Annotated in this window: 33 protein-coding genes and 4 pseudogenes; 20 read left to right on the top strand and 17 right to left on the bottom strand. The window is 70.1% G+C overall.

The genetic code is table 11. The features are described from left to right. The first annotated feature begins 531 nt into the window (after positions 1-531). A complete protein-coding gene (locus tag ADL01_RS30130; protein WP_053745163.1) occupies positions 532-4,272 on the top strand; it encodes a glycoside hydrolase family 2 TIM barrel-domain containing protein in 3,741 nt (1,246 codons plus the stop codon). Positions 4,273-4,368: 96 nt separating this feature from the next. Here ADL01_RS30130 and ADL01_RS46780 read toward each other — a convergent pair whose 3' ends face one another. Further along, on the bottom strand, positions 4,369-4,503 hold the full coding sequence (locus ADL01_RS46780) for a DUF4386 domain-containing protein (RefSeq protein WP_234354850.1): 135 nt from the start codon (positions 4,501-4,503) through the stop codon (positions 4,369-4,371). Positions 4,504-4,535: 32 nt separating this feature from the next. Next, positions 4,536-4,640: pseudogene (locus tag ADL01_RS47940) on the bottom strand (DUF4386 family protein); the annotation flags it as partial. 1,363 nt (positions 4,641-6,003) lie between these two features. On the opposite strand from ADL01_RS47940, the gene ADL01_RS30125 reads away from it, so the two are divergent. Continuing rightward, a complete protein-coding gene (locus ADL01_RS30125; protein WP_053745169.1) occupies positions 6,004-7,479 on the top strand; it encodes an arabinofuranosidase catalytic domain-containing protein in 1,476 nt (491 codons plus the stop codon). A gap of 362 nt (positions 7,480-7,841) precedes the next feature. On the opposite strand, the gene ADL01_RS30120 is transcribed toward ADL01_RS30125, so the two are convergent. After that, positions 7,842-10,673: an AfsR/SARP family transcriptional regulator gene (locus tag ADL01_RS30120; protein ID WP_053745162.1), complete on the bottom strand. Its 2,832-nt coding sequence runs from the start codon at positions 10,671-10,673 to the stop codon at positions 7,842-7,844. A 286-nt stretch (positions 10,674-10,959) separates the two neighbouring features. Here ADL01_RS30120 and ADL01_RS30115 point away from each other — a divergent pair, with 286 nt between their 5' ends. Continuing rightward, entirely contained in the window at positions 10,960-11,199 is a 240-nt protein-coding gene (locus tag ADL01_RS30115; RefSeq protein ID WP_159049685.1) for a hypothetical protein, read from the top strand. A gap of 64 nt (positions 11,200-11,263) precedes the next feature. Here ADL01_RS30115 and ADL01_RS30110 read toward each other — a convergent pair whose 3' ends face one another. The 3 genes and pseudogenes from ADL01_RS30110 to ADL01_RS30100 all read right to left on the bottom strand — a co-directional run bounded on the left by ADL01_RS30110 (position 11,264) and on the right by ADL01_RS30100 (position 15,909). Then, complete coding sequence (locus ADL01_RS30110) at positions 11,264-14,281, bottom strand: AfsR/SARP family transcriptional regulator (protein WP_078960829.1); 3,018 nt, start codon at positions 14,279-14,281, stop codon at positions 11,264-11,266. Between the two features lie 462 nt (positions 14,282-14,743). Beyond that, positions 14,744-15,403 (bottom strand): CBS domain-containing protein, encoded by a 660-nt coding sequence (locus ADL01_RS30105; protein WP_053745159.1) that lies wholly within the window; start codon positions 15,401-15,403, stop codon positions 14,744-14,746. 42 nt (positions 15,404-15,445) lie between these two features. Then, positions 15,446-15,909: pseudogene (locus ADL01_RS30100) on the bottom strand (Crp/Fnr family transcriptional regulator). Positions 15,910-16,221: 312 nt separating this feature from the next. Between ADL01_RS30100 and pflB the strand changes: the two are divergent. The 6 genes from pflB to ADL01_RS30070 all read left to right on the top strand — a co-directional run bounded on the left by pflB (position 16,222) and on the right by ADL01_RS30070 (position 22,047). Further along, positions 16,222-18,480 (top strand): formate C-acetyltransferase, encoded by a 2,259-nt coding sequence (gene pflB / locus ADL01_RS30095; protein ID WP_053745158.1) that lies wholly within the window; start codon positions 16,222-16,224, stop codon positions 18,478-18,480. Further along, positions 18,477-19,214 (top strand): pyruvate formate-lyase-activating protein, encoded by a 738-nt coding sequence (gene pflA / locus ADL01_RS30090; protein WP_053745157.1) that lies wholly within the window; start codon positions 18,477-18,479, stop codon positions 19,212-19,214. The genes pflB and pflA overlap by 4 nt, the downstream gene beginning before the upstream one ends. Before the next feature lie 160 nt (positions 19,215-19,374). Then, the gene (gene gap / locus ADL01_RS30085) at positions 19,375-20,388 is read left to right on the top strand and encodes a type I glyceraldehyde-3-phosphate dehydrogenase (protein WP_053745156.1); all 1,014 of its coding nucleotides are present in this window, start codon (positions 19,375-19,377) and stop codon (positions 20,386-20,388) included. A 133-nt stretch (positions 20,389-20,521) separates the two neighbouring features. Continuing rightward, positions 20,522-20,782 carry a hypothetical protein gene (locus tag ADL01_RS30080; RefSeq protein WP_053745155.1) on the top strand — a complete coding sequence of 87 codons (261 nt, stop codon included), beginning with the start codon at positions 20,522-20,524 and terminating at the stop codon, positions 20,780-20,782. A gap of 13 nt (positions 20,783-20,795) precedes the next feature. After that, entirely contained in the window at positions 20,796-21,533 is a 738-nt protein-coding gene (locus ADL01_RS30075; protein WP_053745154.1) for a CBS domain-containing protein, read from the top strand. 16 nt (positions 21,534-21,549) lie between these two features. After that, complete coding sequence (locus ADL01_RS30070; RefSeq protein WP_053745153.1) at positions 21,550-22,047, top strand: flavodoxin domain-containing protein; 498 nt, start codon at positions 21,550-21,552, stop codon at positions 22,045-22,047. Between the two features lie 78 nt (positions 22,048-22,125). Here ADL01_RS30070 and ADL01_RS30065 read toward each other — a convergent pair whose 3' ends face one another. Then, positions 22,126-22,824 carry a universal stress protein gene (locus tag ADL01_RS30065; protein ID WP_234354849.1) on the bottom strand — a complete coding sequence of 233 codons (699 nt, stop codon included), beginning with the start codon at positions 22,822-22,824 and terminating at the stop codon, positions 22,126-22,128. Between the two features lie 100 nt (positions 22,825-22,924). Next, positions 22,925-23,512, bottom strand: coding sequence for a hypothetical protein (locus ADL01_RS30060; RefSeq protein ID WP_053745152.1), 588 nt, complete (start codon positions 23,510-23,512; stop codon positions 22,925-22,927). Between the two features lie 260 nt (positions 23,513-23,772). On the opposite strand from ADL01_RS30060, the gene ADL01_RS30055 reads away from it, so the two are divergent. The 4 genes and pseudogenes from ADL01_RS30055 (at position 23,773) to ADL01_RS30045 (ending at position 27,379) form a co-directional block, all read left to right on the top strand. Further along, positions 23,773-24,786 (top strand): Acg family FMN-binding oxidoreductase, encoded by a 1,014-nt coding sequence (locus tag ADL01_RS30055; RefSeq protein WP_234354848.1) that lies wholly within the window; start codon positions 23,773-23,775, stop codon positions 24,784-24,786. A 353-nt stretch (positions 24,787-25,139) separates the two neighbouring features. Then, complete coding sequence (locus tag ADL01_RS30050) at positions 25,140-25,814, top strand: helix-turn-helix domain-containing protein (protein WP_053745166.1); 675 nt, start codon at positions 25,140-25,142, stop codon at positions 25,812-25,814. A 131-nt stretch (positions 25,815-25,945) separates the two neighbouring features. Then, a pseudogene (locus ADL01_RS42785) lies at positions 25,946-26,393 on the top strand (pyridoxamine 5'-phosphate oxidase family protein). A 155-nt stretch (positions 26,394-26,548) separates the two neighbouring features. After that, positions 26,549-27,379 (top strand): universal stress protein, encoded by an 831-nt coding sequence (locus ADL01_RS30045; protein WP_199834967.1) that lies wholly within the window; start codon positions 26,549-26,551, stop codon positions 27,377-27,379. Positions 27,380-27,743: 364 nt separating this feature from the next. Here ADL01_RS30045 and ADL01_RS30040 read toward each other — a convergent pair whose 3' ends face one another. From ADL01_RS30040 to adhE, 5 genes are all read right to left on the bottom strand, one after another. Then, complete coding sequence (locus ADL01_RS30040; protein ID WP_053745151.1) at positions 27,744-28,169, bottom strand: pyridoxamine 5'-phosphate oxidase family protein; 426 nt, start codon at positions 28,167-28,169, stop codon at positions 27,744-27,746. 165 nt (positions 28,170-28,334) lie between these two features. Then, positions 28,335-29,906: an oleate hydratase gene (locus ADL01_RS30035; RefSeq protein ID WP_053745150.1), complete on the bottom strand. Its 1,572-nt coding sequence runs from the start codon at positions 29,904-29,906 to the stop codon at positions 28,335-28,337. 170 nt (positions 29,907-30,076) lie between these two features. Continuing rightward, complete coding sequence (locus tag ADL01_RS30030; RefSeq protein WP_053745149.1) at positions 30,077-30,475, bottom strand: hypothetical protein; 399 nt, start codon at positions 30,473-30,475, stop codon at positions 30,077-30,079. A 42-nt stretch (positions 30,476-30,517) separates the two neighbouring features. Continuing rightward, a complete protein-coding gene (locus tag ADL01_RS30025) occupies positions 30,518-31,732 on the bottom strand; it encodes a globin domain-containing protein (protein ID WP_053745148.1) in 1,215 nt (404 codons plus the stop codon). A 263-nt stretch (positions 31,733-31,995) separates the two neighbouring features. After that, complete coding sequence (gene adhE, locus ADL01_RS30020) at positions 31,996-34,698, bottom strand: bifunctional acetaldehyde-CoA/alcohol dehydrogenase (protein WP_053745147.1); 2,703 nt, start codon at positions 34,696-34,698, stop codon at positions 31,996-31,998. A gap of 399 nt (positions 34,699-35,097) precedes the next feature. Between adhE and ADL01_RS30015 the strand changes: the two genes are divergently transcribed. The 3 genes and pseudogenes from ADL01_RS30015 to ADL01_RS42775 all read left to right on the top strand — a co-directional run. Then, positions 35,098-36,816, top strand: a complete 1,719-nt coding sequence (locus tag ADL01_RS30015; RefSeq protein WP_053745146.1) for a GAF domain-containing sensor histidine kinase — start codon at positions 35,098-35,100, stop codon at positions 36,814-36,816. 714 nt (positions 36,817-37,530) lie between these two features. Further along, entirely contained in the window at positions 37,531-38,373 is an 843-nt protein-coding gene (locus ADL01_RS30010; protein ID WP_053745145.1) for a universal stress protein, read from the top strand. A 105-nt stretch (positions 38,374-38,478) separates the two neighbouring features. Further along, positions 38,479-38,799, top strand: a pseudogene (locus ADL01_RS42775) (Hsp20/alpha crystallin family protein); the annotation flags it as partial. 51 nt (positions 38,800-38,850) lie between these two features. Here ADL01_RS42775 and ADL01_RS30005 read toward each other — a convergent pair. Beyond that, a complete protein-coding gene (locus ADL01_RS30005; protein WP_053745144.1) occupies positions 38,851-39,792 on the bottom strand; it encodes a LysR family transcriptional regulator in 942 nt (313 codons plus the stop codon). A gap of 458 nt (positions 39,793-40,250) precedes the next feature. Here ADL01_RS30005 and ADL01_RS30000 point away from each other — a divergent pair, with 458 nt between their 5' ends. Next, positions 40,251-41,810 carry a serine/threonine-protein kinase gene (locus ADL01_RS30000; protein ID WP_053745143.1) on the top strand — a complete coding sequence of 520 codons (1,560 nt, stop codon included), beginning with the start codon at positions 40,251-40,253 and terminating at the stop codon, positions 41,808-41,810. A 280-nt stretch (positions 41,811-42,090) separates the two neighbouring features. Beyond that, the gene (locus ADL01_RS29995; protein ID WP_053745142.1) at positions 42,091-42,891 is read left to right on the top strand and encodes a FadR/GntR family transcriptional regulator; all 801 of its coding nucleotides are present in this window, start codon (positions 42,091-42,093) and stop codon (positions 42,889-42,891) included. Between the two features lie 31 nt (positions 42,892-42,922). Here ADL01_RS29995 and ADL01_RS29990 read toward each other — a convergent pair whose 3' ends face one another. From ADL01_RS29990 to ADL01_RS29980, 3 genes are all read right to left on the bottom strand, one after another. Continuing rightward, positions 42,923-45,373, bottom strand: coding sequence for an ATP-binding SpoIIE family protein phosphatase (locus ADL01_RS29990; RefSeq protein ID WP_053745164.1), 2,451 nt, complete (start codon positions 45,371-45,373; stop codon positions 42,923-42,925). A 206-nt stretch (positions 45,374-45,579) separates the two neighbouring features. Next, positions 45,580-47,607 carry a non-reducing end alpha-L-arabinofuranosidase family hydrolase gene (locus ADL01_RS29985; RefSeq protein WP_053745141.1) on the bottom strand — a complete coding sequence of 676 codons (2,028 nt, stop codon included), beginning with the start codon at positions 47,605-47,607 and terminating at the stop codon, positions 45,580-45,582. A 52-nt stretch (positions 47,608-47,659) separates the two neighbouring features. Then, positions 47,660-49,255, bottom strand: coding sequence for a glycoside hydrolase 43 family protein (locus tag ADL01_RS29980; RefSeq protein ID WP_199834966.1), 1,596 nt, complete (start codon positions 49,253-49,255; stop codon positions 47,660-47,662). Between the two features lie 432 nt (positions 49,256-49,687). Between ADL01_RS29980 and ADL01_RS29975 the strand changes: the two genes are divergently transcribed. Both ADL01_RS29975 and ADL01_RS29970 read left to right on the top strand, forming a co-directional pair. After that, positions 49,688-51,334 carry a glycoside hydrolase family 27 protein gene (locus ADL01_RS29975; protein WP_053745139.1) on the top strand — a complete coding sequence of 549 codons (1,647 nt, stop codon included), beginning with the start codon at positions 49,688-49,690 and terminating at the stop codon, positions 51,332-51,334. Between the two features lie 58 nt (positions 51,335-51,392). Next, positions 51,393-52,805 (top strand): glycoside hydrolase family 43 protein, encoded by a 1,413-nt coding sequence (locus ADL01_RS29970; protein WP_107091030.1) that lies wholly within the window; start codon positions 51,393-51,395, stop codon positions 52,803-52,805. Positions 52,806-52,833: the final 28 nt, after the last annotated feature.

The raw sequence follows: 52,833 nt of genomic DNA, 5'->3' as shown, positions 1-52,833 counted from the left end.
GCTGACAGCCGAGAACCCGATCCCCGCCACCGCCCCGGCCCAGCCGACCGGAAGGTCGAGCAGGCCCGCCGTCACGGCGAGCATCACGGCCATGACCAGCAGTCCCAACCCGTCTGCCGCCACCGCCCATCGGCGGCGAGCCGATCAACGCTGCCCAGAGCCACCGAAAACCAACGTAAATACCCCCTTGACATACTCAGCCCCTTCAGGAACGGCAATTGCTCTCTGGTCGGCTCGACCGCGACTGTGCCACACTGCTGGCGCCGCGGTGGTCCCGCTGTGGGCCTCAGTCGTGGCCTGCGACGAGGGAGGTGATCCGGTGTGCGGTGCCTCGGTTCCCGACCGCTGAAGAGCCCGCGCCCCAGCCGGATGTCGCGCGGTCGGCCACCTCGCACCCACCCCGCACCGACGATCCCGGTGCCGCTGGTGGTGCCCGCGTTGGGCGATGTCGAAGCACAGCCCGCACTGAACCGGTAGCGGAAGCTGCGGACCTGACGCTGCCATCACGGTTCCACGGACTCACGGGAGACGATGATGATAGACCCGCAGGACCAGGGACGATCCATCCGCCGGCGCACGGTTCTCGGCGGGGGGCTCGCCGCTCTGGGGGTCGTGGCCCTGCCGGGCGGGATCGCGTCGGGCGCGCCCGGCGCGGCACCCGAAGTCGCGGCCGCGTGGGTGGACCCGCCCAACGGTTACCCCGAGTGGAACAACAATATCGGGATCTTCGAGGTCAACTCGGAGCCGCCGCACGCGACCTTCATGCCGTACGCCGACCTCCAGCAGGCGCTGGACGCCGACCGCACCACGTCGCCGTACCGGCTCGACCTCACCGGGACGTGGCGGTTCAAGCACGTCGCCAAGCCCGCCGACCGTGACCTGAACTTCCACCGCACCGACGTCGACGACACCGCCTGGCCGACCATCGCGGTGCCCGCCAACTGGCAGCAGCACGGCTACGACTTCCCGATCTACACCAACTTCACCTACCCCTGGTGGGGTGCCAACGGGCAGAACGAGAACGCCCAGCCGCCGTTCGCGCCGACGCGGTTCAACCCGGTCGGCCAGTACCGCCGGCGGTTCGACCTCCCGGCCGCCTGGCAGGGACGGCGGGTCCACCTGCATTTCGAGGGCGTCAAGTCCGGGTTCTACCTGTGGGTCAACGGAGCGAAGGTCGGGTACCGCGAGGGCTCGTACACGCCGGCCGAGTTCGACGTCACCGACTACGTCCGGGCCGGCTCCAACCTGGTCGCGGTCGAGGTCTACCGGTTCCCGGACGGGGACTGGATGGAGGACCAGGACATGATCCGGCTGTCCGGGATCTTCCGGCCGGTCTTCCTGTACTCGGTGCCCGCGGTGCACCTGCGCGACTTCACGCTCACCACCCCGTTGCGGGACAACTACACCAACGCCGACCTGGCGGTGAAGGTCGCGGTGCGCAGCCGCGGCGCGCAGCAGTCGGGGACGTACTCGGTGGCGGTCCAGCTCTACGACGCCAACCGGCAGGCCGTCTGGCCGTCGCCCCTGCGGGTACCGGTGAACGTGGGCGCGGTGCCGGTCGGGCAGGACGCGACGGCGCAGGGTTCCCAGGCCGTCCAGGGCCCGAAGCTCTGGTCGGCCGAGCACCCGAACCTCTACACCGCCGTGCTGCAACTGCGCGACCCGTCCGGCGCGGTGACCCAGACCGCGTCGGCACGGGTCGGCTTCCGCGAGTTCGCGCTCTCGGGCGGCCTGATGCGGATCAACGGTCAGCCCGTGTCGTTGCGCGGCACCAACCGGCACGAGACGAACCCCGACCGCGGGCAGGCGTTGACCCGCGAGGACATGGTCACCGACATCAAGCTGATGAAGCGGCTCAACATCAACGCCGTCCGGACCTCGCACTACCCCAACAACGCGGTGTGGTACGACCTCGCCGACGAGTACGGCATCTACGTCATGGACGAGGCCAACCTGGAGACCCACGGCGTGCGGGACAACTACCCCGACTCCAACTCCGCCTGGACCGCGGCCGTCGTGGACCGGGCCGTCCAGATGGTGCACCGCGACAAGAACCACCCGTCGGTCGTCATCTGGTCGCTCGGCAACGAGGCGGGCGGCGGCAGCAACTTCGTGACGATGCGCAACGCGATCCGCTCGGCCGACCCGACTAGGATCGTCCACTACGAGGGCGACAACCGGCCCGAGGTCAGCGACATCCGGTCCCGGATGTACGAGAGCCCGTCCACGGTCGAGGGCCGCGCCAGGGACACCTCCGACACCCGCCCGTACGTGATGATCGAGTACTCGCACTCGATGGGCAACTCCAACGGCAACTTCAAGGAGTACTGGGACATCGTCCGGCGGTATCCGGTCCTGCAAGGCGGGTACATCTGGGACTTCGTCGACCAGGGCCTGCGCCGGCCGATCCCGTCGGGCAGCAGCGGGACCTACCTCGCGTACGGCGGCGACTGGGGCGACAACCCCAACGACGGCAACTTCTGTGCCAACGGCATCGTCACCGCGGACCGGCGGCCGGCCGGCAAGGCGGCCGAGGTCAAGCGGGTCTACCAGGCGATCACCGTCTCGGCGGGCGCGGACGTCACCAGCGGGGTCGTCAAGATCACCAACGAGAACCTGTTCACCAACGTCAACGAGTTCACCGGCCGGTGGGCGCTGGTCGCCGACGGCACAGCCGTCCAAAGTGGAGCGCTCACCGCCGCGCAGCTCGACATCGCGCCGTTGACGAGCAAGACCGTGCAGCTGCCCGTGCAGCGGCCGACCGCCCCGGCGCCGGGGGAGGAACACTTCCTCGAACTGTCGTTCACCCTTGCGACCACCACGGCCTGGGCCGACGCGGGGTACGAGGTGGCGCGACAACAGCTCCCGGTGAACTTCTCCAGCCCGCCCGTCGTGCCGACGCCGGTGGCGGACGTGCCGGCGTTGACGGTCACCGAGGCCAGTGACCGCGTCACCGTCGCGGGCACGGACTTCACCGTCGTCTTCGCCAAGGCGACCGGCACGATCAGCTCATTCGACGCGATGGGCGTGCGGCTGGTCAACTCCGGCCCGGTGCCGAACTTCTGGCGCGCGCCCACGGACAACGACCGGGGCAACGGCCAGCCCAGCCGCAACGGCACCTGGCGGCGTGCCGGCCTGGACCGGACCGTGACCGGGTTCTCCGTCAGCAAGCCGTCGGACCGCGCCGTCCGGATCGCGGTCACCGGCACCCTGCCGACCAGCACCACGTCGACGTACACCACGACGTACACGGTGTACGGCAACGGGGAGATCAAGGTGGACAACACCCTGCACCCCGGGGCGACCAGCCTGCCGTACATCCCGGAGGTGGGCACGATCCTGTTCCTGCCCGCGGACCTGGAGCAGGTGCGCTACTACGGCCGTGGGCCGGAGGAGAACCACTGGGACCGCAACAGCGGGTCCGACGTCGGTGTGTACTCCTCGACCGTCTCGGGGCAGTGGACCGGTTACATCCGGCCGCAGGAGAACGGCAACAAGACCGACGTGCGCTGGGTAGCGCTGGTCAACGGCAGCGGCCGTGGCCTGCTCGCGTTCGGCGAACCGCTGCTGGAGGTGAACGCGTCGCAGTACACCCCGGAGGACCTGTCGACCGGTGCCCGGCACGACTACGAGTTGACGCGGCGGTCGGAGGTCGTGCTGCGGCTCAACCACCGCCAGATGGGTGTCGGCGGCAACGACAGTTGGGGCGCGCAGACTCTGGACCAGTACAAGCTGTTCGCCAACCGGGACTACTCCTACACCTACCGGCTGCGGCCCCTGCCGGATGTCGGTCAGGCCCTGGCGCTGTCCCGGCGACCGGTGGAGGCGGCGGGCGGCGGCAGCGGTCCGCAGAACGGCGTGTACTACCGGCTGGTGGCCCAGCACAGCGGCAAGGCCGCGGACATCAACGGCGCGTCCACCGCGGCCGGCGCGCTGCTGATCCAGTGGTCGGTGTCCAGCGGGCTCAACCAGCAGTTCGACTTCGTCGACTCGGGTAGCGGCTACTACCGGATTCGGGCGCGGCACAGCGGCCTGGTGCTGCAGGTCGCGAGTTCGAGCACCGGCGCCGACATCAGCCAGCAACCCGATTCCAACGCCGCGAGCCAGCAGTGGCGCGTGGTGGACCAGGGCGGCGGCACGGTGAGCCTGGTCAACCGCCAGAGCGGCCTGGCGATGGACGTGTTCAACGGGTCGACCGCCGACGGCGCCCGCATCTCGCAGTGGACCCCGGGCGGCGGTGCCAACCAGCGCTTCGCCCTCCAGCGCGTGTGAGCCGGTAGTCCGGGTGCGGACCGACCTGGCGCAGGTACCGAGGTACCTGCGCCAGGTCGGTCCCCGTTGACCCACCACCCTGTTCCGAACAATCGCTCAACCCGCTTCGTCCGGTGAGGGCTTGAAGCCCTTGGCGATCAGCCACACGCCCAGTGAGAGCTCCCCCAGTGCGGTCGGAAGTGCCGCGAGCCCCGACTGCGCGGAGGTTCGTCCCCAGACGTCGAACAGCACGGCGGTGAAGGAGGCGACGAGCAGGGCGCTCCGATGAATCCGAGCAGCGGGAGAACTCGTGGGACCAGGCGCGATCTGTACAGCAGGGAGCCCAGCAGCAGGGCGTTGACGGCAGGGAGAAGGCTTTGTCCGAGCAGGAAGGTCCGGTCGCAGCCTGATCAAAGATTTTTCATCCACAAGTCTTGATGATTGCTCCTATGGCGACAAACGCCTCATAGCCTGTGCTGTACCAAAGTGCCAACTATTTCGCTGATTCTGCGACTCCGGCCACTGAAGCTACTTGGCATCAGTGCAGGTCGTGAACGTGGCCTGGTGCCAACTAGCGAGCCCGGTCACAGACCTGTGACGAGGATTTTCAGTTGGCACAAAAGAGGGATGGTTGGCACTGGTGATGGCGGCTCGGTCTGAATCGGCGCCGAGTCTCTCAGTGTGCGCCGACCGACTCTGACCAGCTGGTTTCGGTGGACTGAACCGCCCCGGCTCGAATGGAGACTCGATTTCATGAAGGGATCGAGTCATGGCACGACCTTCCCGTTACCCGCTTGAGCTCCGCCGTCGTGCGGTGCGCATGGTCGCCGAGGTGCGCGAGGACTATCGGCCCCGGCGCGACAGCGCCAGCAGCCCTTGGTGCATACACCCGGCGTGGATGGTCACGGCCGCCCGCTCGCCTGGTGTGGCTTACTGCGTCGACGGTGGCCGATCCGACTGGCTCAGAGCACCAGGATGACCTCAAGGGTGCACCGCGTCGATGTCGCTCGCGGTGGCGTCCCGGAACGCCTCGCGCCGGGCCGGTGGCGTACGGAGGGGGGAGAAGCGGATTGCCGAGCCGAAGAAGCTGCGCTACCGGCTGCTGCACGTCGCGGCCCGCATACCCGCACCGCCGGACGCACCCGGCTGCGCATTGCCGAGGGCCGGCCCTGGGCCGGCGACCTGGTCACGCGTTCACCCGGCTGACCGCGCTACCGCGACCGATCACCTGAACACCGGCCCACGTCCCGACGAGCAGTCGGCGGAGGACTCCGGCCACCGCGCCGGGCCATCGGCGCGCCCGTGGACTCCGGCGGACCTCCCCGAGATCGTCGGCCCGGATCGCGGCTTTGATCAACGGTTGGCGAAAGGCTGCGGTCGGCTTGACGGCCGTCGAGCCTCGGCAAGGCCCGCGTCTCATAAGGGACTTGTTCCGCAAACCTTCCCGTTACATCTTGACGCGGCCGATGTTGTCGATCACAGTGCACGTGGTGCGTTCAGCCGCACCGCTGGTTGGCTACTCAACACCTACACCCCACATGTTCCTGCACGGCTCGTCCCCGGGAAATGTTAGCGCTAACAAGTCACTTCCTGGCAGGAGTCCGTGCGCGGGTGTCGTCGGCGTCCGCGCCGATGCGGCCCGTCTCATGCCGGCGATCTCCATGACGGAAGGAAGACGCTATGTCGGTTGGGTTTGCGCGCGCCGCGAGGTGGCGTCGTCGGTGGCGGCCGGGGGTGGCCGCCGCGGCAGCCATGGCGATTGTGGGCGTGTTGCTCACGGTGGCCACGGCGCCGGCGTCGGCCGCCACGGTGGACACCACCGCCTGGTACGTACTGGTGAACCACAACAGCGGCAAGGCCCTCGACGTCTACAACTCCTCCACCGCCGACGGCGCCAACGTCGTCCAGTGGACCCGCACCAACGCCACCAACCAGCAGTTCCAGTTCGTGGACTCCGGCGGCGGCTACTACCGGATCAAGGCACGGCACTCGGGCAAAATGATCGACGTGTCCAGCTGGTCGACAGCCGACGGTGCCGCCATCCACCAGTGGACCGACCACGGCGGCGCCAACCAGCAGTTCCGGTTGGCCGACTCCGACAGCGGCTACGTCCGGCTGATCAACCGCAACAGCAACAAGGCGGTCGAGGTCCAGAACGCGGCGACCAACGACGGCGCCAGCGTCGTGCAGTACAGCGACTGGGGCGGCACCAACCAGCAGTGGCAACTCGTCCAGGTGGATGCGGGCACCGGCTCCGGCCCGTGCGACATCTACGGCGCAGGTGGTACGCCCTGCGTGGCGGCGCACAGCACAACGCGCGCCCTCTACAGCGCCTACAACGGAGACCTGTATCAGGTCAGACGCTCCTCGGACAACACAACCCGCAACATCGGCGTACTGACCCCTGGCGGCGTCGCCAACGCGGCGGCCCAGGACTCCTTCTGCGTAAACACCACGTGTGTCATCACGGTCCTGTTCGACCAGTCCGGGCGTGGCAACGACCTGTGGTACCAGGGTTCCAGCGTGGTCCCGGGCTCACCACAGACCCGGCCGGCCGTAGCGACCACCGAATCGCTGACGGTCGGTGGCAGCAAGGCCTACTCGCTGTACATCAACCCCGGGACCAGCTACTGGCGCGACGGCCACCTGACGGGTGTCCCGACGGGCAGCGCACCCGAGGGCATGTACATGGTCACCAGCGGTACGCACGTCAACAGCGGCTGCTGCTTCGACTACGGCAACAGCGAAACCACCCGCAAGGCCGACGGGCCAGGTGCCATGGACGCCATCTACTTCGGGACGAGCTGCTGGTTCGGCAGCTGCTCCGGAACCGGACCCTGGGTGCAGGCCGACCTCGAATGGGGCCTGTTCCCAGGTGGCGGCAGCACGTGGAACCCGAACCAGCAGGCGTTCACCAGCAAGTTCGTCACGGCGACACTCAAGAACAACGGGACGTCGCGATTCGCGATCAAGGGCAGCAACGCCCAGGCCGGAAGCCTCAACACCCTATGGGACGGCGCGCTTCCCAACGAGCCCAACGTATACAGCCCGATGAAGAAGCAAGGCGCCATCGTCCTGGGCAGCGGCGGCGACTGCTGCTCACCCGAGGTAGGCAACATCAACGACAGCGCCGGCACGTTCTACGAGGGTGCCATGGTCTCGGGCTACCCGTCGGATGCGACCGAAAACGCGGTCCAGGCGAACATCGCCGCCGCCGGCTACCGATGAACCAGACCCGGCCGCCGGCCTGACGGGTACAAGCGGTGCCGCCGCTCCAAGGCTGCGGCACCGCTTCGCCCAGATGTGCTGATAAACCCGGCGCAGGTTGAACCACGTGGAAGGGGTCGGGCGCGGACGTGCCTGACCCCTTCCACGTGGAGGGTCTTGGGGCGGCATCCTTCCGCACAGCAGGTGCCGGCGGATGCCAGTGGCCGCGAGCTGTCCGGCCTGGGCGCGGGCGCCCCCTCGGCGAGCTCGTCGATGCTCCTGGCACCGGAAACGGCCGCGCGGGCGCACACCAGCAACGCGCGGCCACACCAGTCAGGCCCAGGTGACTGAAGGTGCCGACGGGATGGGCGCCGGGGCGCAGATCACCCCGGGTTCTGTATGAGTCGCTTCCGCAGCGTCTCGGCCTCCGGGTGCGCGATGTTCTCCAGGATCTCGAGCGCCTGTCGCCAGGATGCGTCTGCCCGAGCCATGTCGCCCAGGGCTTCGAGGCTGTCGCCGATGTGCACGAGGGTGTCGGCTTCCAGGTAGGTGTCGTGCAGCCGGCGGTAGAGGAGGAGCGCGCGCTGGTAGCAGCCGATCGCCTCGCGGTGCCTGCCCAGGTGGTGATGCGCGTAACCGAGGCTGTCCCAGGCGGCGGCTTCGCCGTTCTGGTCATCGAGGTGCTGATGAAGGCCGATCGCTTCCTGGCAGTCGAGTCGCGCCTGGGCGTGGTCACCCCGGAGGATGTGGGTCCAGCCCACCTCGTTGGACACCTGCGCCTGACCGACGAGATGTCCAGCCTCGCGGTACAGGGCGTGTGCGGCGGCATAGTGGGTGAGGGCCTCGTCATGCCGGTCGCCCTTGTTGGCCTGAAAGGCGAGGTAGCGGTGGGTGCGAGCCCGGCCCGCCGGGTCGCCGGCGGCGGCAAAGACTTCCAGGGCGGATTCCAGGTGCCGTACCGCTTCCGCGGGATTCTCCAGGCGGCCGTGGACGAACCCGAGGGCGCGGTGCGCATGGGCTCGCCCGGAAAGGTCTGCGGCCTTTTGGGCCGCATCCAACGCGGCGGACTGCAAAGCGAGTTGTTCCTGCCAACGGCCGTGCCGGTCGAGATGGAGCTCTACAGTGATGGCCAACTGCCAGCACTGCGAGGCGCAGTGGGTCTGTGCTCCGTCGTCCCGGACCGCCGCCAGGATCACAGCGCGGTCGGTCTCCAGCCAGTTCGCGGCCTCTTCCCGGCCGGTGAACGCGACCGGATCGGCTCCGGCCACCGGTGGTGCGAGGGTGATGCGTTCGCGGTGCGGGGCGAGCAGGCCGTCCGCCCGATGGGCGCTGTGGAGAAGGTGCTCCAGGAGTCGTTGTCGCGCGGCGGTCTGCTCCGCGGCGTCGTCCTGCTCGCCGAGCAGCTCACCGGCGTAGACACGCAGAAGGTCGTGGCACACGAACCGGCCGGGGAAACGTTCGGTGACCAGGTGTGCGGTGGTCAGCTCGGACAGCACGGGGCGGGCCCGCGCCCGATCCACGCCCAGCAGGCAGGCCGCGGCTGCGGCGGACACATCGGGTCCCGGATGCAGGGCAAGCAGGCGGAACAGCCGGGCGGCCATGTCGGTGAGGACTCGGTAGGACCAGGAGAAGACCGTCTGGATGTCGGTGGCCGGATCGCCCGCTGACAGCGCCGTCAGGTGGCTGTCCCCTTCGCGTAGCTCCGTCGCGATGGCGGCGAGATTCCATTCCGGGTGGACAGCGGTCCGGGCGCTGACGATGGCCAGCGCCAGCGGCAGCCCACCGCACAGCGCGACGATGTCCTCCACGGACTGAGGTTCCGCGGCAAGCCGGTCCTCGCCCAGGCGGCGGGCGAGGAAGCCGTGCGACTCGGCCGCGTCGAGGACGCCGAGAGCGAGAGGACGCGCTCCCTCCGCGACCAGACCGGACAGGTAATTGCGGCTGGTGACGACGGCCAGGCACCCCGCCGCGCCAGGAAGGAGGAGCCGGACGTGTTCGGTGTCTCTCGCGTTGTCCAGGACCACCAGAACCCGCTTGCCCGCCAACAGACTGCGATACAGGGCGGCCTGGGCATCGACGCTCACCGGTATCCGGTGTTGGGGTACGCCCAGAGCGTCGAGGAAGGCCCGCAGGACCTGCGCCGGGCTCGCCGTCCCCCCGCCCGGGTCGAAGCCGCGCAGGTCGGTGTACAGCTGACCGTCGGGATAGCGATGGGCCACCTTGTGGGCCCAGTGGACGGCCAGAGTGGTCTTGCCCACGCCGGCCATGCCACTGATCGTGGTGATCACGACGGGTGGCGCGGCAGTGTCGTCGGCGGGAAGGACGGCGTGCGCAAGGGCGAGTTCCGTATGCCGGCCGCTGAAGACGCCGAGATCAGGCGGAAGCTGCGCCGGACGCGTCCACGCGGTCCCCATGTCTGCCGTATCAGGCGTCTCGACGCCTAAAACATCCGGCTTCACCGCAGCCGAGGCCGGGTTGTCCGGCAGGGAAGCCCGGAATGCCTCGGGAACAGCTCGCCGGCCTGGGCCTGTTGCGGCTGACGTCAGGTTCCGTCCCGTTTGCGTCAGCTCCGGGCCGGGGTCGAGTCCGAGTTCTTCCCGGAGGCGACTGCTCACGGCCTCGTACGCGTGCCTCGCCTCGGTCTGATGTCCGGTGGCGGCCAGGGCCATGATGAGCCGGGCGTGCAGGGATTCGTCCAGCGGGTGCTCGGCCGCGGCCCGGCGCAGCACGAGCAGCGTCCGGTCGACCCGGTCCGGGCCGGCCTCGATGGCTGCGGCGGCAGCGTCCTTGACCGCTTCCAGATACTCACGATCGATGCGTGCGAACAGCGGATGCGCGCGGATGTGGGAGGGGATTCCGGAGGCAACAGGGCCACGCCACAGTCCGATTGCGTCCAACAGAAGGTCAACGCCCGCAGCTCGGTCCCCCGCCTCACGATGTCGCCGCGCTTGCGCGCGGAGGGCCTTGAACTGCAGCAGATCGAGCTGTGCCGTACCGAGTTCGAGACGGTAACCACCGGATCCGCGTATCAGAGCGGTGGTGTTCGCATCAGCCTTCGACGCGTCCAGGAGTCTGCGCAAGACCCCGACATGTCGGTGTACGACGTTCACCGCGCTGTCCGGTGCGCCCTCGCCCCACAGGACGTCCACGATCGCGGACACGGGAACGGGGTGATTGACCTGAGCAAGCAGCAGCGCCAGCAACGCCCTCCGCATGGGCGGCCCGAGACTCAGCTCCGTCCCGTCTCGCCAGGCTCTGACCGGCCCGAGAACTGTCAACCGCACAAGGCCCGAGTCTAGAGCGATTTTGACCCTGCGCGGCAGCGGCAGAACGGAGGCGCGGAAGAGAGACAGCCGCCGCCTGACAGGCCGCCGCCTGCTGGATCGGTGTGCGCCAAGCCCGCCATGGCGTTCACTGATCGGTCACTTTTTGTGAACCGCCCGAGCCGTAGCGTTCTGCACACGGGAGCACTTGAATCCGGTACGACTCGAGGAGAGCCACATGAATCAACGACGACTGAAGCGCACGATGACCGCAGCGGTATTGACCATCGCGGCTGCCAGCAGCGTGGTCCTCGGCACCGCCGGATCGTCCTCCGCGGCTCCGTCCTCGGCCCAGGGCGTCCAATTCGTCAGGTCGTTTCCCACCATCGATGTGTGCAGGGCAGTCGCACAGATCTCCACCGCGATCGAGGGCCGTACCTACTGGTGCGACGGCGTGTACCTCTTCCGACTCGTCTGAGCCAGGCCGCCGAGAATCCCGGTGAGAGGCATTCCCAGCTCGCCGACTCACCGGGATACGGACGTCACAACCGTATGCGGGCGAAGGAGTTGGGTGAGTTCTGGAACTTGGCCCGTATCTCGGCCGCCCAGGAGGGATCGATCTCCGTGAGGATGTCCCCTGCTTGTGCCCACATGGCACGGGCAGCCGCATGGTCGCCGGTCGCCGCGCAGGTGTCACCGAGTCGGTCGAGGCTGCCCGCCTCGTTGTAGCGGTCGCCGTTCCTGCGGAGCATGGCGATGGCCCGGAGATAGCAGGTGCGGGCCCGCCGGAAGCGACCCAGATGGTGGTGGGCGTAGGCAAGAGTGTCCCAGGTGTTGGCCTCGGCCGCGCCGCCGCGCTCGCTCGTTCGCCGGTAGAGGGAGAGCGACCGTACGGCGTTGGCCACTGCCTTCTCGTATGAGCCGAGTACCGCTTCGTACCAGGCGATCGCGTTCATGGCGTCCGCCTGGCCGCTGAGATGTCCGGCGATGCGGTACAGGTCCAGGGCGTGCCGGGTCTGCCGTATGGCCTCGCGATTCCTTTCGGTACGGGTCATCACCCAGCCGAGAGCGCGTCGCGTGTGTGCCTGGCTGAGGTCGTCGCCCAGGGTTTCGAACAGAGACAGGGCATGGCGCAGGTGCTCTTCGGCCTCGCGGTAGTGGCGCAACAGGGAATAGGCGCGGCCGAGGCCGCTGTGGGCATGGGCGACGCCCGCGGAATCGGCGAACTGCTGGGCCGCGGAGAGAGCGATGCGCTGGAGGTCCGCCCAGTCGTGCCAGTGGCCTGACCGTTCGTGCACCGGGTCCAGGAGTCGGGCCAGTTGCCAGGCGTGGCTGCCGAGTCCGTGGTCAACCGCTTGCCGCGCCACCTCCAGGAAGACGAGCCGTTCCGTGCTGAACCAGATGAGTGCGGCCTCGGTGTCATCGAGCGGCGCGGGGGCGCCCGACACCTCCGGCGGCAGGGGCGGCGAGGGGAAGACACCGGCCGGGTCGAGCAGGGAGGCGCTGGACCGCGCGGTGACCAGGTAGTGGTCGAGCATGCGGCGTATCGCGGTGCGACGTTCGTCGTCGCTGTCCTCGGCACGGACGAGTTCGTTCGCATACGCGCGCACGAGGTCGTGGAAGCGGTAGCGGCCCGGGGCCTCCTCGGTGAGGAGGTGCATGCGCGTCAGTTCGGCCAGCAGGGAACGGGCCCGGCCTGTCGGACGGTCCGCGAGCGCCGCGGCCGCGTGCGTACCGATGTCGGGTCCGGGATGCAGGGACAGGAGCCGGAACAGCCGCGCCGCTTCGGCGGTCAACGTGCGGTACGACCAGCCGAACACCGTCCGCACATTTGTCGTCGCGTCAAGGCCGTCGAACGCGTCGAGGCTTCCGTTCGCCTCCACGAGTTCCGCGGCGATGCCGGACAGCGGGAAGGTCGGGTTCATCAGGGCGCGGGCGGTGATGATGGCCAGCGCCAGCGGCAGCCCGCCGCACAGGGAGATGATCGTGTCGACAGCATCCGGCTCGACAGCCACCCGGTCGGCTCCCAGACGTCGTACCAATGACTCCCTGGCGTTCTTCGGAGACAGCAGGTCGAGGGTGAGGGGGTGGGCGCCGCTCACGGCCACCAGACTCGTCAGCTGATTGCGGCTGGTGATCAGGACCAGACAGCCGGCCGCGCCGGGCAGCAGCGGACGTACATGATCGGCGTCGCGCGCGTTGTCCAGCAGGACCAGGACGCGCCGGTTCGCGAGGAGGCTTCGATACAGTGCGGCCTGGGCTTCGAGACCGTCCGGCATCTGTCGGGGACTCATTCCGAGAGCCTCGAGGAAACCGCGTACGGCTTCCGTCGGATCCATGGCAGAGCCGTGGAGGTCGAACCCGCGCAGGTTGACGTACAGCTGGCCGTCCGGGAAACGGTCCGACACTCGATGAGCCACCTGGACGGCCAAAGTCGTCTTGCCCACCCCGGCCATACCGCCAATAGCGTTGATCACCATGGTGGTTCCGGGTCCGAGGTCGCCCGAGGTGGCCCGAAGGTGACGCAGCATGTGGTCGATCTCGGCTTCACGGCCGGTGAAGTGTTCGTATGCGGCGGGCAGTTGAGCGGGCCGGGGCAGCGGCACGAGCAGGTCGCCGGCATCCGGGGCGGCCGTCCCAGGGCCGGTGGACGGACCCGTCGGGCCGTCGCCGGCCGCGGCTACGAGAGGCGTCGTGGAAGTGGCTGGGACGCGCGCGCCGAGCGCTTCACGGTGGGCGGCCAGCAGGCCGGAGGAGGGCTCGACGCCCAACTCCTCGGCCAGTCGCACCCGCATCCTCTGATACGTCTCCAGGGCTTCGGCCTGATGACCGGTCAGCGACAACGACCGGATCAGGCGGATGTGCAGTGGCTCGTCGAGGGGATGGTCGTCGGCCGTGCGCTGGAGTTGAGCCAGCATCTGTTCCGCACGGCCGCAGCGCAGGGACGCGTCTGCGGCCTCCTTGACCACGGCCAGGCGCTCGTCGTCCAGCACCGAGAACACAGGGTGGCTGCGGGACTCCGCCGCTATGCCGAGCGCGGCGTGGCCGCGCCACAGCGCCAGCGCTTGCCCGTACAGTTCGACGGCGCGTTCGGGACGGTCCGCCCGGTCGGCCGTACGCCCACGGGTGCAGAGGTCGCGGAAGCGCAGCAGGTCCAGTGTGCTGACGCGGACGTCCAGCCGGTATCCGCCGCCCTCGCGGAGCAGCCACTTCCCTGGCGCCATTCGGGGCAGCCCCGGCTCCAGCACGCGGCGCAGAGCTCCCACGTAGCGGCGTATGACATTCACCGCGCTCGGCGGCGGATCCTGCCCCCACAGGATGTCGACGGCTTCCGTCAAAGTGACGGGCCGACCGGCGTTCGCCAGCAGCAGCGCGACGAATGCCTGCTGCTGCGGGGGCCCCAGGTGCAGCTCGACACCGTCCTGCCAGGCCCGTACGGGGCCCAGCACGGCGAAGTGCACCTTTTCCTCCGGAAGCTGGTGCTCCTGTTCGCCGGGGAGATCGGTCGTGAGTCCGGCGTGTGGTTCCTGTGGTTCCTGCGATTCGGTCGTGTGTGTCATGCCGCGGTCGGCTGAGCACGGCGACCGGCGAAGCGCGAGCCGGTACCCGGCCATGCCCTTGCCCACTTGCACGCGAAGAGCGCCATGGTCGTGATTCTCCCCATTCCGAGACCCTGACCCGCACTCACTGCCCGCGACCGATTGAGCGTCCCATGTGAGTCGTCAGGGGTCTTCCCCCAGCTCACAGTATCCCGGTCCGTAGAGCGAAGGCGACGGTCTGTGCCCGGGGGCGTAGGCCCCACCAGGCCGTGAGGGCTTCCGCGCTCCGTCGGCTTCGACCGACGCGGCCCGATCACCGGCGAGTGAGACTTCGCTGGGACTCCCTGGGAGGCGGGAGATGTGGTTCTTGACGGTCTTCTCGGACAGGTGGAGCTTGGTGCCGATCTCCCGGTGACAGTCTCTCCAGCTCGGACGGCACGGACGGGGCCTGAGCCGGGACGGCTTCACCAGGGCCGATCTGCCCTACTTCTGCGCGGGCGGCATCCGTGTGAGGTCGAATGCCACATCCACGACCCCTTCCACCGCGCGCACCAGCCGTGCCGCCACCGGCACCAAGGAGGTGTCCCGGACCTGGCCGGCGAGCTTCACGACGCCGTCCAGAACTTCCACGCGCACCTGTGAGTCCGGGGTGGGGAACAGGTGGGACACGACCTCGCGCCGAACCTCCTCGGCGATCTCCTCGTCGGTGCGGAGGAAGACCTTGAGGAGGTCGGCCCGGCTGACGACGCCTTGCAGCAGGCCCACGGCGTCGACCACGGGAAGCCGCTTGACCTTCTCGCGGGCCATGGTCCGGGCGGCCTGGGCGAGCGTCGTGTCCGGGTGCACGGTGAGGGCGGGGGAGGTCATGAGCTCGCCCGCGGTCACGGCCCCGGCCTTCGCCAGGTCGGACAGACGGCGCAGCTGCGTGTACCGGTCGGGGTCACTGTCGCGGAACTCCTCCTTGGGCAGGAGATCCGCCTCGGAGACGACACCGACGACCCGGCCCTCGCCCTCGATGACGGGCAGGGCGCTGACCTTCCAGTCCTGCATCAGCTGCACGATCTCCTTGAAGGCCGCTCCACGGCCGATCGCGGCGACCGTGGGGGTCATGACATCGCTGACGATGTACGGAGTGCCGTGCATGGCCTCTCCTTCGGTAACTGTTCGGGACCGGCCGGGTCGGATTCAGATGAGGCTGCCGGAGCCGTGAGGGGCGTACAGGTCGAGGAGGCGGGTCCTGGCGGAGCGCAGACGGTGGGCGAGGACCTCGCCCACCCACTGGCTCACCTCATGACCGAGGGCCGGGTCGTCCTGGCACATGGACCGGACGGCCGTGGCGTCGAACTCGTAGGCCCGCACCGGTGTCGTCGCCTCGGCGCCCATCTGCCAGGCGTGCGGGGGGACAGCCAGGACCAGCCGACCAGTTCGTTGTGGCCGAGGCTCTCGATGACGGCCGACCGACGGCCCGGCACGTGCATGTCGAGATCGACCCTGCCGGTGCGGATGATCCAGAAGCGGTCGGCGTGTCCGCCCTCCTCGAACAGACGTGTCCCCTGGGGGACGGAGACCTCGCGGGCGAAGCGCATGAGCCGCTCGCGGTGTTCGACGGACAGCGAGCGCACCATGTCGGGGGTGGGGTTGGCGAGCATGACGGGCCTCCCTGGCGGGGTTTCGAACGTGTAAGGCCAGCGTCCGCTCGGCCCGGGACGGGGACCATGGGCCATATGGTCCAGCTATCGGGTCTTTTGGTCCCGATGGGTCGGTCGTGCACGGTCGGTCTAGCACCCTGATCCGTCCGGATCTCGCGGCCGGCCGACACCTGGGCCCGGGGCGCAGCCGGGCCGTCCGGCTCTCGGGCCGGGGCCGGACGGCCCGCCCGCGGGCGCTGTCCGGCCCTCCCCGTGACGATCACGAACGACGAGCATCGAAGGGCAGGACACGAACCGAGGAGAGGAACGGCGATGACCGCAACCGTGACAGTCGGCGACCGGGCCACCGAGGCCTGGCGCGGCTTCGCCGGGGCCCGCTGGCCTGAGCTGATCGACGTGCGCGACTTCATCCAGGCCAACTACACCCCGTACGAGGGTGACGCCTCCTTCCTCACCGGTGCGACGGCCCGCACCCGGGCGGTCTGGGAGAGGGTCGGTGCGTTGTTCCCCGAGGAGCGGGCGCGCGGCATCCTCGACGTGGACACCGCGACGCCGTCGACGATCACCTCGCACGAGCCCGGCTGGATCGACCGGGACCGCGAGCTGGTCGTCGGTCTCCAGACGGACGCCCCCCTGAAGCGGGCGATCATGCCCAACGGCGGTCTGCGGATGGTGGAGAACAGTCTGAAGGCGTACGGCTATGAGGCCGACCCGTTTGTGACCAAGGTCTTCGGGACCTACCGCAAGACCCACAACGACGGTGTCTTCGACGCCTACACGCCCACCATGCGCACCGCGCGCAAGGTCGGCATCATCACCGGGCTGCCGGACGCCTACGGCCGCGGCCGGATCATCGGTGACTACCGGCGTGTCGCCCTCTACGGCACCGACCGGCTGATCGAGGCCAAGAGGGCGGAGAAGGCTCTGCTGGACGGCCGGCCATCCAGCGAGCACGTCATCCGTGACCGGGAAGAACTCGCCGAGCAGGTAAAGGCGTTGGGTGAGTTGACCCGGATGGCGGCGACCTACGGCTGTGACGTGTCCCGTCCCGCGGTCACCGCGCACGAGGCCGTGCAGTGGCTCTACCTCGGCTACCTCGCCGCGGTGAAGGAGCAGAACGGCGCCGCGATGTCGCTGGGCCGCACGTCGACCTTCCTCGACGTCTACCTCCAGCGGGACCTGGACGCGGGAACCATCGACGAGTCCCGCGCCCAGGAACTGATCGACGACTTCGTGATCAAGCTGCGGATCGTCCGGTTCCTGCGCACCCCCGAGTACGACGCCCTGTTCTCCGGCGACCCGACCTGGGTGACCGAGTCGATCGGTGGTGGCGGAGACGACGGCCGCACACTGGTCACCCGCACCTCCTTCCGTTTCCTCCAGACCCTCTACAACCTCGGCCCCGCCCCCGAACCCAACCTGACCGTGCTGTGGTCGCCGCGGCTGCCCGCCGGCTTCAAGGAGTTCTGCGCCCAGGTCTCCATCGACACCAGCGCCGTCCAGTACGAGTCCGACGAGCTCATCCGCCCCCGCAACGGCGACGACACCGCCATCGCCTGCTGTGTCTCCGCCATGGCGGTCGGCAAGGAGATGCAGTTCTTCGGCGCCCGCGTCAACCTGGCCAAGGCACTGCTCTACGCCGTCAACGGCGGCCGTGACGAGATGACGGGCGACCAGGTCACCCCCGAGATGCCCGCGCTGACGGGCGAGTACCTGGACTTCGAGGAGCTGTCGGCGGCGTACGACCGTGTCCTGGACTGGCTGGCGCGGACGTACGTCAACACCCTCAACGTCATCCACTACATGCACGACAAGTACGCCTACGAGCGCCTGGAGATGGCGCTGCACGACCATCCCGTGCACCGGTTCATGGCCTGCGGCGTCGCCGGGCTCTCCGTCGCCGCCGACAGCCTGTCCGCCGTCAGGTACGCCCGGGTCAAGGTCATCCGGGACGCCACAGGCCTGGCCGTCGACTTCGTGACCGAGGGCGAGTTCCCGGCGTACGGCAACAACGACGACCGCGCCGACTCCCTGGCCGTCGGCCTGGTGGAGTCCTTCATGGCCAAGGTCCGCCGACACCCCACCTACCGGGACGCCGAACACACCCAGTCGGTGCTGACCATCACCTCCAACGTCGTCTACGGCAAGCACACCGGCAACACCCCCGACGGGCGCCGGGCCGGCCAGCCCTTCGCCCCGGGTGCCAACCCGATGAACGGCCGTGACCGGCACGGCGTGGCCGCCTCCGCGCTCTCCGTCGCCAAGCTTCCGTACGAGCAGGCCCGCGACGGCATCTCACTGACCACCACCATCACCCCGGAAGGGCTCGGACACGCCCCACAGGAGCGTGCCGGACACCTGGTGGGCATCCTCGACGCCTACATGTCCTCCGGCGGTTTCCACATGAACGTCAATGTGCTGAACCGGGAGGTGCTGGAGGACGCCATGGAACACCCCGAGAAGTACCCGGAGCTGACCATCCGGGTCTCCGGATACGCGGTCAACTTCGTCCGCCTGACGCGGGAGCAGCAGCTCGACGTGATCAGCCGTACCTTCCACGGAACGCTGTGACGGCCGTGACGACCGGCCGGATCCACTCCTGGGACCTGTCCACGGGCGTGGACGGTCCCGGGACCCGGTTCGTCCTCTTCGTGAGCGGCTGCCCCCTGCGCTGCCTGTACTGCGCCAACCCCGACACCTGGCACATGCGGGACGGCCGGGAGACGACGGTGGACGAGGTGATGGCGGAGATCGAGAAGTACCGGGCCTTCATCACCAGCGCCGGTGGCGGCGTGACGATCACCGGAGGAGAGCCGCTGCTCCAGCCGGCCTTCACCGGAGAGGTGCTGCGCCGCTGTGGGGAAGCCGGTCTGCACACCGCCCTGGACACCTCCGGCTTCCTCGGCGCCCGCGCCACCGACGAGCTCCTCGCCGCCACCGACCTGGTCCTGCTGGACATCAAGGCCTTCGACGTGGGCACTTACCGGAAGCTGACCGGCGGCAGCCTTGCCCCCACCCTCAACTTCGCCACGCGTCTCGACCGTCTCGGCGTCCCGATGTGGATCCGCCACGTACTCGTTCCGGGTTGGACCGATGATCCGTCGGCCATAGACGCACTGGCCGGCTTCGTCGCGGGGCTCGAAGCGGTGGAGCGGGTGGACGTGCTGCCGTTCCACAAACTCGGGGCCGCGAAGTACGGGGCCCTCGAGCTCCCCTTCCCGCTGAAGGACACGCCCACTCCGGAGCTCGAACTGGTCGAGCGCGTGCGGGATCAGTTCCGTGGACAGGGGCTGAAGGTCTACTGAGGCCGTGTGTCCGGCGTGCCGTTCTTGGCCCAACGGCCCCTGGGATCAGGGCCGTTCGGCTCCGTGGTCGTGGACCTTCGGCATCCGTCGCCGGCCGGTGCGGGCGGGCCACAGTGAGTGGTGTCAGGCACCGCCCCCACCTTGAAAGGAACTCACCGCCATGACCGTACGCGTGGGCATCAACGGCTTCGGCCGCATCGGCCGCACCTATCTGCGAGCCGCCCTCGACCGCGCCGAGGAGGGCGTCCAGGACGTCGAAGTGGTCGCCATCAACGACATCACATCACCCGCCATCCTGGCCCACCTGCTGGAGTACGACTCCACCTTCGGCCGCATCGGACGCGACGTCGAGCACGACGACAGCTCGATCACGGTCGACGGCCGACGCATCGCCGTCACCGCCGAACGTGATCCGGCCGCCCTGCACTGGTCCGACTACGGGGCCGACATCGTGATCGAGTCCACCGGCCGCTTCCGGGACAGGGACTCCGCCGCTCTGCATCTCAAGGGCGGAGCGCACACCGTGCTGTTGTCGGCGCCCGGCAAGGACGTGGATGCCACCATCGTGTTGGGTGTCAACGACCGCGCCTACGACCGGCACCGCGACCGGATCATCTCCGCCGCTTCCTGCACCACCAACTGCGTCGCCCCCATGGTGAAGGTGCTCGACGACGCCTTCGGCGTCGAACGCGGTGTCATGACCACGATCCACGGCTACACCAACGACCAGTCCCTGCTCGACAGCCCGCACAAGGACCTGCGCAGGGCCCGCTCGGCAGCTCTGAGCATCATTCCCACGAGCACCGGCGCCGCCCGCGCGGTGGGCCTGGTGGTGCCGGAGCTGGCCGGCGCACTGGACGGGATCGCCGTCCGGGTCCCGGTGGAGGACGGCTCGCTCACCGACCTTGCGGTGGTCCTTGCCCGGGAGGCGAGCGCGGACGAGGTCAACGCCGCGTTCCAGGCCGCCGCGGACGGCCCGCTGAACGGGATCCTGCGTGTCTCGAAGGCCCCGATCGTCTCCCGCGACGTCATCGGCGACCCCTCGTCCTGCGTCTTCGACCCCGCGCTGACCCAGGCCAACGGAACCCTGGTCAAGGTCTTCGGCTGGTACGACAACGAGTGGGGCTACACCAACCGCCTCCTGGACCTCACGGCCCTCGTGGCGGACGACTGACGCGGGGCCGACAGCTCCCGGTGACGGCGCAGGCGGGGGCCGACCGGCCCCTGGGTGGCTCCCATACAGCCAATGGGCTCCGTCCCTGCTCGGCCGGACGATCGAGGTATGGAAGCCAAGGAGGCGACCTGCGATGACGGACGACCTGCCCGCCTGGCCCACGGTCCACGCCCTGCTCGCGGACGGCCCCACGGGGTGCGTCCGGTCGGCTCTGTCGGACGACCCCGACCAGCTTCAGGGGTTCTACGAGGAGCTGTCGCCGGACAACCTCCGCCCGCGGTTCGCCGACGTCAACCCCGCCCTGGCGAGGACCGAGGGCGTGACCGTGCCCGACGCGCGGCCACGTCTGCTGCCGCGCCGCCCCCAGGACCCCTACCCGCGCCGACTGCGCTGAGGAGGAAACGACCATGAGACACGACAAGGTCGGCACCGTGATGGCCACGGACGTCGTCCGCGCCGAGTACGGCACCCCGTTCAAGGAAGTGGCCCTGCTGCTCGCGACCCACCGGATCAGCGGAGTACCGGTGGTCGACGAGGACGACAAGGTCATCGGGGTCCTCTCCGAAACGGACCTGATCATGCACCAGGCGACCACTCCCGACCCGTACGAGACCAAGCACCGGGCGAGTCTCGCCGAACTGACGCCCGGCGCCAGACGACAGGCCGCGAAGGGCAGGGCGCGCACCGCTGGTGAACTGATGACACGGCCGCCCGTCACCGTGCACGCCGACGACACCATCGTCCAGGCCGCCCGCACCATGGCCCAGCGGCATGTGGAACGGCTCCCCGTCCTCGACGAGGAGGACCGGCTCGTCGGCATCGTCACCCGGCGCGACCTCCTTCAGGTCTTCCTGCGGCCCGACCAGGAGATCCGCACCGAGGTGATCCAAGAAGTCCTGCTGCACGCGCTGTGGCTGCCGCCGGGCAGCGTCGAGGTCTCCGTGACGGAGGGCGTGGTGACGCTCACCGGCCACATGGAACGCAAGAGCGAGACGGAGATCGCCGTGGCCATGACCCGCCGGATCGACGGCGTGGTCGACGTGGTCGGCCATCTCACCTACCGGCTGGACGACGCTCGCCTGCGTACCGAGGAAGCGGCGCGGCAGATGCACGGCGTGGCCGACGACTGGCTGCGCCGACTGTGAGAGGAGGCGGAACGCCATGGCCGACACCGTGTTGGTCACCTACGGAACGACGAACGGATCGACGGCCCGGACAGCCGAAGCCGTCGCCGACGTCCTGCGCAAGGCCGGACTGACGGTCGACGTTCTCCCGGCGCGGGCTGTCACCGGTGTGGCGCCGTACGAGGCGGTCGTGGTCGGCGGTGCCCTGTACGCCGGCCGCTGGCACAAGGACGCGCGGCGCTTCGTTCGTCGCCACCGTCATGTGCTGGCGGAGCGCCCGGTGTGGTTCTTCAGCAGCGGACCGCTCGACGCCTCGGCCTCAGAGCAGAACATCCCGCCGGTGCGCGGCGTGCGGCGGGCCATGACCCGACTGGGGGTCCGCGACCACATCACCTTCGGAGGATGCCTGGAAGAAGGCTCCCAGGGACGAGTGGCGGGGATGATCCTCCGCTCCGGAAAAGGAGGTGACTTCCGGGACTTCGGCGCGATCGAGACGTGGACGGAACGTGTGGCCGATGCCCTGACACAGGGCTAGCAGACGGAAGGCGCGCCCGTCGCCGCGGCCCCGGTACCCGGTTCGAACCGGGTACCGGGGCCGGCCCCATCGCATCGGTCACGTCCGCGCCCCGGTCGGCACCACGGCCACGGGGCGCGTGGCCCCGCGCAGGAGGGCCGGCACGACCTCGCCCCACTCGGTACCGGGCTTGGCGCCCACCACGACGAGCGCGGCGTGTTCGCCATGGTGGAGCAAGGCCTGAGCCGGTTCGAGGAGGAGGACGTCTTCCTGGACCGCCACTTCCGGGTACTTCTCGCGCCACGGACGCAGCACGTCGGCCAGCAGCTGGACCTCGTGGTCCTCCCAGGTCGCGCGTTCCTCCTCCGGAACGCCGAACGGCCATGCGGCGGCATCGGAAGGCAGGGCCCAGGCGTGGACGACGTGCAGGCGTACCCCGCGGATCCGGGCACTGTCGAAGGCGAAGAGGACGGCGCTGTCCGAAGGGTGGCGGGCGTCCACGCCGAGGAGGACGTGCTCCGAACGACAGGAGGACGCGGGGGCGTCGGCAACCACCACCAGCGGACGGTCCGGGGCCCCGCCCGCCGGCGCACGGCCCGAGTCGAGCGGCCGACCGTCGGCGGCCTCCTCCCCGGGCATGGCGCACACGACGATGTCCGTCACGCCGGCCTCCGGTGGTGGCCAGGGAACGACACGCATCGGCAGACGCCGCAGCCGCGCCTCCTCCCGCGCCCACTCGACGACGGCCGAGTGGGCGCGTGCCGACGGGCCGGCACAGGCAAGGATCATTCGGTCCATCACAGTCTGCCTTTCCGGCGCGGAGCGACCCACGCCTCGGACACGCGGCGAAAACTCCGGGCGGTGTCTCTCGGCCCGGAGCTCGCATTCCACGGCGCGGTCAGCCGGTCTTGTGGCCCCACTGCGGTCCCACCAGCTCCCATTCCAGGCCCCACTGGTCGATACGGCGCCGTTCGAGCCGCCACCGGACGACCGCTCCGGTGCCGAAAGCCAGGCCGGCGAAGGACGCCGCGGCCGCGATGCCGAGGGAGCCCGACTCGATCGTCGCCTCCTCGGTGGTCGGCGGCGCGGCGGTGAGACGGCCTTGGCCGTCCTGCCAGACCGGGACGTGTGCTCCGGCTTTGAGGCCGTTGTCCACCAGCGTTCGGCCGGTACGGGTCGCGCCCTCGGGCGTCATCCAGCTCACGGACGTCATCCTGCGGTCGGTGCTGCCGCCCCGGGCGACGGTGGCGCGCCGCACGTCGTCCAGGAGGACGGCTCGGACCGTCTGCCGGTCGGCTCGTTGATGTGCGAACACGTCAAGTGCGGCATGGGCCGTCATCAGTCCCGAGACCGTGCCACCCACGGCGACGACGGCCCACACCGCCAGCACGATCCACGCCTCGACGATGTCGTCGCGCCGCCGTAGCGGGTTGTTCCGCCACCGCCACAGCCATTTCCTCTTCCTCGCGTTCTCGCTCGTGGTCATCGGTCCGCACCTCCTCGTCGCCGTGGTGACGCTCTCGCAGCGTGACAGCCGCGCGCCTGCCGCGACATGGGCCGACCAGGTGCCCCCGCGGGGCCGCTCGGGTCCCACCCCGAGGGCGGGCCGGGCCGTTCAGCCCAAGGGGCCGTGAGGCCCGACCGACCCCCGGTACAGGACGTACGGCCCCTGCCGACGGAGCGGCGAGGCAACCATGCTCGTGCCCACGGCACCTGCCGTCCGAGGCCTGGTACGGGGAGAGCACAGTGTTCGACGCCGCGCTGGTGGAGACCTGCGTCTCCGCCGCGGTCGGCGCGCCCTCGATCCACAACATCCAGCCGTGGCGTTTCGGGCTGGACTCCGACACGCTCACGTTCCAGGTGCGGGCCGCTCCCGGCCGGGGCGTGCGGCACGTCGACCCGACGGGCCGTGCCGCGCTCCTTTCGGTGGGGGCCTGCGTGTTCAACCTGCGGGTCGCCCTGGCCCACTTCGGCTGGTCACCCGTCACCCGGCTGCTGCCCCGCCATGACGACCCCGGCCTGCTCGCCACCGTGCGGCTCGCCGAGCTCGTGGCCGACCAGGAGGGGGAGCGCGGCGCCGACCTCTTCGAGGCGATCTGGCGCAGGCACAGCAGCCGCTTCCCGTTCTCGGACCGGACGCTCCCTGTGGCCGTGCGCGACGACCTCAGCACGGTGGCTCGTGCGGAAGGTGCGGCACTGCGCTTCTGCGGAGCGGCCGAGACGACTCGTCTCCTGCACCTGACGACGGAGGCCGAACGGCGCAACCGCCTTGACGCCGACCGGGCGGCCGAGGGCCGTCAACGGGTGCACCGCGATCTGGAGCCGATGCCCGACACAGGTCTGCCGCGCACGGCGCTGGGCCCGCAGGACGCCCGGGAGCGGATCCCACTGCGAGACTTCACCGCGCAGCGGCATCCGGAACGACTCACCGCACGGCCCTTCGAACCGGACCCGTCCATTGCCCTGCTGACGACCGAACACGATCGCCGAGTCGACCGGCTGCGCGCCGGCCAGGCCCTCGAGCGCCTCTGGCTCGTCGCGACGGCGTACGGCCTGCGCGCTTCCGTGCTGGATCAGGCGGCGGAGTGGGACGACCTGCGGGACCGCCTGGTCGACGCCTGTGACGGCGGCACGCATCCGCAGCTGCTCATACGCCTCGGTTACGGTCCGGACGGTCCGGCCACACCTCGCCGCGCAGTCGCGCGGGTGCTGCGGGAGGTCGCCGGGGCGCCGGACGCCCACCCGCGAGGGCTCGGCTGACGGCAGGGGACGGGGTTCGCGATCCCTGCGCCGGCCGGAACCCCGGAGGGCGGGGAGGCGGCGTTGCCGTCGACTGCAGTCGACGTGCCCCCTCCGTGCCACCGGCCGCCGCGCCCGGCGGGGGGAAGGACCGTCCGGCGGGCGAGGAGGGCCGGACGGCCCAAGCGGACCAGGCGAGTACCGGACAGGCTGGATATATAGGGCAACTCGGCTCAGCGTGCGAAGCGAGGGACGGTGCGGAGCGAGATGAATGACTTCTGCCCGCCGACACCGGCGCGCTCAAGGTGGTCCTCGGAGAGCAGTCGCACGAAGAGGTCGCTGTCCGGGCGACCCGACGAAAGGACGTGAAGGGCATGGCCGAACCGAAGCAGCCCATGGTGACGGAGGGACGACCCTCGGGCGACCTGGGGCGTCGACTCGCCGCACGCCGGGCCCAGTTGGGGCTGACCCGCGAGGAGACGGCCACCCGTGCGGGCATGGACCCCGGCTATCTGCAGCACCTTGAGGAGCATGCTGTCACCGGGCCGGGTCAAGGCGCGCTGCTCCGGCTGGCGGGAGTCCTGGAGACCACGCTCGCGTCGCTCACCGGAGGGGACGCCGATCGGCCACCGGGCCCCGGACGGGCCGGGCGCACTCCCGCATTCACCGAGCTGAGCCGGACCGAGTGCGGCGACCTGCTCTCGAAGCACGGCGTCGGAAGGCTCGCGGTGTCCACCGCCCAGGGCCCGGTGATCGTCCCTGTCAACTACAGCGTCATCGACGGCACGATCGTCTTCAGGACCGCGCGCGGCGCGACGCCGTCGCTCGGGGCCGGCAACAAGGTCGCCTTCGAGATCGATCGCATCGACGACGCGTTCAGCCAGGGCTGGAGCGTGCTGGTACGGGGCCACGCACGCATCGTGACGGATCTCGAAGAGGCGGAACGGCTCGCGCGGCAGGCCTACAGCACGCCGTGGGCCGGCGGTCGCCGTGACGTGTGGATGCGCGTCGAACCGTACGCCGTCACGGGACGCCGCATCACGGTCTGAACCGGGTCCTTCCCGGGCCGGCCAGGGACCGATGGCTCCCTGGCCGGCGGCCATCGGTCCCCACGGTTTGACGATGGCGTGACGACGGACCGGCGCGCCCCCGACTCATCAGGTGAGAGACGAGAAGGCACATGGATGCCAACGACGGATTCCGCGAACTCGACCGGCAGGAGTGCCTGCGCCTGCTGGCCAAGGTGCCCGTGGGACGGATCGTGTACACACGGCACGCCCTGCCGGCGGTCCTGCCGGTCAACTTCGCTCTGGACAGCGACGGCGCGGTGCTGGTGCGCACCTCGGCCGCCTCGGACCTGGTGCGCGCGGTCGACGGAGCGGTGGTCGCCTTCGAGGCCGACCAGGTCGACGCGGCCACGAACTCCGGTTGGAGCGTCGTGGTCACCGGAGCAGCCGGCCTGATCACCGACCTCGCCGAGCACGAACGGCTGCTGCGCACCGGTCCGCGTTCCTGGGTGCCGGCCGGCGCCCAAGCAGATCTTCGTGCGTATCGACCCGGACCTGGTCACCGGTCGCGAACTCGCCGCCGGACGGACCCTGTACGGCGGCGTTCCCCTTGCCTTCTGAACGGCCCGTGCCACAAGGGCCGTTCGGCGCTCGGTCGGGCCCGCTCGGCGTCTGACGCAGGCGTCGGAGCCCGAGGAGCATCGTCCATGGAGGCCGTGACCGCGGCACGCGAAGCCTCCATCGGACAGTCACGCACAGATAGGGGAGGGACGGCCATGACCTCGCGTCACATAGTCGTGGGAGTGAACGGCTCCTTGAACTCGGTACGGGCGTCGGACTGGGCCGCGGCGGAGGCCGAACGGCACGGTGCCGCCCTGCGCGTGCTGTACGCGGTCCCCGACCGTGACGAGGCGGCACCGGTCCTTTGTTCCGCGGCGTCGCGGATACGGCGGCGGCATCCGGGGCTGCTGGTGGAAACCGTCGCCGTGGAAGGCGGCGTGGTGCACGCGCTGGCGCGGGAGAGCGCGACCGCGGACCTGACGGTTGTCGGAACACGCGACGGGGGCGGGTTGACCGGCGCGGCGTTCGGATCGGTGGGGATGAGGCTGGCCGTGCTCACGCGGGGACCGCTGCTGGTCGTACGCGGGGATCACCCGTGCGACGACGGGCGGGGCGTACTGCTCGGGCTGGAGGACGACCTCGACGCCGAGGCGGCTGCCTACGCCTTTCAGGAGGCCGAGCGCCGTAGCGCGACGCTCCGCGTCGTGCACTCCTGGAGCCATCGGCACGTCATCCCCGAACTGCCCTCCCTCGTACCGGCGCGCAGTCCGGGCCAGGAACGCCTGATCCGCGAGGTCCGGGCGGAGGAGGCCGTGCCGCGGTATGCCCTCACCCGCCTGCGGGACCGGCACCCGGACGTCGTGGTCGACACCCGCACGGTCCGCACGGCCCCTGCGGACGCCCTGCTGGAGGCCACCCGGGAGGCCGCCGTGGCTGTCATCGGCGCCCACCGCCGGACGAGCGTGTTCGGTCCGCGCCTGGGACCGGTCGCCCACACGCTCCTGCACCGGGCGCACTGCCCGGTGGTCCTGGTGCCCCACGGATGACGGGCGGCCCGGGGCTCGGCCGTTGGGGGACCGGCCGGCCCGCACCGGCGGACCGGCCGGTCCCTCGCCTCGTCGGCGCGGAGGAGCAACGGATCTACGACCACGTGCCGTTCGCGTGCGAGTCGACCTCTCTGCCGGGCCCTGTGACGGGCTCTCTGCCGGGAGCGGACCGGTCGGCTCGTCCGCTGACGGGGGTGGGGACTCTGCCGGCTCACCGCCGCCGCAGCGTGCGGGTGATCGCCGATCAGGGTGCGGATCGCGCTGCTGATGCCCGGCCCGGTGAAGCGCGCCGTTCTGCGGTATGCCGTCGCGCCGGTGCCGCACGAATGCCGGTGGGCGGCCGGACAAGGGCGGATGCGGGTGCTCAGTCAGGTGCCATCAGACGGAGGCCGGTGACCAGATCGGGGCGGATACGGACGGCGTGATCCATGCTCTGCGTGCTCCAGGGGCGCAGCAGGGCCTGATAGCGGGCCAGCTCCCGCAGATCGGTGACCAGCCGCGCATAGCCCGTCACGACCACGCTCCAGCCGAGATGGGTGAGCGGGTCTATGTCGTCGGCCTCGTAGGCGACGACGGCGCCGTCACCCCCCGCGTGCCCGGTGTACCGGGTCAGCGCGGCGTCACCGTGGGTGCGGATGACGATGTGGCCGTCGACCAGGAGATGGTTGACCGGGCGGATGGTCGGCAGCGCCTGCCGGGTGAAGACGACGCGTCCCAAGGACACGCCGCCCAGGAGCCGCAGCGCCTCCGCGCTCTCCAGTTCGACACTCCGTATCGTCGGGTCGCTCACAGTTCTCCGTCCCCGCCGCCAAGTGCGGCCTGACCATGTGGACGGAGCGACGCCACGGGGGATCGGCGCCGCTCCTGAGGCCACTCTCCCTCGGGCCACAGCGTTCCCGCTGGTGCCGAAGGTCCCCGGCGACGGGGCCGGATGTCCCTCCCCTTCTCGGGCGGGCTACCGGCGGTGCATGGTCTCCAGCGCGGCGGCCAGGACGTGGGGATGGTGGTGGCCCTTGTAGACCTCCGGCGGGTGCCTGTCCAGCTTCAGAAGCTGTGCCACCGCGGTCCAGGCCGTGCGCACGGAGTACTCGACGGTGAAGACGACGTCGTCCGGTACCTCCGCGAACTGCCCGACGAAGGCGAGGTTGACCGATCCCTTCGGGACCACCTCGGGCCGGTCTTCGCGGCGACGGGCCAGGAACTGGCTGGTGATGTACGGCATCACGCAGGGCACGACGGTGGAGGTCTCCAGGACCTGGGCCGTCGTCCGCTCGTCGAAGGGGAGGTGGTGCAGGACCTCTTCGAGGATCTCCCGGCCGGAGCACATCGTCATCGGCTTCGGTACGTGGCTGCCCGCACGGTCGGGGAACAGGCCGTAGCCCCACCAGACGCCGACGTTCTCGGGCTGGTCCCGGTAGACGGGCTGGCGGTTGGCGACGAGGGTCAGCAGCCAGGGGGAGCCGGTCAGGGTCATGAGGCCGCCCTTGCCGGCCGGACGGCCGCTGAACTCCTCCAGGGCCCTGAGGAAGGCGGGGTCCTTCGAGGTGACCGTGAACGACTCCCAGCGGGACTCCTTACGGTGGTGGTCGAAGGCGGCCGGGTTGCCGAAGTCCTCGCGTCCGCGGGCGAGCCGGTGCCACAGCAGCCAGGCGTCCGAGCGGTGCGGGGCCGGCGCGGGCGCGGCGGTGTGGGAGCCGAGGCTGGACGCGTCCGTCATGGACCCGTTGGTGACGATGACCAGGTCTTCGGGCGCGACGGGCATCTTCTCGTCGTGGCCGTTCCGGCTCAGGTGGAGGGTGTCGACCGTGCCGCTTCGGACGCCCGGGGCGAAGCCGAGGTCGGTGACTCGGCAGCGCGTGTGCAGGGTGACGCCGCGCTCACGGAGCCAGGCCGTCAGGGGCCGAACGATGGAGTCGTACTGGTTGTAGCGGGTGCGGTGGATGCCCGACATGGTGGCGAAGCCGGGGAAGAGATGGATGAAACGCCTCAGGTAGCGACGGAACTCGATCGCGCTGTGCCAGGGCTGGAAGGCGAACGTGGTGCACCACATGAACCAGAAGTTGGTGGTGAAGAAGTGCTCGCCGAAGCAGTCGGTGATCCGTTTGCCGTCCAGGCGCCCCTCGGGTGTGGCCAGGCAGCGGACCAGTTCCAGCCGGTCGCGCTCGGAGAATCCCATCGCGGTCGTGTCGATGATCTTGCCGTTCCCGTCGACGAGCCGGGCGATGTCGTCCCAGGCGAAGTCCTCGTGCCCGGCCAGGATCTCCTCGGTCACGGAGACGGCGGGGTCGTCGAGGGTGGGGATCGCGGACAGCAGGTCGTAGGTGCAGCGGAACTCGGCCTCGAACATCCGTCCGCCGCGCATGCTGTATCCGGCGTCCGGCGTGCCGCCCGCGTCCAGGCTGCCGCCGATGGTCCGGCCTTCCTCGAACAGGTGGATGTCGGATCCCTCGAAGCCGCCGTCGCGGATCAGGAACGTGGCCGCGGCCAGTGCCGCTATGCCGCTACCCACCAGATATGCCTTCGCCATCACGCAACTCCTCGTTCCGGCCTGCAGATCGGGAACCGGGGGGGTCCCGCGGTTCCCGACCGGCAGGACTCTCGTCAGTGGGCCGATGGGCACCGGACAGGTCCGGACGGCCCTCGAAGGGGGTGGCCCGGCCGGCGCACGTCACCGGCCGGGCCGCTGTCCGGCGGGATTCACGCCGCGCCCGGGGCTCCCGCTGCAGAGGGCAGGTCTCCGCCGCGCCACGGCGGGGCCGCCGGGCGATGTCCGTGGTCCCAGGCATGGGCGGCCTTGTCCGTCTGGCGCCGCAGCCGGTCCTGGAGCCGGTCGACGAGCGCCGTGCCGGTGGCCTCCTCCACCATCACGACCACCGGGTGTCCGCCGACGCGCAGATCGGCCGTGGCCGACCACGGGCGGTCGACGTGGTGTGCGGCCGCCCGCACGAGGCGCACCTCGCCGGAGACGGCGGGCAGGCCGGTCCTGCCCACCACGGCGTCGATCTTCGTACGGGCGTACGCCAGGGTCTCCTCCTCCACCGCGCCGACGGAGCGCAGCCGAACCGCGGGTTTCGCCTGGGTGTTGTCGCTGTTCATCAGGGGTTCCTCCTTGGGGATGTCGGGACGTTCGGGCGCGACTCAGACCGCGCTGCCGGGCAGCCACAGGTCGGGACCGAAGACCTCGTAACGGATGCGCCGCGCGGGGACCCCGGCGCTCAGCAGCCTGCCGCGCACGTCCCGCATGAAGGGCAGCGGCCCGCAAAGGAACACGGAGGCACCGTCCGGGAGTCCGACGCCGCTCGGGTCCATCAGGCCGGTGCGGGCGTCGGGTTCCTGCGCTCCAGGGTGCTCGTACCAGAAGACGGCGCGGGCGCCCGGCAGTTGAGCGACCAGGTCGTGTGTCTCGGCGCGCAGGGCGTGGTCGGCGGGGGAGCGGTCGGCGTGCAGGACCAGTACCTGTCGGGTCGAGCCGAGGGCCGCGAGGTGGGCCAGGATTCCCGTCATAGGGGTGCAGCCGATGCCCGCCGACACCAGGACGAGCGGGGTGGTGGCGTCGGCCCCGTCGTCGAGGAAGACGTCGCCGAACGGCGCGGACAGCAGCAGTTCGTCTCCCTCGCGAACGGTGCCGTGCAGCAGGGTGGAGACCTCGCCGTCCGGACCGTCGGCGTCGCCCGTGACCCGCTTCACGGTGATCCGCCGCAGCTCTCCGCCCGGTGCCGAGGAAAGGCTGTACTGGCGCAGTTGGTGCGTTCCGTCGGCCATGGCCACGCGGACGCTCACGTACTGGCCCGCCCGGGCCCGTGGCGCCGGTTCGCCATCGGCGGGGCGGAGCAGGAAGGAGACCACGTCGGCGGTCTCGGTACGGCGTTCGACGACCGTCCAGGGCCGCCAGATCCCGCCGGGCTGGACTCCCGCGTCCTGGTAGAGGAGGGTCTCGCGGCTGATCAGCGCGCCGGCCATCAGCCAGTAGACCTCGTCCCAGGCGGCCGCCACCTCCGGCGTGACCGCGGCGCCGAGGACCTCGGCGATCGCGCCGAACAGGTACTTGTGCACGATCGTGTACTGGTCGTCGGTGACGCCCACGGCGGCGTGCTTGTGGGCGATCCGGGACAGCAGGGCGTCCGGCCGCACTCCGGGGTTCTCCAGCAGCGCGCCGGCGAAACCGGCGATCGAGGCGGCCAGAGCCTGGCGTTGGGCGCCGCTGGCCTGGTTGCCGCGGTTGAACATCCCGTCGAGCAGCTCCGGCCGGTCGTGGAACATCGTGGCGTAGAAGCGGGCGGTGATCTCGTCGAGCGCTCCGGCCACGGCGGGCAGGGTGGCCCGGACAAGGGCGGCGGATTCTGCGGACAGCATGGAATCTCCCGGAAGGGGTGGATGAAAGGGAAGGGCGGCCGCGTCGCCTCGGGCGGTGGCGTCTTCTGTGTAGCAGGCGCGGGGCCGCGTTCCGGCGCCGTTCGGGGCCTACGGGCCGAAGCAGGGCCGAAGGGCCCCATCACTCGGGCGCATCGGCCCTGTGGGATCTGCTCGATCCGGGCCGGACGGCCGTGCGGCGACGGCCGGGTGCCCCCTGGCACCGCTGTCGCCGGCCCATGGTCGCGGCGGCGGCGGCGCGTGGACTACGGCTGTGTTGCCCGCTCGGCGTCGGGACGGGCCTGCGTTCGCCCGTAGTAGGCCGTACGCATCAGTTCGCGCATGTCGTCGAGCATGGGCATCCTCGGGTTGGCGGGCGCGCACTGGTCCTCGTAGGCGTTGAGGGCCTGCTGGGGAAGGGCGGCCAGGAAGGACCGCTCGTCGACGCCCAGGGCCTGGAACGTCGGCTCGATGCCCAGCGTGTCGCGGAGCCGCTCCACCGCGGAGGCGAGCGACTCGACGCCCTCCGCAGGGGTGGCGGCGGGCAGGCCGAGGGTGCGGGCGATGTCCTGGAAGCGTTCGGGGGCCAGGTAGCTCTCGTACTTGGGCCAGCCGGTCAGCTTCGTGGGGACCGTGCCGTTGTAGCGGATGACGTGCGGCAGGAGCACGGCGTTGGTGCGGCCGTGCGCGATGTGGAAGGTGGCGCCGAGGGTGTGGGACATGGCGTGGACGATGCCGAGGAAGGCGTTGCCGAAGGCCATGCCCGCGAGGGTGCCCGCGTTGTGCATCTTCTCCTGGGCCCGGGGCCGGGCCGCCCGGTCGTTCACGGCGGACTCGATGTTGTCGAAGATCAGCCTGATCGCGTGCAGGGCGAGGCCGTCCGTGAAGTCGTTGGCGTACACCGACACATACGCCTCGATGGCGTGGGTGAGGGCGTCGAAGCCGCTGTCCGCGGCCAGCGCGCGGGGCAGCGCGGCGGTGAGCAGCGGGTCGATGATGGCCACGCTGGGGGTGAGCGCGTAGTCGGCCAGCGGGTATTTCTTGCCGGTGGCGGGGTCGGAGATGACGGCGAACGGGGTCACCTCGGCGCCGGTTCCGGAAGTCGTCGGTATGCACACCAGGCGGGCCAGCCTGCCCAGGGTCGGGAAGCGGAAGGCTCGCTTACGGATGTCGGAGAACTTGTGCCGCATGTCGGCGAAGTCGACGTCCTTGCCCTCGGCCTGCTGCTCGTACAGCAGCCACATCACCTTGGCCGCGTCCATGGGTGAGCCACCGCCGAGGGCGATGATGGTGTCCGGGCGGAAGTCGCCCATGAGACGGGCGCCGCGCCGGACGGAGTCGATGCTGGGTTCGGGCTCCACGTTGTCGATGACCTGGACGGTGACCGGTTCCCGGCGCCGTCGCAGCACGCGCTCGACCCGGTCGACGAGACCGAGGCGGGTCATCGTCGCGTCGGTGACGACGGTGACGCGGTGGACGTCCGGCATCGAGGCCAGGTAGCGGATGGACTGCTGCTCGAAGTAGATCTTCGGCGGGACCTTGAACCACTGGAGGTTGTTGCGGCGCGCCGTGACACGCTTGACGTTCAGCAGCTGGGCGACGGAGACGTTGTTGGACACCGACGTGCTGCCCCAGGATCCGCAGCCCAGCGTCAGCGACGGCAGCAAGCTGTTGTAGATGCCGCCGATCGCACCCTGCGACGACGGGGCGTTGACGATGACGCGCACGGTCTTCATCCGCTTGCCGTACGCCTCGGCCAGTGCCGTGTCCTCGGTGTGGATGACGGAGCTGTGGCCCTGTCCGTGGAAGGCGACCATGTCGGCGGCCAGGTCGAAGCCCTGCTCCTCGGAGTGGGCGCGCAGGACGGCGAGGACCGGGCAGAGCTTCTCGCGGGTGAGCGGCTCGTCCGGGCCGACCCGGTCGGCCTCGACGAGGATGAGCGAGGTCCCGTCGGGCACGGTGAAGCCCGCCTGCTGCGCGATCCAGGCCGGGCTCTGGCCGACGGCCGCCGAGTTGACCTTGGGTTCGCAGCCCGCGCCCCCGGAGTCGGCCCGGGCCGCGGGGAACAGGAACGTCTCGAGCTGCGACTTCTCCTCGGCGGTGGTCAAGTGGGCGTGCAGGGTGCGGAATTCGGCCAGGGCGGCGTCGTAGATCTCGTCGTCCAGGATGACGGCCTGTTCGGAGGCGCAGATCATGCCGTTGTCGAACGCCTTGGACAGCACCAGGTCGTTGACGGCCCGGCGCAGCTCGGCGCTGCGATGGACATAGGCGGGCACGTTGCCGGCGCCCACGCCCAGGGCGGGCTTGCCGGCCGAATAGGCAGCCTTGACCATGGCGTTGCCGCCGGTGGCGAGGATCAGCGAGACGCCGGGGTGTCGCATCAGGGTGTCGGTGGCCGCCACGGACGGGGTCTCGATCCACTGCACACAGTGTTCGGGCGCACCCGCGGCGACGGCCGCGTCGCGCACGATGCGGGCCGCCTGCGCGGAGCAGCGCTGGGCGGACGGGTGGAAGGCGAACACGACCGGGTTGCGGGTTTTCAGCGCCATCAGCGCCTTGAAGACGGTGGTGGAGGTCGGGTTGGTGACGGGTGTGATCGCGCACACCACTCCCACGGGCTCGGCCACCTCGATCAGGTCGTCCAGGTCGTCGCGGGCGATGACGCCGACCGTCTTCATCGGGCCCATGCCGTGCGTGACGTGCTCGCAGGCGAACATGTTCTTGGCGGCCTTGTCCTCGAAGACGCCTCGTCCGGTCTCCTCCACCGCGAGGGCCGCGAGCGCGGTGTGCTGGTCGAGGGCGGCGACCGATGCCTTCTTCACGATGTGGTCGACCTGATCCTGGTCGAGCGACTCGTAGTCGGCGAGTGCCTTGAGCCCGTTCGTCACCAGCCGGTCCACCGCGATGGCGAGGTCGGACGGCGCGGCGGCGTGGCCGGTGGTCGCGCCGGGTTCGTCGTGGCGGGTCATGGGGGCGAGCCTCCGTCGTCGAGAGGGTGCCGCCGCAGGCGGCGCGGGAGGGAGCGGGAACACGAGGCGTGGGTACCGCTCCCACCAGCAGCGTCTCCCGTCAGGGGTTCTCCCTCCCAGGTCCCGTTGGGCCCTTCGAAGGGCTGAACGGCCCCGCTTGACACGGACGTTCAGCCTGTTGACCACGCCGATCACCCCGTCGATCCGACACGTCAGCCAGATCGCCGGCGTGGCATCGGGGGCAGGGGCTGCCGGTCCCTTCCGCCGGGCTGATCGGCCCAGGCGGGAAACACCGGGCACTCGGCCCGATTCGCTGTCGCCCGCTCCGGCCGAGCACTAACGTGGCACATGATCGGACCGGTGGGCGTCCGGCCGTTGAGGGGACCTGGAGGAGTACACGTGGGAACCCCGGAGGAAGCCCGCGTACGGCTGCCTCAGCTGCGACTTGACGAGCTGCTGGAGGAGCTGCAGGCGCGGCTGGACGCGGCCCGCGGCACCCGCGACCGGGTGCACAGCCTGCTGGAGGCGGTACTGGCCGTCGGCCGGGAGCTGGACCTGGAACAGGCCCTGCGCAGCATCGTGGAGGCCGCGGCGGTGCTCGTCGACGCCGAGTACGCGGCGCTCGGCGTGATCGGTCCGGACGGAAAGCGACTGTCCGCGTTTCATACGGTCGGGGTCAGCGAGGACCAGATCGCCGAGATCGGCTCCTACCCGGAGGGCCACGGCATTCTGGGGGAGCTCATCAGTCACCCGGAGCCACTGTGCCTCGCGAAGATCTCCGACCACCCCGCCTCGTACGGCTTCCCGGCGCACCACCCGCCGATGAACACCTTCCTGGGTGTCCCGATCCGGGTGCGCGAGCAGGCCTTCGGCAACCTGTACCTGACCGAGAAACGGGGCGGAGCCCAGTTCGACGAGGACGACATCTCCGTCACGCTCACCCTCGCCGTGGCGGCCGGCGTCGCCATCGACAACGCCCGGCTGTACGCCGAGTCCCGGCAGCGCGAGCGCTGGCTGCGAGCGAACGCGGAGATCACCCACAGCCTCATGTCCGGCGGTGCGCGTACCGATGTCCTCGGGCTGATCGCCGATCGGGCCGGCGAGATCACCCAGTCGGCACTGGCCGCGGTGGCGCTGCCCATGGAGGACACCGGGGCGCTCGCTGTGGAGATCGCCGTCGGGACGAACGCGGAGGCGCATCGAGGGCTCGTACTGTCCATGGACAAGAGCCTGATGGGCCTGGCTTTCGCCGGCGCGGCTCCGGTCACCAGCGCCGACGTCGGCCATGACGAACGGATCTCCCTCGAGCCTCCCCGGTTCGATGGACTCGGATCCGCCGTGGCCGTGCCCATCGGCACGGGCGAGGGGGGTGCGCGAGGCGTGGTGCTGCTGGCACGCGAGGCCGGCGGGCCGGCGTTCACGGCGACGGAGACCGAGACGCTGCAGGCCTTCGCCGCTCAGGCCGCCATCGCCATGGAACTGGCGGAACGCCGCGAGGACGCCGAGCAGATCGCGGTGCTGGAGGACCGCGACCGGATCGCCCGCGACCTGCACGACCTGGCGATCCAGCGGCTGTTCGCCACCGGCATGACCCTGCAGAGCGCGGGCCGTTTCATCGAGCACGAAGGGGCCTCCGAGCGCGTGGTGCGCGCGGTGGACGACCTCGACGAGACGATCAAGATCATCAGGTCGACGATCTTCGGGCTGCGGACCCGTGACGGCGCCGGGGAGGCCGGTCTGCGGGCCCGGGCCGTACGGGTCGTGGGGCAGGCCGCGCCGGTCCTGAGCTTCGCCCCGAGTGTGCGGATGGAAGGCCTGCTGGACACCGACGTTCCGAAGGAGACCGCCGACCACGTGGTGGCCGTCCTCTCCGAGGCCCTGACCAACATCGCCCGGCACGCCCGTGCGAGCCGTGCCGACGTGGTGCTGGCCACGGACGGCCGGGAGATACGGCTGTCGGTCACCGACAACGGTGTGGGCATCCCCGCCGACGGCCGCCGCAGCGGGCTGCGCAACATGGCGGAGCGGGCCGAGCAGCTGGGCGGCCGACTGGAGCTCGGGAATCCCGAGGACGGCGGGACCACGCTGATGTGGCGGGTGCCGTTGCGGAAGGCGTAGGGCGCGCACGGCGACTCCGGCCGCTTCCGGCGGAACACTCAGGTCCGCGTGGTGGCCGCCGTGCGGTGTGCCACGGCGGGCCGCGCGGGAGAAGCGGGTGGCGTCCTTCCCGCCGCTTCCAGCCGCCGGGACCCGCATCATCACGCCTGCCGCCCCTCCGGCCGATGCGACCCCGTGTACAGGGCCTTTCCGGACCCCTCTCCGACCTCTTCGGCCCAAGTGCTCTGCCGCGCAGTGGAGTTGGCTGGAAGCACGGAGAATGACGCAGGCCAGGGAGGGCGAGGACAGTGGGTACCAGTCTGACACCGGAGTTCTGGGAACGGTTCGCGGTGCTGCTCGTGCTGGCAGCAGGCGTGGCGTGTGTCCTCACTGCCGCCGTCGACGGTCTCGCCGTCCGGCTGCTGCGGCGTCGGACACACGGGGCCGCTCGCGGACGGCGAGGCCGGCGGTCACCTGCTCCGGGTCGAGGGAGACCGGTGCCACCCTCTGGCGCGCCGGCTGTGGAGGGTGCAGTGGGTACGGGCCGTCCCGCACTGCGCTCCGCACCCGGACGACCGGTGTGGTCAGAGCTCGCTCACCATCCGTAGCCACCGAGGCCACATGATTTCCGCCTCCCGACGCCAGGGCCGGTCGGGCCCCTGACAGGGACCTCAGGCCCCTGCTGTCGCCCGTGTCCGCCTCGGAAGACTGACGGCATCCCTGAAGGAGGTCCGCATGTCCGCCATCACCGTCGGTCTCGACGGCTCGCCCGAGAGTCTCGCCGCCGCAGACTGGGCCGCTCGCGAAGCGGCGCAACGAGACGTTCCTCTGCATCTCCTCCATGCGGAGGAGCCGTTGCGCTCGGCGTACCCGTCTTTCGTGGGAGATCCTGCGTCGGTCGTGATCGACGCGCAGCGTCAGTGGGCCGCTGACCTGCTGCGCGAGGCGGAGTCCCGGGTCGCGCGGCTCCATCCCGGCCTCCGTGTCACGACCGGGCAGGTGGCAGAGGGGGCCGTTTTGGCCCTGCTGGCCACCACCGAGGAAGCCGGATTGCTGGTCCTGGGATCCAGGGGTCTCGGCGCGGTGGCCGGGTTCCTGGTCGGCTCCGTCGCGCTGGCCGTGGTGGCGCGTACCGAGCGGCCCGTCGTTCTCGTGCGTGCGGGCGGGCACGCGGAGGACGAGCATCTGCCGGATGCCACAGGTACGGGGGCGACGAGTACTCCGTACCGCGACGTGGTTCTCGGGCTGGACATCGAGGACCCGGGCGACGCCGTCATCGAGTTCGCGTTCGAGGCCGCCCGGCGTCGCGCGGCCGGTCTGCGGGTGATCCATGGCTGGAACCCGGGACTGACTGACCTCCTGCGGCCCTGGAAGGACAAGTTCCCCGACGTGGAGGTGACAGCGCAAGCAGTCGTCGGCGGGGCCGGCCGTCATCTCGTGCACGCTTCACGGGACGCGGCGCTGGTCGTCGTCGGACGGAAGAGGCGCCACGCCCCGGTCGGCAGCCGCATCGGCCCGGTCACTGACGCCGTGCTTCAGCACGCCTGCGCACCGGTCGCGGTTGTGCCCCACGCCTGACGAGCGGCGGAACGTCGGGCCCGACGGCGCCGACGACGGCGGGGCACCGAGGCAGGTGGGCCGAACAGTGGATACGGCCGTCCGGACGGCCCGGAGAGAAGCACGAAGCACCGCACCGAGTTCCGCTACGGCACCTTCGCCCGTTCCGTCCGCCTGCCGGCCGGGGCCACGGGCCAGGAGGCGACCGCGGAGTACAAGGACGGTGTCCTGACCATCAGGGTCCCGGTCCCGCAGGAGAAGGCGGGGACCAGGACCATCCGGGTGCGGCGCGACGGAGGCAGGGGGCGTCGAGCCGTACCAAGTGTGCGCGGCCGGTGGTTCGCCGGCCGCGCACACTGTCGCGCTCGACAGGCGCCGGAGGTGTGGTGTCGCTCCGCTCGGACTCGCGGACGGCGGCTCGAAGCACCGCACAGCGGGTCACGCTGACCGTGAATCACCGCGCCGAGGGCGGCGGCCCGGACGGCGTGGTGGGCGTCGCTATCGGCCCAGAACGGCGCGCGCTGCCTCGCGTACGGCGGCGATGGTGGGTTCGTCGCGGCGCTCGGCAAGCCAGGCCAGGGCGGCACTGCAGGGGGTGAGATCGGTGACGTCGACGTAGCGGATGCCGGGGCGGGGGAACAAGTCGCGGGCGGCTGACGGGAGGAAACACATCGCCTCGCCCTCGGCCACGGCGTGCAGCAGGGCCTCCATGTCGGTGGCTACCGGCCCGTACCGCACGGTGCTGCCGTCGGGGCGCGGGTCCACCGCCCAGAAGTCCCACCACACCCGCGGCACCTCCGCGGGCATGGCGACCACGGGCCGGCCGGCCAACTGCGCCAGGGAGACGCTGGGCAGGGCGGCCAGCGGATCGTCGGCGGAAAGGCAGGCCACGCGAGGCTCGGTGGCGAGATGGCGCACCTCTATGCCGGCCGGGACGGGGGGCCGTAGGAACATCACATCGACCTCCTGCCGGACGAGAGCGGCGAGATGATCGGCGAAGTTGAGGCTGACCACCCGCAGCGTCATCCGGGGACGCTGGTCCAGCAGCTGGCGCAGGACGGCGCGGGTGTGCGGCATGGCGGCCTCGGCCCCGATGGTTCCCGCGACGAGCTGGTCCGAAAGCTGGCGCGCCTGGGCGTCGGCCATCCTCCGCACCCGCGTCACGGCGTCGACGGCTGCTCGCGCATCGGGGAGCAGGGCCCGTCCGGCGGCGGTGAGGGCGACCGCACGGCTCGTGCGCTCGAACAGCTTTACCCCCAGACGCTGTTCCAGGTCCCTGATCTGCTGGCTGAGCGCGGACTGCGTGATGAACAGACGTGTGGCGGCGCGCCTGAAATGGAGCTCTTCACTGAGCACCACGAATAGACGCAACTGGTGGACGGACGGTTCCGTCGCCTTCTCAAAACGCTTATCGGCTATGGCAGTTGCCCATCTCCTCATCCATGAGGATTATCTTATCGGCGCGATGAGATTCCGCATGCCTGAAAGCCATGACAACGAGGGTGCTGGCGTGTGAATGTTCTGAACGCTGCCCTGGTCGCCGGACTGACCCTCCTGCCTTGAGGCCGGGCACTGCCGCACTCGCTCGTTGCAGGGAATCAGACGGGGGAACCGAACGTGAGCGTGATCAGCATGCCGTCGCCGGAGCACTGCCGATGTCGCAGGCTCCCGCCTGCTCGCGCGGCGGGCCGGCGAATCCGCACAACGGCCCCTCCTGGGAAGCGGGTTCACCCCTCCGGGCCCAATCCGACCGGGAGCGCCCACGACAAGCCGGTGAGCATCCGGCTCGACCCGAGGGACGTCGCCCGCTTCGGCCGCGGCTCCGCGTCCGTTTCCGTCGATCTGCGCCTCCTGCCGCCGAGAAGAGCGTCGCTTCAGCGGACGGGGGTGGCGGGAGGATGAACAGCGGATCCGTGGAGATGATCCCGCGCGGCTACCGGGTCGGCGAGTGGGAGGTCACCGACCTGATCGGGGCCGGTGGATGGGGGACGGTGTACGCGGCCAGGCGCGCCGACAATCCGGACGTCGGCGAGGACGGGAACGCTGGCGGGAGCGGGAGCGGGAGCGGGAGCGGGAGCGGGAGCGGTACCGGGTCGGCCGGGCGCGGGGAGACAGCCCCGACGGAGGTCGCGCTCAAGTTCCTGCCCACGGCCGGGCTCGCGCCGCGTCAGGCGCGCGGACTGGTGGAGACCGGCCGGCGCGAGACCGAGATCAGCCGGCGTACCCGGCATCCCCGGCTTATTCGGCTGTTCGACTCCATCACGCTGGGCGAGTCCGCCGGTTCGGCCTTCGACGGGGCCGTGGTGCTCGTGATGGAGCGGGCCGAACGAAGCCTGCGCGAACGGCTGGAGGCTTCGTCGGCCGACGCGCGATCCGCCGCCCCGTCCGAAGAAGAGCCGCTGTCGGAGGAAGAGGGCGCGCGGCTGCTCACCGAGATCTGCGAAGGGCTGGCGCACCTGCACGGACTGGGCTGGGTGCACGGAGATCTCAAGCCCGACAACGTCCTGATCATGGCGGACGGATCGGTACGGCTGGCGGACTTCGGCCTCTCCGTGGAGCTGACCGGCACCCACGCCTACATACCGCCCCTGGGCACCCCTGACTACCTGCCGCCGGAACGCTGGCAGGCGTCGCTGGGTGAGCGAGGCGTGCAGGTGCGCCAGAGCACCGACATCTGGGCGCTGGGCGTGATGATCCACCAGGTCTTCACCCAGGGCGCCTCGCCGTTTCCCGGTGCCACCCCGGCGGCCCGCGGAGCCGCCGCCCAGGAGTACGCCGACGGACGGGCACCGCTGCGCATGGATCTGCGCGTGCCGCCCTTCTGGCGTGAGCTGGCGGCGGACTGCCTCAGCCCGGCGCACACCGACCGTGCCGCGCACACCGCCGAGAGCGTGCTGGGCCGTATCCGGGCCGAGCAGGAGCGAGCTGCGCCGCCGCCCGGAGCACGGCGCGGACGCAAGGTCCTGGCAGCCGCCGCGCTGGCGGTGGCCGTCGGCGGGGTGGGCGCCTTCGGATGGCTCCAGTTCGGCAACGACGACGACCGTTCGCCGGGCAGCGGCGACGCGTCCCGGCGGGGCGGGGCGACGGCGAGCGTCGTGCCGACCGCGCGCATCGAGGTGTACAACGCCGAGCGTTCGTGCCAGCGGCTCGGCGACCGCGACAACCTGTGCAGCCTCGGACTCGCCATCGACCCGTCGAAGCCGTACGCCGCCTACAACGTCGTGCTGACGAGGGTGTGGGACGGCGACGTCCTGACCGCCGACTGCCAGTTCTCGCAGGGGACGCCGGTCGCCGACGAGGTGGGCACGCGCTCGGTGCGGTGGTACAGGGTGCGTCTCACGGCGGAGAAGGGCCAGACCACGGCCTGGCTGCCGGCGGTGCGGACGAAGGATCGTCCGGCACTGGCGGAGTGCCCCGCCCGGCCCTCTACGGGCTCACCTGCGTCCGGCAGTCTGTGATTACCTCCGGCCGGCCCCATGGCTGTGGCCGCAGCGGCAATGAGCCGCCCTATCGAGTGGCGGATCGAGGTTCCTGCGGCATTCTTCTCGGCGGTTTGCGGGAGACAGTTCAACCATGGTGCCGAGAATTACCCTGCAACCCACTAATTGCCCGATTCTGTCCCAGAATTCATTGCCGGAGCCAGCCCTGGATGAATACGACTCATTACCGTGCAGGGGTACGATGCGATCGGCGCCCCAGCGATGAGTCGCCTCTTCGAGCCATCCGGAGGTAGGACAGATGAACGACACGCCCTTGACCGAAGCGGACGCGCCAGTGCAGCCCTCTCCCGTGGAGACGGCAGCGGCGAACCGCTCGGACGAGGCGCGCGGTGCCTACCGGCCCGGCTACGAAATCGTCGCCGAGCAGATCCTCGACTACATCGCCCAGGGGCGCCTGGTGCCGGGTGACCGGCTGCCCACGGAGAACGACCTGGCCAAGACGCTGAACACCAGCAGGGCAGTGGTCCGGGAAGCCGTGAAGATCCTCTCGGCGCTCGGCCGCGTCCGGGCGCACAAGGGACGCGGTCTGTTCGTCGCGGACGACGAGGGCATGCTCGTCACCAGCCGCTGGGGCGGCTTCTTCCGCCCCGTCGACATCGATCACGTCCTCATGCTGTTCGAGTTCCGCAGGGTTCAGGAGATGGCCGCCAGCAGTCTGGCGGCCACCCGTGCCACCCCGGCCGAGCTGCGCGCCATCGAGGTCGCCGTGCAGCAGTGCCGACACGGATTCGTCCACCGGCAGATCGACGAGTTCAACCAGGCGGACGAGGACTTCCACGCGGCCGTGACCGCCGCCTCGCACAACGCCTTCCTCGCCAGCGCCGTGCGCGACGCACGCCGGCTGCAGCGGCAGTCCAGCGCCATCGGCATCCACGACACGTTCGGTGAGGGCACCGAGCGCGCGGTCGAGGAACACGAGGCGATCTACCGGGCCATTCGTGACGGCCGGCCCGACGAGGCCGCCGAGGCCACGGCGGCACATCTCAACAGGACGCTGGACGACTACCGGCGGGAGATCCAGCGGCGCCTGTTCGGATAGCGGCCGGGCAGGGGCACAGGAACTGACGGGCTCAGGGAGCCGGCGGCTCCGCAAAGGTCTGCGCGCACCAGATCGTCTTGCCGTTGGTGGTCTGCCGGGTGCCCCAGCCCTGGGTGAGCTGGGCGACGAGCAGCAGGCCCCGGCCGCCCTCGTCGAAGGCACGCGCCCGGCGCAGATGTGGTGCGGTGTCGCTGGCGTCGGAGACCTCGCAGATCAGGGAGGTGTGGCGGATCAGCCGCAGCTTGATCGGCGGCTCGCCGTATCTGATGGCGTTGGTGACCAGCTCGCTGACGACCAGCTCGGTGACGAACGCCGCCTCCTCCAGGCCCCACGCGTCCAACTGGTCCAGCACGAACTTCCTGGCGCGCGGCACCTGAGCCGGGTCTGGCTCGACGTCCCAGTCCGCGACGTGCTGGGGATCCAGGGCCTGGGTACGGGCGAGCAGCAGTGCGGCGTCGTCGCTGCGGTCTTCGGGGAGCATGGCGTCCATGACCGTGTCGCAGAGGCTCTCCAGTGAGGCGCCCGGCTCCTTCAGAACCCGCAGCAGTTCGGCGGTGCGCTGGTCGATGTCCATCTCGCGGTTCTCCATCACCCCGTCGGTGTAGAGGGCGACCAGGCTGCTCTCGGGCAGTTCGACCTCGACCGACTCGAAGGGCAGCCCCCCGATGCCGAGCGGCGGACCGGGCTGCACGGACACGGGAGTGCTGGTTCCGTCCGGGGAGATGATCAGCGGCAGCGGATGGCCGGCGCTCGCCAGGGTGCAGCGGCGGGAGACCGGGTCGTAGACGGCGTACAGGCAGGTGGCCCCGAACTCGCCGGCGGGCTGGAAGTGGCCGGCCGACTGGACATCGTTGGACAGGTGGATGACCAGGTCGTCCAGGTGGGTCAGCAGCTCGTCCGGCGGCAGGTCCACGTCGGCCAGGGTGCGGACCGCCGTGCGCAGCCGGCCCATACTGGCCGAGGCGTGCAGGCCGTGGCCGACGACGTCGCCGACGACCAGCGCCACCCGGGCGCCGGACAGCGGGATGACGTCGAACCAGTCGCCGCCCACTTCCGCGCCGGTTCCCGCTGGCAGGTAGCGGGAGGCCACCTCGATCGCCTCCTGGCTCGGCAGCCGCTGTGGCAGCAGGCTGCGCTGCAGGGTCAGCGCGGTGGTGCGCTCACGTGAGTAGCGCCGGGCGTTGTCGATGGCGACGGCCGCCTTGGCGGTCAGTTCCTCGGCGAGGATCAGGTCGTCGGCGGTGAAGCTCTCGGGCCGGTCGCTGCGCTCGAACGCGACGACGCCGAGCAGCGCGCCGCGGGCCCGGAGCGGCACGGTGATCCGGCCGGTCACCCCGTCCGCGGCGAGGGACTCGTCGATCAGCGGGTTGCCCGGCGGCCAGTGGGCCGGGTCGGCCGCGATTCCCGGCCCGAAGGCCCATTCGCCGCCCTGGTCGGGCGCAGCGGCGAGCTGAACGGTGGACCGGCCGGCGGTCATGCAGTGGGCGGCGACGGAATCGGGAAGGTGCGTGACCGAGTTCGCCGGCTGGGGAGCCCGGTCGACCCCCTCCTTCACGCTGTGCCGAGCGGCACGGCTGAGCCTGATCGTCTCGCCGGGGGTGAACGCGGCCACGGAGGGTGGTTCCTCTCCGCGCAGCACCTCGTCGAAGAGATCCACGCTGACGAGGTCGACGAATCCCGGCACCGAGGTCGTGGCCAGTTCCTGGGCGGTGCCGATCACGTCGAGTGTCCGGCCGATGCCGCCGCTCGCCTTGTTGAGGAGGAGCAGACGCTGCCGGGCCCAGTACTCGGCGCTCATGTCGAAGCCCCAGTTGGCGACCGCGCGGACCTGGCCCTCGGCGTCCCGGACGGGCCAGATGCTGGTGGCCCAGGCGTTCGCGTAGTTGCTGCCCCGCGGCTGGAAGACGGTGATGAGGCGGGCGGGCACGCCGGTCCTCGCCACTTCGGCGAGCTTGTCGGTGTACGGCTTGTCGTCCCTTTCGGGAAACAGCGAGCGGTCGAACTCGGGAAGCACCTCGCGGTACTTCTTACCGACCACTTGTTCCTCGGAGTGCGCGATCACCCGGCCCGAGGAGGCGTTGATCCACAGGAACCGCAGGTCAGGGTCGTAGACGCCCAGAGCGAAGGGGCACTGTTCGAAGGCCCGGTCGGCGATCACCGGCCGGCGTCCCCAGCGCTGTACGGTCACCGCGTGGCCCAGCGGCCGGCCGTCGGGGCCGTGCAGCGGGTGAGCCGTCACCACGGCGTCCACCGTGGAACCGTCCCGGCGGCGCACCGGCATGAATCCCGTCTGGTCGGGGCCGCCTGCGTGGCTCTCGGGGAAGCCGGGCGGGGGATCGACCAGCAGGTCCGTCACCGGGCGCCCCACCGTGTCCTGCGCCGTCCAGCCCAGCAGCAGCCGCCCGCCCTCGCTCCAGCCGCTGATCACGCCGTCCGGGCCCACCACCGCTGCGGCAGTCGGGGAGTCCCCCTTCTCAGCCATCTCCACGCGCCACGCCTCCGTCCGGACAGCCGCGCCCGTAAGGACTGGTCTCCAGCCGCTGTTTCCACCCTAGATCCGCCCCGTCCCACGCGCCGCCCCGGCAGATGCGTTCGAGGGCGGCCCGCGGGTGCGGCCCGGGGGCAGCGGCACAGCAGGCGACCGCGGGAGCGCGTCGTTCGCGCTCCCGCGGTCGCCTGCCGGTGCTGTCAGCAGGTGGAGTTGGTCTGGGTGAGCAGGCCCAGACGCCACGGCAGACTGTTGTAGTCACCGCTCGCGTTGGGGTCCTTGCCCTGGTACAGGTACTGCAGCTTGCAGGCGGGGATGGTGAGCGTCTGGTCGTAGCCCGCGCGGATCATCTCGCCGTGGCTGATGTCCTTGGACCAGGTGCCGCCGGGGAACGACACGTTGCCGGACTTGGCGAACGGGTTGCTCTCGGACGCGGCCAGCGGCGACCACGATCCGGCGAGGCTGCCGGCCGTCCAGGAGCGGAAGTAACGCCGGCCGTCCGCAGCGACGGCCTCGACGAGCAGCAGGTACTGGTTGCTGCCCTGGACCTTGTAGATGTTGGAGGCCTCGAACATGGCGAACTTGGAGTCCTGGGCCGCGATGACCGTGTTGGTGAAGCCGTTCGGGAACTGGCCTACGGTCGTCTGGGAGCGGTACAGGTGGCCGTTGTCGTCGGAGGAGAACAGGTAGCAGTTCGCGCTGTCGCAGATCACCCACATGTCGACCCAGTAGCCGCCGCCGATGTTCTGCCGGATGATGTCCGGCATCGACGAGTAGAAGTTGCGCGGGGCGCTCCACCCGTTGGGGTTGCTGATGTCCGGGTTGGTGGAGTACGACGCGTTGCCGGTCTGGTAGACGAGGTACCACAGCCGCTGCGGCGCGTTGTAGAACACCTGTGGCGCCGCCCGGTACCCGGTGCCGATGGCACTGCGGTCCAGGTAGTGGTGCGTGGCCGATCCGGCCTGGGACCAGTCGCTGAAATTCAGGTACACCAGGTTGTACCCGGACGCCTGAGCGGTGCTGGCGAACACGTGGTACTTGCCGTTGTAGTAGACGACCGACGGGTCCTTGATCCCGGCGATCCTGTGGGTCGCGTCCGGCTTCGGGGCGATCAGCGATCCGCTCGAGTTCCACCGGAAGCTGGAGGGGAGCGCGGCGGCGGACTTGGCCGAACGGGTGTCCACCGACCGTGCCGCGTGGCTGCCGCCCAGCGCGTTCAGCGTCGACTGGAAGGCGGCCTTCTTGTTGCCGTTGCGGTCGAACAGCAGCGGGTTCTCCCCACTGCGCCAGGAGTCACTGTCCCGGATCCCCCACACGGTGATGCCGGTGCAGCGTGCCACGTTCATGCACGCCCGGACGGTGTTCGCGTACGCCGACCCCGACGCCTGTGCGATGTCGAGTTCGGTGATCTGTACGTCGACACCGAGCGCCGCGAAGTTCGACAGGGTCGTCTGGAAGTTCGAGGGCGGGCCGCCGGCGCCGAAGTGGGACTGCAGGCCGACGCAGTCGATGGGCACGCCACGCGCCTTGAAGTCGCGCACCATGCGGTAGACGCCCTGGGTCTTCGCGTCGTTCCAGTTCTCGATGTTGTAGTCGTTGTAGCAGAGCTTGGCCGCCGGGTCGGCCGTCCGCGCGGTGCGGAAGGCCTGTTCGATGTAGCCGTCGCCCAGCACGTTCTGGAACACGAAGGAGCGGTGCGTGCCGCTCCCGCCGTCGTTGAACGCCTCGTTGACCACGTCCCAGGAGTGGATCTTTCCCTTGTAGTGGTTCATCAACGTGGTGATGTGGTTGTTCATCACGCTGCGCAGGGTGTTCGCGTCCCTGATGGAGCTGACCCAGCCGGGCAGTTGCTGGTACCACACCAGCGTGTGGCCCCGCACGCGCTGACCACGGGCCGCCGCGCGGTTGGCGATCTGGTCGCCGGGACCGAAGTTGAACGAGCCGCGAGCTCGCTCGGTGGTGTCCCACTTCATCTCGTTCTCGGCCGTGACCGAGTTGAACTCGCGGTCCAGGATGTTCGTGTACGTGCTGTCGCCGAGTCGTCCGCCGGCCACGGCGGTGCCGAAGTACCGCCCGGACTGGGCCGCCTGGGCGCCCAGCGTGGAGGCGCGGACGTCGTCGGGGGCGGCGTTCGCGGTGCTCGCGGCGGCTGGCGTCACCAGGGCGGCCACGGCCAGCAGGGGTAACACCGTGGCTCGGCGAAGGCCGAGCCGTTTCAGCGGATTCATTGTTCTCCTTGCGCGGGTTGGGTGGGGGGTCGCGCTGTGCCGTCGACGGGCCTCAGGGCGTCGACAGCTCGAACCGCAGGACGCGGACCGCGCCGCCGAGCGCCTGTGTGGCGTGGTTGAAGAGGGCGAATCGGTAGCCCATGAAGAAGCGCCAGTCGTTGCCCAGGGAGAAGGCGGGCCCCAGACGCGTGAACGTGACGCCGTCGGTGCTGTAGGAGAAGACCGCGGAGCGCGCCGCGCCGGGACGGATGTCCGCGCTCGCGCGCAACCAGAGGCGACCGCCCGAGACAGCCGCGCTCGCGGCCTCCGTGCCGGTGCCGGTGGTGTTCCAGTTGCCGTCCATGGTCAGCCGGTCGACCATCGCCACCCGGGTCCCGCCGCCGTCGCGCCTGACACCGATCCAGGCGGACGAGTCACGCAGCAGGGCGAGCCCGGCCCGGTCGCCGTCCCGCATCGCCGAGTAGTCGAGCTGGACCGTGGCGGTGGAGGAGGGCCCCTGGATCCGGTGCGTGAGTGTGTTGCGGGCCCAGTACAGGTCGTTCGTGACGGTCGCGGTGCGCAGGGTCAGGCCGTTGCCGGTGGACCACCTGGAGTTGTCGGGGTTGTGGTTCCACTCCCACCTCGGCTTGAGGGTCGTACCGTCGAAGGTGTCGACGCCGATCATGGGGGTGACCTGGCGGGGTGGCGTGGGCACGGCCGGGCTCGGATACGACGTGCCCCAGGCGCCGTTCACCAGCTGTACGACGGGCCAGCCGTCCGAGGTCCAGGTGACCGGCGCGAGGACGGGGACCCGGCCACCGGGATACGCGTCCACGAAGGCCATGTAGTACCAGGCGCCACCCTGCGTCTGCACCAGCCCGCCCTGGTGCGGGACGCCCCCGCCGGCGATCGGGCCACGCAGGTCGAGGAGGACCTGCCGCATCGTGTAGGGACCGAAGGGGCCGCTCGACGACTTCAGGATGTACTGGCCGTTGGCCGGGCGGGTCAGGAAGATGTAGTACTGCCCGTTGATCTTGTAGAAGCGGGAGCCCTCGAGGGTGCCGACACTCGACGGTGTGCTGAACACCTGCTGGGTGCGGACCTGGCTCCGGCCGTCGGGGGTCAGCTGCGCCACGCTGATGGTGGAGTTCCCGTACGACACGTACAGGGTGTCGTCGCTGTCGACGAGCAGCCCCGCGTCGTAGTAGGCCGTGTTGATCGTCGTGAGTCTGCTCCAGGGACCCTCGACGGCGGTGGCGGTGTAGAGGTATGTCCGGGCGAAGTCGATCTGGCCGAGCCAGTAGAACGTCCTGTTGCTCGGCCGGTAGGCCAGTGACGACGCCCAGACGCCCCGGACGTAGCCACGCCCGCCGTTGAGGTCGTACTTGGCCCCGAAGTCCAGGACGGGCACCGAGTGACCGGCGATCTCCCAGTTCACCAGGTCGTACGACCGCAGGACCGGCGCGCCCGGCGAGTAGTGCATGGTCGACGCCGAGGCGTAGTAGGTGGCACCGACCCGGATGACGTCGATGTCCGCGAAGTCCTGCCAGATCACCGGGTTCCCGTACGTGGCCTGGGCTGCGGCTGCCGCCCGGGACGCGGGGGCCAGTGGCAGCAGGGCGCCGGCGGCCACTCCGGTCGCGACGGTCAGTGCCTGCCGACGATCCATTGAATGTCGAGAGCATGACATATCCATGTGTCGTTCTCTCTGTCAGGGAGTGTGCGGGACGGGGAACGTCATCTGGCTCGTTGCCAGGATGATATGAGCCCGACACATCCCGTCAATACCTCTCGCAAAATTCGCCACGCTCCTCGAAATGTTTCGGAAATTGGGGCGTTCGGTGAGGGGTGAATGCTGCTCGGCCCTCCTCCCATCAATAGGTCCCGGGCGTGTGCAACGGGACTGACGGGTCGAAAGGTGTTGACACGCTGGAGGTTCTCTCTAGCATCCGTACAGTCGGCGATCCGAAATGCGATCGAAATTTCGAACGGGCTCCATGTGTCGTGGACTGTGATGAGCCATCGAATTGTGCGGTTTTCATCCGCTGTCTGCCCACGTGCGCCGTACAGGTCGGATTGCCCTTCCCTGAAAGGAGCCCCGGTGCCCAGACGATCAGGCAGTCGGCTGCTGCGTCTCCTCGCGGCCGCCGCCATGGTGTTTACCGCGTTCTCCACGGCCTCTGCCCACTCCACCGCTTCGGCCGCACCCGGCAGCCCGGCGCTCACCCCGCCCCTGGGCTGGAACAGCTGGAACAGCTTCGGATGCGGGATCACCGAGGCGCAGGTCCGCCAGGCCGCCGACGCCATGGCGTCCTCGGGCATGCGGGACGCCGGGTACCGGTATGTCGTGGTGGACGACTGCTGGTTCGACCCGCAGCGTGACGGGGCGGGGAACCTGCGGGCCAACCCGACCAAGTTCCCGAGCGGGATGAAGGCCCTCGGCGACTACATCCACAACAAGGGCCTGAAGTTCGGCATCTACCAGGTGCCGGGCGAACGCACCTGCGCGCAGACCAGCGGCGGCTATCCCGGGTCGACGGGCAGCAAGGGGCACGAGAACCAGGACGCCGCCACGTTCGCCTCGTGGGGCGTGGACTACCTCAAGTACGACTGGTGTTCCTCCAGCGGCACCCGTGACGAGCAGGTCGCGCGATTCAAGCTCATGCGCGACGCCCTGCGCTCAACCGGGCGGCCGATCGTGTACAGCATCAACCCCAACAGCTTCCACGCGATCACCGGCTCCACGTACAACTGGGGCGAGGTCGCCGACCTGTGGCGGACGACCGAGGATCTGCTCGACATCTGGCAGAACAACAACACCAACAGCTACCCGATGGGCGTCGGCAACGTCCTGGACGTCACCGCGCCACTGGCGGCGCAGGCGGGTCCGGGGCACTGGAACGACCCCGACATGCTGGTCGTCGGCCGTCCCGGTCTGTCGCTGACCGAGTCCCGGTCCCACTTCGCCCTGTGGTCGCTGCTGAGCGCACCGCTCATGGCCGGCAACGACATCCGGACCATGTCCCCGGACGTGAGCGCGATCCTGCGCAACCCGCGGCTGCTGGCCGTGAACCAGGACTCGCTGGGCGCGGGCGGGCGCAGGGTGCGCGACGACGGCAACACCGAGGTGTTCGCCAAGCCCCTGTCCGACGGCTCGGTCGCGGTCGGCCTGTTCAACCGGGGCGGCGGCACCGCCACGATCAGCACCACGGCCGCGCAAGTCGGCCTGTCCGGTGGGCAGTTCACCCTCACAGACCTGTGGACCGGCGGTACGTCGAGCACGTCCGGGCAGATCACGGCGAGCGTGCCCGCGCACGGCGTGGCCGTCTACAAGGTGAGCGGTGGCAGCCCGCTGAGCGCCACCACCTCGCGGCTGCGCGCCACCGCGTCCGGCCGCTGCCTGGACGTGGACAACGCCTCCACCACTGCCGGGGCCACGGCGCTGATCTGGGACTGTCACACGGCCGCCAACCAGCTGTGGACCACCTGGGCCGGCGGTGAGATCCGCGTCTTCGGCGACAAGTGCCTGGACGCCTACAACCAGGGCACCACCAACGGCACCCGGGTCATCACCTGGGCCTGCAACGGCCAGACGAACCAGGCATGGACCCTCGGCTCCGACGGAACGGTCCGCAATGTGCGCGCCGGGCTGTGCCTCGATGTCGACCGGGCCGGCACCGCCAACGGCACCCCGCTGGTCCTGTGGTCCTGCGACGGCCGGGCCGGCCAGAAATGGACCCGCGCGTGAGGGACGTAGCGCACCGCCCGACAGCTCAGCCACCAGCAGGCGTCCACCGGAGGCCATGATGATCACAGCTCGACCGTTACCCCCCACCGGTGCGAGGCTCACCCGGGCGGCCGCCTGGGTGATGGGCCTCCTGCTGGCGTTCGCCGTTCTTCCCGCCGTCATGCAGCCCACGGTGGCCAGGGCCGACAACCCGATCGTCCAGCACGTCTACACCGCCGATCCGGCCCCGCTGGTCCACAACGGACGGGTTTACCTCTACACCGGGCACGACGAGGACGGGTCCACCTACTTCACCATGAAGGACTGGCGGGTGTGGTCCTCCGCCGACATGGTCAACTGGACCGACCACGGCTCACCGCTCAGCCTGAACACCTTCAGCTGGGCGTCCAAGGACGCGTGGGCGGGACAGGCCGTGCAGCGCAACGGCCGGTTCTACTGGTACGTGCCGGTGACGAACCGGGCGACCGGCCGGATGGCCATCGGCGTGGCGGTGGCTGACAGCCCCACCGGACCGTTCCGGGACGCCCTCGGTCACCCGCTGGTGGAGAACGGCGAGATCGACCCGACCGTCTTCATCGACGACAACGGCCAGGCCTATCTGTACTGGGGCAACCCGAATCTGACGTACGTCAGGCTGAACGCGGACATGACCTCCTACTCGGGCAGCCCCACCAGGATCCCGCTCACCACCGCGGGATTCGGCACCCGCACCGGCGACGCCAACCGTCCCACGCTGTTCGAGGAAGGCCCCTGGGTCTACAAGCGGAACGGTCTGTACTACCTGGTGTTCGCGGCCAAGTGCTGCTCGGAGTTCATCGCGTACTCCACGGCACCCGGCCCGACCGGCCCCTGGACCTATCGAGGGACGATCATGCCCACCCAGGGCGGCAGCTTCACCAACCACCCCGGACTCGTGGACTTCAAGGGCAATTCGTACTTCTTCTACCACAACGGCGCGCTCACGGGCGGCGGTGGCTACACCCGCTCGGTCGCCGTGGAGAAGTTCTCCTACAACGCCGACGGCACGATCCCGACGATCAACATGACGAACACCGGCGTCCCCGCGGCCGACACGCTCAATCCCTACGTACGCCAGGAGGCCGAGACGATCGCCTGGGGATCCGGGATCGAGACCGAACCGGCCACCGAAGGCGGAATGAACGTCGGCTGGATCGACAACGGCGACTACGTCAAGGTCAAGGGCGTGGCCTTCGGTCGGGGCGCGTCCTCCTTCGCCGCGCGCGTCGCCTCGGGCAGCTCCGGCGGCACGGTCGAACTGCGCCTGGGTTCGCCGAGCGGCACGGTGGTGGGCCGGTGCGCTGTGCCCAACACCGGGGGCTGGCAGGCCTGGACGACGGTGACCTGCCCGGTCACCGGCGCGACGGGAACCCAGGACCTCTACCTGCGGTTCACCGGCGGCAGCGGCTACCTGCTCAACGTGAACTGGTGGCAGTTCACCCCCGCCAGCTGACCGGAGAACGCGGGCCGGGGGCCGGGGG

Origin of the sequence: Streptomyces sp. NRRL WC-3618, assembly GCF_001280005.1 — a bacterium.
Classification (GTDB): Bacteria; Actinomycetota; Actinomycetes; order Streptomycetales; family Streptomycetaceae; genus Streptomyces.
Note: the sequence above shows the minus strand (reverse complement) of the source record. Positions and strands in the feature narration are given on the sequence as shown.

Excerpts from the sequence above, each read along its gene's own strand:
- ADL01_RS30000 (WP_053745143.1), top strand. The coding sequence starts at position 40,251 with ATGAACAGCGGATCCGTGGAGATGATCCCGCGCGGCTACCGGGTCGGC.
- ADL01_RS30105 (WP_053745159.1), bottom strand. The coding sequence starts at position 15,403 with ATGCACGGCACTCCGTACATCGTCAGCGATGTCATGACCCCCACGGTC.
- ADL01_RS29990 (WP_053745164.1), bottom strand. The coding sequence starts at position 45,373 with ATGGCTGAGAAGGGGGACTCCCCGACTGCCGCAGCGGTGGTGGGCCCG.
- ADL01_RS30075 (WP_053745154.1), top strand. The coding sequence starts at position 20,796 with ATGAGACACGACAAGGTCGGCACCGTGATGGCCACGGACGTCGTCCGC.
- ADL01_RS30130 (WP_053745163.1), top strand. The coding sequence starts at position 532 with ATGATGATAGACCCGCAGGACCAGGGACGATCCATCCGCCGGCGCACG.
- ADL01_RS30045 (WP_199834967.1), top strand. The coding sequence starts at position 26,549 with ATGACCTCGCGTCACATAGTCGTGGGAGTGAACGGCTCCTTGAACTCG.
- ADL01_RS30110 (WP_078960829.1), bottom strand. The coding sequence starts at position 14,281 with ATGACACACACGACCGAATCGCAGGAACCACAGGAACCACACGCCGGA.
- ADL01_RS29995 (WP_053745142.1), top strand. The coding sequence starts at position 42,091 with ATGAACGACACGCCCTTGACCGAAGCGGACGCGCCAGTGCAGCCCTCT.
- ADL01_RS30080 (WP_053745155.1), top strand. The coding sequence starts at position 20,522 with ATGACGGACGACCTGCCCGCCTGGCCCACGGTCCACGCCCTGCTCGCG.
- ADL01_RS30065 (WP_234354849.1), bottom strand. The coding sequence starts at position 22,824 with ATGGACCGAATGATCCTTGCCTGTGCCGGCCCGTCGGCACGCGCCCAC.
- ADL01_RS30005 (WP_053745144.1), bottom strand. The coding sequence starts at position 39,792 with ATGAGGAGATGGGCAACTGCCATAGCCGATAAGCGTTTTGAGAAGGCG.
- ADL01_RS30035 (WP_053745150.1), bottom strand. The coding sequence starts at position 29,906 with ATGGCGAAGGCATATCTGGTGGGTAGCGGCATAGCGGCACTGGCCGCG.
- ADL01_RS30125 (WP_053745169.1), top strand. The coding sequence starts at position 6,004 with ATGGCGATTGTGGGCGTGTTGCTCACGGTGGCCACGGCGCCGGCGTCG.
- ADL01_RS29970 (WP_107091030.1), top strand. The coding sequence starts at position 51,393 with ATGATCACAGCTCGACCGTTACCCCCCACCGGTGCGAGGCTCACCCGG.
- pflB (WP_053745158.1), top strand. The coding sequence starts at position 16,222 with ATGACCGCAACCGTGACAGTCGGCGACCGGGCCACCGAGGCCTGGCGC.
- ADL01_RS30120 (WP_053745162.1), bottom strand. The coding sequence starts at position 10,673 with ATGCGGAGGGCGTTGCTGGCGCTGCTGCTTGCTCAGGTCAATCACCCC.
- ADL01_RS30030 (WP_053745149.1), bottom strand. The coding sequence starts at position 30,475 with ATGAACAGCGACAACACCCAGGCGAAACCCGCGGTTCGGCTGCGCTCC.
- ADL01_RS30010 (WP_053745145.1), top strand. The coding sequence starts at position 37,531 with ATGTCCGCCATCACCGTCGGTCTCGACGGCTCGCCCGAGAGTCTCGCC.
- ADL01_RS29980 (WP_199834966.1), bottom strand. The coding sequence starts at position 49,255 with ATGGATCGTCGGCAGGCACTGACCGTCGCGACCGGAGTGGCCGCCGGC.
- adhE (WP_053745147.1), bottom strand. The coding sequence starts at position 34,698 with ATGACCCGCCACGACGAACCCGGCGCGACCACCGGCCACGCCGCCGCG.
- ADL01_RS30025 (WP_053745148.1), bottom strand. The coding sequence starts at position 31,732 with ATGCTGTCCGCAGAATCCGCCGCCCTTGTCCGGGCCACCCTGCCCGCC.
- ADL01_RS30050 (WP_053745166.1), top strand. The coding sequence starts at position 25,140 with ATGGCCGAACCGAAGCAGCCCATGGTGACGGAGGGACGACCCTCGGGC.
- ADL01_RS29985 (WP_053745141.1), bottom strand. The coding sequence starts at position 47,607 with ATGAATCCGCTGAAACGGCTCGGCCTTCGCCGAGCCACGGTGTTACCC.
- ADL01_RS30115 (WP_159049685.1), top strand. The coding sequence starts at position 10,960 with ATGAATCAACGACGACTGAAGCGCACGATGACCGCAGCGGTATTGACC.
- ADL01_RS30060 (WP_053745152.1), bottom strand. The coding sequence starts at position 23,512 with ATGACCACGAGCGAGAACGCGAGGAAGAGGAAATGGCTGTGGCGGTGG.
- gap (WP_053745156.1), top strand. The coding sequence starts at position 19,375 with ATGACCGTACGCGTGGGCATCAACGGCTTCGGCCGCATCGGCCGCACC.
- ADL01_RS30070 (WP_053745153.1), top strand. The coding sequence starts at position 21,550 with ATGGCCGACACCGTGTTGGTCACCTACGGAACGACGAACGGATCGACG.